The sequence below is a fragment of the Sutcliffiella halmapala genome (genome assembly GCF_050107295.1).
GTDB lineage: Bacteria > Bacillota > Bacilli > Bacillales > Bacillaceae_I > Sutcliffiella_A > Sutcliffiella_A halmapala_A.
Genome location: NZ_JBNIKR010000010.1, coordinates 115,205 through 172,875, shown reverse-complemented (window position 1 = coordinate 172,875; position 57,671 = coordinate 115,205). Strand labels below are relative to the sequence as shown.

54 protein-coding genes, 1 pseudogene and 1 other annotated feature (2 of these 56 running past the window's edge) are annotated in these 57,671 nt (G+C 42.2%); of the genes and pseudogenes, 19 read left to right on the top strand and 36 right to left on the bottom strand.

What is annotated here, in order from left to right:
* The 4 genes in view from ACQCT5_RS17010 to ACQCT5_RS16995 are tightly spaced (at most 14 nt apart) and all read left to right on the top strand, a layout consistent with a single transcriptional unit that may run on beyond the window.
* A protein-coding gene (locus ACQCT5_RS17010; RefSeq protein ID WP_499643470.1) for a UDP-glucose dehydrogenase family protein crosses the window boundary here: on the top strand, positions 1-1,342 show its 3' portion. Its footprint begins 2 nt before the window's first position; 1,342 of the gene's 1,344 nt are visible here — the last part of the coding sequence; its start codon straddles the left edge of the window (only 1 of its three bases is visible, at position 1); it ends in the stop codon at positions 1,340-1,342.
* Positions 1,339-2,295 (top strand): NAD-dependent epimerase/dehydratase family protein, encoded by a 957-nt coding sequence (locus ACQCT5_RS17005; protein WP_499643410.1) that lies wholly within the window; start codon positions 1,339-1,341, stop codon positions 2,293-2,295. Before ACQCT5_RS17010 ends, ACQCT5_RS17005 begins: the two co-directional genes overlap by 4 nt.
* The gene (locus ACQCT5_RS17000) at positions 2,253-3,452 is read left to right on the top strand and encodes a glycosyltransferase family 4 protein (RefSeq protein ID WP_499643409.1); all 1,200 of its coding nucleotides are present in this window, start codon (positions 2,253-2,255) and stop codon (positions 3,450-3,452) included. Before ACQCT5_RS17005 ends, ACQCT5_RS17000 begins: the two co-directional genes overlap by 43 nt.
* Before the next feature lie 14 nt (positions 3,453-3,466).
* Entirely contained in the window at positions 3,467-4,006 is a 540-nt protein-coding gene (locus ACQCT5_RS16995) for a hypothetical protein (protein ID WP_499643407.1), read from the top strand.
* Between the two features lie 197 nt (positions 4,007-4,203).
* Here ACQCT5_RS16995 and ACQCT5_RS16990 read toward each other — a convergent pair whose 3' ends face one another.
* From ACQCT5_RS16990 to ACQCT5_RS16980, 3 genes are read right to left on the bottom strand one after another with little or no spacing between them, the layout of a single operon-like run.
* A complete protein-coding gene (locus ACQCT5_RS16990) occupies positions 4,204-4,743 on the bottom strand; it encodes a hypothetical protein (RefSeq protein WP_499643406.1) in 540 nt (179 codons plus the stop codon).
* Positions 4,744-5,805 carry a CotS family spore coat protein gene (locus ACQCT5_RS16985; RefSeq protein WP_499643468.1) on the bottom strand — a complete coding sequence of 354 codons (1,062 nt, stop codon included), beginning with the start codon at positions 5,803-5,805 and terminating at the stop codon, positions 4,744-4,746.
* A 55-nt stretch (positions 5,806-5,860) separates the two neighbouring features.
* Positions 5,861-7,000 carry a glycosyltransferase family 4 protein gene (locus ACQCT5_RS16980; protein ID WP_499643404.1) on the bottom strand — a complete coding sequence of 380 codons (1,140 nt, stop codon included), beginning with the start codon at positions 6,998-7,000 and terminating at the stop codon, positions 5,861-5,863.
* A gap of 239 nt (positions 7,001-7,239) precedes the next feature.
* Between ACQCT5_RS16980 and cotI the strand changes: the two genes are divergently transcribed.
* Positions 7,240-8,319 (top strand): spore coat kinase CotI, encoded by a 1,080-nt coding sequence (gene cotI / locus ACQCT5_RS16975; RefSeq protein ID WP_499643402.1) that lies wholly within the window; start codon positions 7,240-7,242, stop codon positions 8,317-8,319.
* A gap of 39 nt (positions 8,320-8,358) precedes the next feature.
* Here the strand turns inward: cotI and ACQCT5_RS16970 are convergent, their stop codons facing one another.
* From ACQCT5_RS16970 to ACQCT5_RS16960, 3 genes are all read right to left on the bottom strand, one after another.
* Positions 8,359-9,768: an N-acetylmuramoyl-L-alanine amidase gene (locus ACQCT5_RS16970; RefSeq protein WP_499643400.1), complete on the bottom strand. Its 1,410-nt coding sequence runs from the start codon at positions 9,766-9,768 to the stop codon at positions 8,359-8,361.
* 173 nt (positions 9,769-9,941) lie between these two features.
* Positions 9,942-10,712, bottom strand: a complete 771-nt coding sequence (gene fabI / locus ACQCT5_RS16965; RefSeq protein ID WP_499643398.1) for an enoyl-ACP reductase FabI — start codon at positions 10,710-10,712, stop codon at positions 9,942-9,944.
* A 295-nt stretch (positions 10,713-11,007) separates the two neighbouring features.
* Entirely contained in the window at positions 11,008-13,071 is a 2,064-nt protein-coding gene (locus ACQCT5_RS16960) for a cation:proton antiporter domain-containing protein (RefSeq protein WP_499643396.1), read from the bottom strand.
* Positions 13,072-13,266: 195 nt separating this feature from the next.
* Here ACQCT5_RS16960 and prpE point away from each other — a divergent pair, with 195 nt between their 5' ends.
* Positions 13,267-14,007, top strand: coding sequence for a bis(5'-nucleosyl)-tetraphosphatase PrpE (gene prpE / locus ACQCT5_RS16955; protein ID WP_499643394.1), 741 nt, complete (start codon positions 13,267-13,269; stop codon positions 14,005-14,007).
* 47 nt (positions 14,008-14,054) lie between these two features.
* Here prpE and ACQCT5_RS16950 read toward each other — a convergent pair whose 3' ends face one another.
* The 4 genes from ACQCT5_RS16950 to ACQCT5_RS16935 are packed head-to-tail and all read right to left on the bottom strand — an operon-like array spanning position 14,055 to position 16,836.
* Complete coding sequence (locus ACQCT5_RS16950; protein ID WP_499643391.1) at positions 14,055-14,954, bottom strand: RluA family pseudouridine synthase; 900 nt, start codon at positions 14,952-14,954, stop codon at positions 14,055-14,057.
* Between the two features lie 16 nt (positions 14,955-14,970).
* Entirely contained in the window at positions 14,971-15,768 is a 798-nt protein-coding gene (locus ACQCT5_RS16945; RefSeq protein ID WP_204419192.1) for an NAD kinase, read from the bottom strand.
* Positions 15,769-15,816: 48 nt separating this feature from the next.
* On the bottom strand, positions 15,817-16,452 hold the full coding sequence (gene yjbM, locus ACQCT5_RS16940) for a GTP diphosphokinase (RefSeq protein ID WP_499643388.1): 636 nt from the start codon (positions 16,450-16,452) through the stop codon (positions 15,817-15,819).
* A gap of 15 nt (positions 16,453-16,467) precedes the next feature.
* Entirely contained in the window at positions 16,468-16,836 is a 369-nt protein-coding gene (locus ACQCT5_RS16935) for a UPF0738 family protein (protein WP_499643386.1), read from the bottom strand.
* A gap of 172 nt (positions 16,837-17,008) precedes the next feature.
* Here ACQCT5_RS16935 and ACQCT5_RS16930 point away from each other — a divergent pair, with 172 nt between their 5' ends.
* The 5 genes from ACQCT5_RS16930 (at position 17,009) to ACQCT5_RS16910 (ending at position 20,188) form a co-directional block, all read left to right on the top strand.
* Complete coding sequence (locus tag ACQCT5_RS16930) at positions 17,009-17,605, top strand: CYTH domain-containing protein (RefSeq protein WP_499643384.1); 597 nt, start codon at positions 17,009-17,011, stop codon at positions 17,603-17,605.
* Positions 17,606-17,619: 14 nt separating this feature from the next.
* Positions 17,620-18,270 carry a lytic transglycosylase domain-containing protein gene (locus tag ACQCT5_RS16925; protein ID WP_499643382.1) on the top strand — a complete coding sequence of 217 codons (651 nt, stop codon included), beginning with the start codon at positions 17,620-17,622 and terminating at the stop codon, positions 18,268-18,270.
* Between the two features lie 169 nt (positions 18,271-18,439).
* The gene (locus ACQCT5_RS16920; RefSeq protein WP_499643380.1) at positions 18,440-18,853 is read left to right on the top strand and encodes a globin domain-containing protein; all 414 of its coding nucleotides are present in this window, start codon (positions 18,440-18,442) and stop codon (positions 18,851-18,853) included.
* Entirely contained in the window at positions 18,843-19,712 is an 870-nt protein-coding gene (locus ACQCT5_RS16915) for a ClpXP adapter SpxH family protein (RefSeq protein WP_499643378.1), read from the top strand. The genes ACQCT5_RS16920 and ACQCT5_RS16915 overlap by 11 nt, the downstream gene beginning before the upstream one ends.
* A gap of 296 nt (positions 19,713-20,008) precedes the next feature.
* Positions 20,009-20,188 (top strand): hypothetical protein, encoded by a 180-nt coding sequence (locus tag ACQCT5_RS16910; RefSeq protein WP_499643376.1) that lies wholly within the window; start codon positions 20,009-20,011, stop codon positions 20,186-20,188.
* Between the two features lie 287 nt (positions 20,189-20,475).
* On the opposite strand, the gene pepF is transcribed toward ACQCT5_RS16910, so the two are convergent.
* From pepF to mecA, 4 genes are all read right to left on the bottom strand, one after another.
* Positions 20,476-22,290 carry an oligoendopeptidase F gene (gene pepF / locus ACQCT5_RS16905; RefSeq protein WP_499643374.1) on the bottom strand — a complete coding sequence of 605 codons (1,815 nt, stop codon included), beginning with the start codon at positions 22,288-22,290 and terminating at the stop codon, positions 20,476-20,478.
* Between the two features lie 97 nt (positions 22,291-22,387).
* Positions 22,388-23,554, bottom strand: a complete 1,167-nt coding sequence (locus ACQCT5_RS16900) for a competence protein CoiA (protein WP_499643372.1) — start codon at positions 23,552-23,554, stop codon at positions 22,388-22,390.
* A 716-nt stretch (positions 23,555-24,270) separates the two neighbouring features.
* On the bottom strand, positions 24,271-25,779 hold the full coding sequence (cls, locus tag ACQCT5_RS16895; RefSeq protein WP_499643370.1) for a cardiolipin synthase: 1,509 nt from the start codon (positions 25,777-25,779) through the stop codon (positions 24,271-24,273).
* Positions 25,780-25,852: 73 nt separating this feature from the next.
* Complete coding sequence (gene mecA, locus ACQCT5_RS16890) at positions 25,853-26,542, bottom strand: adaptor protein MecA (RefSeq protein ID WP_499643368.1); 690 nt, start codon at positions 26,540-26,542, stop codon at positions 25,853-25,855.
* A 414-nt stretch (positions 26,543-26,956) separates the two neighbouring features.
* Here mecA and ACQCT5_RS16885 point away from each other — a divergent pair, with 414 nt between their 5' ends.
* Entirely contained in the window at positions 26,957-27,610 is a 654-nt protein-coding gene (locus ACQCT5_RS16885; RefSeq protein ID WP_499643366.1) for a TerC family protein, read from the top strand.
* A gap of 50 nt (positions 27,611-27,660) precedes the next feature.
* Here ACQCT5_RS16885 and spxA read toward each other — a convergent pair whose 3' ends face one another.
* The gene (gene spxA / locus ACQCT5_RS16880) at positions 27,661-28,059 is read right to left on the bottom strand and encodes a transcriptional regulator SpxA (RefSeq protein ID WP_078381419.1); all 399 of its coding nucleotides are present in this window, start codon (positions 28,057-28,059) and stop codon (positions 27,661-27,663) included.
* 417 nt (positions 28,060-28,476) lie between these two features.
* Here spxA and ACQCT5_RS16875 point away from each other — a divergent pair, with 417 nt between their 5' ends.
* From ACQCT5_RS16875 to ACQCT5_RS16865, 3 genes are read left to right on the top strand one after another with little or no spacing between them, the layout of a single operon-like run.
* Entirely contained in the window at positions 28,477-29,694 is a 1,218-nt protein-coding gene (locus ACQCT5_RS16875; RefSeq protein ID WP_499643364.1) for an efflux RND transporter periplasmic adaptor subunit, read from the top strand.
* A gap of 9 nt (positions 29,695-29,703) precedes the next feature.
* Complete coding sequence (locus ACQCT5_RS16870; RefSeq protein ID WP_499643361.1) at positions 29,704-32,772, top strand: efflux RND transporter permease subunit; 3,069 nt, start codon at positions 29,704-29,706, stop codon at positions 32,770-32,772.
* 33 nt (positions 32,773-32,805) lie between these two features.
* Positions 32,806-33,528 carry a GDSL-type esterase/lipase family protein gene (locus ACQCT5_RS16865; RefSeq protein WP_499643359.1) on the top strand — a complete coding sequence of 241 codons (723 nt, stop codon included), beginning with the start codon at positions 32,806-32,808 and terminating at the stop codon, positions 33,526-33,528.
* On the opposite strand, the pseudogene ACQCT5_RS16860 reads toward ACQCT5_RS16865, so the two are convergent.
* Both ACQCT5_RS16860 and ACQCT5_RS16855 read right to left on the bottom strand, forming a co-directional pair.
* Positions 33,497-33,713: pseudogene (locus ACQCT5_RS16860) on the bottom strand (hypothetical protein). The gene ACQCT5_RS16865 and the pseudogene ACQCT5_RS16860 sit on opposite strands and share 32 nt — an antisense overlap.
* A 137-nt stretch (positions 33,714-33,850) precedes the next feature.
* Positions 33,851-34,429, bottom strand: coding sequence for a GNAT family N-acetyltransferase (locus ACQCT5_RS16855; protein ID WP_499643357.1), 579 nt, complete (start codon positions 34,427-34,429; stop codon positions 33,851-33,853).
* 707 nt (positions 34,430-35,136) lie between these two features.
* On the opposite strand from ACQCT5_RS16855, the gene ACQCT5_RS16850 reads away from it, so the two are divergent.
* Complete coding sequence (locus ACQCT5_RS16850; protein WP_499643355.1) at positions 35,137-35,325, top strand: hypothetical protein; 189 nt, start codon at positions 35,137-35,139, stop codon at positions 35,323-35,325.
* A 242-nt stretch (positions 35,326-35,567) separates the two neighbouring features.
* On the opposite strand, the gene ACQCT5_RS16845 is transcribed toward ACQCT5_RS16850, so the two are convergent.
* The 6 genes from ACQCT5_RS16845 to ACQCT5_RS16820 form a co-directional block, all read right to left on the bottom strand.
* On the bottom strand, positions 35,568-36,776 hold the full coding sequence (locus ACQCT5_RS16845; protein ID WP_499643353.1) for a putative glycoside hydrolase: 1,209 nt from the start codon (positions 36,774-36,776) through the stop codon (positions 35,568-35,570).
* Between the two features lie 225 nt (positions 36,777-37,001).
* Positions 37,002-37,949 carry an ABC transporter ATP-binding protein gene (locus ACQCT5_RS16840; protein WP_499643351.1) on the bottom strand — a complete coding sequence of 316 codons (948 nt, stop codon included), beginning with the start codon at positions 37,947-37,949 and terminating at the stop codon, positions 37,002-37,004.
* A gap of 2 nt (positions 37,950-37,951) precedes the next feature.
* Complete coding sequence (locus tag ACQCT5_RS16835; protein WP_499643349.1) at positions 37,952-39,019, bottom strand: ABC transporter ATP-binding protein; 1,068 nt, start codon at positions 39,017-39,019, stop codon at positions 37,952-37,954.
* Between the two features lie 22 nt (positions 39,020-39,041).
* Complete coding sequence (gene opp3C, locus ACQCT5_RS16830) at positions 39,042-40,049, bottom strand: oligopeptide ABC transporter permease (protein ID WP_499643347.1); 1,008 nt, start codon at positions 40,047-40,049, stop codon at positions 39,042-39,044.
* Entirely contained in the window at positions 40,049-40,978 is a 930-nt protein-coding gene (gene opp3b, locus ACQCT5_RS16825) for an oligopeptide ABC transporter permease (protein WP_499643345.1), read from the bottom strand. The genes opp3C and opp3b overlap by 1 nt, the downstream gene beginning before the upstream one ends.
* A 154-nt stretch (positions 40,979-41,132) precedes the next feature.
* Complete coding sequence (locus tag ACQCT5_RS16820) at positions 41,133-42,827, bottom strand: peptide ABC transporter substrate-binding protein (RefSeq protein ID WP_499643343.1); 1,695 nt, start codon at positions 42,825-42,827, stop codon at positions 41,133-41,135.
* Between the two features lie 330 nt (positions 42,828-43,157).
* Between ACQCT5_RS16820 and ACQCT5_RS16815 the strand changes: the two genes are divergently transcribed.
* Both ACQCT5_RS16815 and trpS read left to right on the top strand, forming a co-directional pair.
* Complete coding sequence (locus ACQCT5_RS16815) at positions 43,158-43,535, top strand: DUF3899 domain-containing protein (protein ID WP_499643341.1); 378 nt, start codon at positions 43,158-43,160, stop codon at positions 43,533-43,535.
* A gap of 41 nt (positions 43,536-43,576) precedes the next feature.
* Positions 43,577-43,794, top strand: a binding site (T-box leader).
* A gap of 61 nt (positions 43,795-43,855) precedes the next feature.
* Positions 43,856-44,848, top strand: a complete 993-nt coding sequence (gene trpS, locus ACQCT5_RS16810) for a tryptophan--tRNA ligase (RefSeq protein ID WP_499643339.1) — start codon at positions 43,856-43,858, stop codon at positions 44,846-44,848.
* Positions 44,849-44,908: 60 nt separating this feature from the next.
* Here the strand turns inward: trpS and ACQCT5_RS16805 are convergent, their stop codons facing one another.
* The 10 genes from ACQCT5_RS16805 to ACQCT5_RS16760 form a co-directional block, all read right to left on the bottom strand.
* Positions 44,909-45,658, bottom strand: coding sequence for a YjbA family protein (locus tag ACQCT5_RS16805; RefSeq protein WP_499643337.1), 750 nt, complete (start codon positions 45,656-45,658; stop codon positions 44,909-44,911).
* Positions 45,659-45,753: 95 nt separating this feature from the next.
* The gene (locus ACQCT5_RS16800; RefSeq protein WP_499643466.1) at positions 45,754-45,981 is read right to left on the bottom strand and encodes a YuzI family membrane protein; all 228 of its coding nucleotides are present in this window, start codon (positions 45,979-45,981) and stop codon (positions 45,754-45,756) included.
* 177 nt (positions 45,982-46,158) lie between these two features.
* Positions 46,159-47,073 carry an oligopeptide ABC transporter permease gene (opp4C, locus tag ACQCT5_RS16795; RefSeq protein WP_499643335.1) on the bottom strand — a complete coding sequence of 305 codons (915 nt, stop codon included), beginning with the start codon at positions 47,071-47,073 and terminating at the stop codon, positions 46,159-46,161.
* 14 nt (positions 47,074-47,087) lie between these two features.
* The gene (locus tag ACQCT5_RS16790) at positions 47,088-48,038 is read right to left on the bottom strand and encodes an ABC transporter permease (RefSeq protein WP_499643333.1); all 951 of its coding nucleotides are present in this window, start codon (positions 48,036-48,038) and stop codon (positions 47,088-47,090) included.
* Between the two features lie 159 nt (positions 48,039-48,197).
* Positions 48,198-49,883, bottom strand: a complete 1,686-nt coding sequence (locus tag ACQCT5_RS16785) for a peptide-binding protein (protein ID WP_499643331.1) — start codon at positions 49,881-49,883, stop codon at positions 48,198-48,200.
* Positions 49,884-49,994: 111 nt separating this feature from the next.
* On the bottom strand, positions 49,995-51,020 hold the full coding sequence (locus ACQCT5_RS16780) for an ABC transporter ATP-binding protein (protein ID WP_499643329.1): 1,026 nt from the start codon (positions 51,018-51,020) through the stop codon (positions 49,995-49,997).
* Positions 51,021-51,022: 2 nt separating this feature from the next.
* On the bottom strand, positions 51,023-52,000 hold the full coding sequence (locus ACQCT5_RS16775; RefSeq protein ID WP_499643327.1) for an ABC transporter ATP-binding protein: 978 nt from the start codon (positions 51,998-52,000) through the stop codon (positions 51,023-51,025).
* Positions 52,001-52,439: 439 nt separating this feature from the next.
* Positions 52,440-53,222, bottom strand: coding sequence for a DUF2268 domain-containing putative Zn-dependent protease (locus ACQCT5_RS16770; RefSeq protein ID WP_499643325.1), 783 nt, complete (start codon positions 53,220-53,222; stop codon positions 52,440-52,442).
* A 148-nt stretch (positions 53,223-53,370) separates the two neighbouring features.
* The gene (gene fabF, locus ACQCT5_RS16765; protein ID WP_499643323.1) at positions 53,371-54,612 is read right to left on the bottom strand and encodes a beta-ketoacyl-ACP synthase II; all 1,242 of its coding nucleotides are present in this window, start codon (positions 54,610-54,612) and stop codon (positions 53,371-53,373) included.
* Between the two features lie 40 nt (positions 54,613-54,652).
* On the bottom strand, positions 54,653-55,585 hold the full coding sequence (locus tag ACQCT5_RS16760; protein WP_499643321.1) for a beta-ketoacyl-ACP synthase III: 933 nt from the start codon (positions 55,583-55,585) through the stop codon (positions 54,653-54,655).
* 259 nt (positions 55,586-55,844) lie between these two features.
* Here ACQCT5_RS16760 and ACQCT5_RS16755 point away from each other — a divergent pair, with 259 nt between their 5' ends.
* On the top strand, positions 55,845-56,093 hold the full coding sequence (locus ACQCT5_RS16755; RefSeq protein ID WP_499643319.1) for a hypothetical protein: 249 nt from the start codon (positions 55,845-55,847) through the stop codon (positions 56,091-56,093).
* Between the two features lie 42 nt (positions 56,094-56,135).
* Here ACQCT5_RS16755 and ACQCT5_RS16750 read toward each other — a convergent pair whose 3' ends face one another.
* The 3 genes from ACQCT5_RS16750 to ACQCT5_RS16740 all read right to left on the bottom strand — a co-directional run.
* Complete coding sequence (locus ACQCT5_RS16750) at positions 56,136-56,324, bottom strand: ComZ family protein (protein WP_499643317.1); 189 nt, start codon at positions 56,322-56,324, stop codon at positions 56,136-56,138.
* Positions 56,325-57,293: a BMP family ABC transporter substrate-binding protein gene (locus ACQCT5_RS16745; RefSeq protein WP_499643315.1), complete on the bottom strand. Its 969-nt coding sequence runs from the start codon at positions 57,291-57,293 to the stop codon at positions 56,325-56,327.
* Positions 57,294-57,418: 125 nt separating this feature from the next.
* Positions 57,419-57,671 carry the 3' end of a hypothetical protein gene (locus ACQCT5_RS16740; protein ID WP_499643313.1) on the bottom strand. Its footprint extends 536 nt past the window's final position, so 253 of the gene's 789 nt are visible here — the last part of the coding sequence; its start codon lies beyond the right edge, outside the window — the gene reads right to left on this strand; its stop codon occupies positions 57,419-57,421.

Here is a 57,671-nt window from a genome sequence, read left to right as displayed (position 1 = left end):
AAGATATAAAGGATATTTCACAGTGTTAGTTGTGATGAGGGGAGTGTCATTCTTGGAAATTTGCATTATCGGAGCAGGTTATGTAGGTCTTACCACCACGGCGGTCTTAGCTGAGTTCGGTCATACCGTTTATTGTATAGATGTGAATGAAAAAAAAATAAATGACCTAAAGCGGGGTAAAGTCCCCATTTTTGAACAGCAGCTTGAAGAGCTCCTTCAAAAGAATAAGGGGAATATCTCATTCACCACAGATATAGCGGCATCCATAGATAAATGTACCGTTATATTTGTTACTGTGGGAACCCCGAGCAGAGAGGACGGGAGTACAGATCTGACCTATCTGTACTCTGCATTTGATGATATTGCCCTAGGTTTAACAAAGTTTAAAACCATCATCATCAAAAGCACCGTCCCTCCTGGTACCAATAAAAGCATGAATGAATACTTGGCGGATAAAGGAATCTCCGCATCTTTATTTAATATTGTTTCAAATCCTGAATTCCTGAGGGAGGGATCTGCCATCCATGATATGTTTCATCCGGACAAAACAGTCATTGGATTGGGGGATGGTGACAAGGTTTCGGAAGCCATCGCAAAAGAAATCTATCAGAACCTGGATGCTCCCCTTCTAATAACAAACTGGAATGGAGCGGAAATGATCAAGTATGCATCCAACGCGTTTCTTGCGACGAAGATTTCCTTCATCAATGAAATGGCACGGGTGTGTGAGGCTTATGATGCAGATGTAACGGAAGTTGCAAAGGGTTTGGGGACTGATCCTCGGATTGGTGCATTATTCCTGCAGGCAGGGATCGGGTATGGGGGATCCTGCTTTCCGAAAGATCTTCAGTCGCTTAACTTTTCTGCTTCCGTCAAGTCAGTGCATACCCCCATCCTTGAAGCGGTCCAGTTGATTAACAGCACACAAATAGATTCCTATATCAATAAGCTTTTAGAACATCTGTCTCTATTAAAAGATAAAAGGATAACCGTACTGGGTGTTGCTTTTAAACCTCATACAGATGATATTAGACACTCACCCGCCATCGAGCTGATAACCCGTCTTTACTCGCTTGGCGCGGATGTTCATGTGTTTGACCCCAAGGCACATCTCCCTATTGGTAAGCGCCATTTAGCTACACAGCATAAAACATTGAAATCCTCCTATCTGGACTCCGAAGCCATTGTTATCGCAACCGATTGGCCAGAGATACGCCGATTGGACTGGAACCATGTCAAAGTGTCACTTAAGGGAGATCTTATTCTTGATGGCAGAAACTGTGTCGATAAGAAAGAAGTCGAACAGCACGGACTTGTCTATAAAGGAGTGGGCCGAAGATGAAAATTCTTGTAACTGGTGCCGCAGGGTTTGTCGGTTCTTATCTTTGTGAAAGGCTACTGGAGGAACCTTTTTATCATGTTACCGGGGTCGATACATTCATTGGTCCAACTCCACCTTCATTCAAAAGGAAAAATTTACAAAACCTGTTGAAGCATCCACGATTCTGCTTTATCCAAGAAAATTTATTGGATACGGACCTCGAACAGCTTCTAGAAGGAGTGGATGCTATCTATCATCTCTCAGCCATACCAGGTGTCCGTTCCAGCTGGGGGGATGAGTTTGCACCATATATGTACAACAATATCCTTGCCACACAAAAACTGTTGGAATCGGTGAAAGACATAAATATTAAACGGTTCATTTACATCTCCACGTCCTCCGTTTATGGAGAAAAAGTGGGCAAAGTCACTGAGGATGCAGTTCTTAATCCCCTTTCCCCATATGGAATCACCAAGCTTACCGGGGAGCAATTGTGCAGGGTGTATGAAAACAGCTTTGGTCTTCCACTTGTAGTGCTGCGATATTTTACTGTCTACGGACCAAAACAGCGACCCGACATGGCCTTTCATCGCTTCATGAGGCAGCTAATAACCAACCAGCCGATAACCGTATTCGGGGACGGATTGCAGACACGGGACTTTACGTATATCGATGATTGCATAGCCGCCACGAAAACGGCGCTGACAGCTGATGGGGTGGTTGGTGAGACCATGAATATAGGCGGAAAAGAACGCTCTTCCATACTGGATATCATATCCACCCTAGAGCAGATTACCGGAAGGAAGGCATTGCTTTCGTTTTCCGGTAGATTGAAAGGAGAACCGAAGCATACATGGGCAGACATTTCAAAAGCAGAAAGACTACTCGAATATTCTCCTGCCATACCCTTAAAAGAAGGGCTAGAAAAAGAATGGCTTTATATTCAGGAGCTTTACAGACCGAATCCGACGTAAAACTTGCCATCATCTGTACAGAAAAGCTGCCATCACCAGCCGTCAAAGGTGGAGCCATCCAGATGATGATCGACGGCGTCACCCCATTTCTAAAAGAAAAATACAAACTGACGATAATTTCTGTAGCAGACGAAGAACTTCCAGACAGCGAAACTGTAGATGGGGTACAATACATCCGCTTTCCAAGAAGCGAGTACCGGCAGCATGTTGCTAATGAACTACCTCGTCATCATTTTGATCTTATCCATGTCTGCAACCGTCCAAAAAACGTACTGCTTTATCACCAATCCTCTCCACAAAGCAAATTTGTACTAAGCCTTCATAATGAAATGTTTGCAGCCCATAAACTTACCGATGAAGAGGGAGCAAAAGTGGTGGAAACATTAAGTGCCATCACTACGGTGAGCAACTTTATCAAAAAGACTGTGGTGGAGCGTTTTCCAGAAGCAGAAGAGAAAATCAGCATCGTCTATTCAGGAGTTGACCTGGCATCTTTTCCCTTACGTAAAAGCAAGGAAGGGCAGCAAATTCGAAGCAATTTCCGTAAACGATATAATTTGGAAGATAAAAAAGTCATACTCTTTGTCGGCCGTTTAAGTAAAACAAAAGGTCCCCATATTCTGATTAAGTCATTGGAACAGTTGTTAAAAGTGCACAGGGACCTTGTATTGCTCGTGGTAGGCGGCAAATGGTTCAGTGACAACGGAATGAATAAGTATGTATACTCCCTCTACCAACAGGCCCTTCCTTTTAAAGAAAAAATAATTTTCACTAAATATATTCCAGCGGACTTCATCCATGAAGCCTTTCTTGGCGGAGATGTATTTGTTTGCAGCTCCCAATGGAATGAACCACTTGCAAGAGTCCACTATGAAGCGATGGCTGCCGGGATACCTGTTATCACCACAAATAGAGGCGGCAATGCGGAAGTAATTCTTGATCGATACAATGGTTTGATCATCGAAGACTACAACAAACCAAGTGCTTTCACAAAAGCAATCCACTACTGCCTGACCGAACCTGAGCTAACACGCTGGATGTGCCATAATGGCCGTAGATTCATTGAAATCAATTTCACCTACAAGCATGTATCAGATAGACTGATACGAGTCTACGACCATGTAATTTCTTCCGTGCCGCCTCTTTTCGAAACTTGACGAAACAACTGAAAGTGCCAGGAACTCTTAAAAGAGATCCTGGCACTTTCTTTATTACTTTATTCTTCTTCGTCTTCGTCGTCGTCGTCGTCGTCATCGTCGCCATCGTCGCCATCGTCAGCTTCGTCGTCATCGTCGTCGTCGCCATCGTCGTCATCGTCATCGTCGTCGTCGCCATCGTCGCCATCGTCGTCGTCATCGTCGTCATCGTCGTCGCCATCGTCGCCATCGTCGTCGTCGTCATCGTCGTCGCCATCGTCGCCATCGTCGTCATCGTCGTCGTCATCGTCGTCGCCATCGTCGTCATCGTCGTCGCCATCGTCGCCATCGTCGTCATCGTCGTCATCGTCATCGTCATCGTCGTTATCGTCGTCGCCATCGTCGCCATCGTCGCCATCGTCGTCATCGTCGTCGTCATCGTCGTCGTCGTCATCGTTGTCGTTGCTTTCTGCTTCTACTTCTTCCTCCTCCTCTTCGTCCTCTTCATAATCCTCTTCGGTCCCATCATTGTACTCAACAGCGATTTTCACTTCAGAAACATCGCCATCCTTTAAAGCTTTTAGTACTGCTTTTAAAGCTTCTTCAGAATTCAAATCGGGATTCAAGCTAAATCCGTTTTCGAAATCCAGCTTCAGCTTTGCTTTACGCACTTCATTTGTCATCCTTATCACTCCTACTTTATCTATATAATTATTAATATATAAATAACATATGCTAGAGTATCCGAATTTGATGAGTAACATTAGCGGATTTATTTCCTATTTTTTTTGGTTTTGGACAATACCGGCGAGATCCAAGGCATTTTCAAGGACGTTTCTTTAATGATAATGGTGACTTTCTTTTGAGGAGGCTCGGGAACTTCCATAATTTCTTCTACAACCTCTTCCTCAGCAACTTCTTCTGCAGCTTCTTCTGCAACTTCTTCTGGAATTTCTTCTGCAACTTCCTCTGGAACTTTTTCTGCAGCTTCTTCTGCAACTTCCTCTGGAACTTTTTCTTCCAGTTCTGGCTCCTCGATTATGATTTCTGGAACTTCTTCCAATTTCCCTTCAGTAGCGGGCATAGATTTGGCCGTATGCTTTGCTTTTAACTCTCCACTCAATGAAAATTCCACTAATTGAATTCCTTTTAATGAATCCAGCTGTGAATTGACTGTGGACTCATTGAGAACAAGCTGGTCGGGATTTTCCAACAGCTGTTCATACTCCGCCATATTCCAACCCATTGGGCCTGGAGGGGAGAAAGTGAATTTCTCCAGCTCCAGCTTTGGTATTTTTGGACTTTCTGACATTTATTTTCCCTCCCCATGACCAGATATGATTTCTCCGTAAATGGAAGGATACCTCTTCAGGAAATCACCCTTGGACTGTTCAAGAGCGATGATGTTCTGCAATGCCCAGATATATTTTTCATCGGACCACGATCTTTTTTGCGCCAGAAAGTACTTATGGCCGATTGCACAAAAAAGATGCGGAAATAATAGATCCATGTTGAGCACTTTATAATAATTTTCAGATAAAGAATTTGTTTTATGATATGCCCGAAGAAGATCAAACACGAGATGATCATCCCACACCGAAAACTTTTTCATCATCTTATTTAAAAGGATTCGAAGATCTCTTGTTGGCAGGTCATACGTAATGGAGTGTAGCTCCTTCATGAAGGGTGCACCATCTACTTCCGTGAATCTAGCCAAGGTAAAATCCTGCTGGCAGAACCCTTTAAGGCTGCTTACCTCTTTGGATACTTCCAGATAGACCGGTTCATCCAGTGCTGCTAATGCCTGCTTTGCACGCTGAATCATTTCATCTACATGCTCAAGAAAAAGCAGGGAAAAAGCATCGGTCGGATACGACTCGGCAATCGTTTTATTCCCTTCCAGTTCCTGAAGCTTCCAGCGGAACAGTTTATGCCATTTTCCCAATCTACCGCGTGTTTTGCTATCTTCAGCCGGTATATACCCTTTGGATGCTTGATAGAAATCCCCTGCAAATTCCATAGCCTTCAGCATCTGTTCTTTGTTGTAGTAGATGACTTCATTGCCTTCCACTTTGTCGTAGAGCACATACCCAAATGAACCCGCACCGATGCAGATTCCCCCATTTTTTGTTTCATGAATTGGCGTAATTGCTAATCCATTATTATGCAAATGCTGATGCGCACCTGCTATAAATAGCATTCTCTCAGGCTTCATGCTTGCCTGTTTCAATATTTTCTTTCCTTCCGTGGTATCCACTTCCCACGTCGTTCTTCCACTTCTACTCGAAAGCAGTCTCACATCATTTACCTCAAAAGGATAAAATTCCAGTACCTGCTGCAAGTGATGCTGTTCCACCTCTCGATGCTCTTCCACCTCTCGATGCTCTTCCACCTCTCGATGCTCTTCCACAAGACATCACCTTTCTTTCTTATTTTTTTACTGCTTCTTCGTACACAGCCAGCAAGTTATTCTCTACATTTTTCCAAGAGAATTCCCTTTCTACCTTGCTCCGGCCATATTTGCCCATACTTTCGCGGTTGTTTGCATTGTGGAGTAAAGAATTGATGACTTTTGCATAGCTTTCCGGGTTTTCAAAGTCGGATATGACATGACCATTACGGCCTTCATCTATAACTTCCGGATTTCCTCCCCTTTTACTTGTCACGACAGGCAACCCTGCAGCCATTGCTTCATAGTGAACACGTGCAAGTGGTTCCTGCCATTGGGACGAACAAACGAAAACATCAGACATGGCAAATAATTTCGGAATATCAACCGGTTTGACAAATTTTATAAATGTTACGTACTCGGGATACATCGCCCCCAAGGTATATAGATGCTTTACATAGTTATTGATATTGTCATCCCCGAACCACTTGGATCCGATAAAGACCATCATGACATTGGGATGTTCCCGAATAATGGAAGGCAGAGCCTGCAAAAGAACATGAGGTCCCTTTACCTTACTTAATCTTCCGACAAACAGAATCACCTTTTTATTCGTCAGATCCAGCTCTTCCCGAACCTGATTTCTTGCCTGTTTCCCTTTTGGTGTCCACAATGGCTGAAACGTATCAAGGTCCACTCCAGAATAAACGGTCCGAACTTTGGATTTAGCAAAAGGAAATCGGTCTGTGATGGTTCTTCCAATAAAATCACTTACCGTAACAACCTTTGAAACAAGGTTCAAGCATTCCTTTCCTTCGGCATCACTCAATTTTTCATAGGTGAACATTTCATTATGGACACTTAAAACAATCTTTGTTTGTGGAGCCGCATCCTTAACCTGCTTCACCCAAGTTGGTCTATTACATAAATGGATCACGTCATAGTTTTCCTGGCTGATATGAGAAAGAATGGAAGGAAGGTACTTCTTTTCGTCGAAACGGATATAGCGGACAGGCCCTCTTCTTTCTTGCTGCTCCAGCTCTTCATGCTGTATGGATAAAATTGTGACATCATGCTTTGCACCAATTATTTTTGCAACAGAATCAATATAGATCTGTATCGCACCACCACGAATAGCCGGTACTGGAAGCTTTTCTGTTGCAATATATGCAATTTTCATATGTTACCTCCATTCACCTAAAAACGGTAGTTTACAAGTATCGTATGGATGAGCCGCCATATTTGAAGCTTTTCCCTCTTCCCTTTTCGAAAAAGGGCGTTTTCACTGTAACAAATTCCTCTTGTTCTTTAACACTTTCTCTTTAAAAACCATACCTTAAAGAAAATGCATTTCCCTATTGGGGTGCGGAAACAATCTTAGATGTCTGCAGCAAGCTAATAGCTGTGGCTTAAAAGAGGATGGTGGATCGTTTGTCAGAAGAAAACAAGCAAATTCTAAATGAAACTGCTGAAGAGGAATATGTGTTATCTCCAGAAGAAGTACAACGACTGATTTCCCTGGCGGAAACAATTTTGAAAAACTGGGAGGTCACCGTTAATCAAATCGAGGTGGTACAAGGTGGGCAAATGGCGCTTGTATGGAAAATACATACGAGCGAAGGGCCGATTTGTCTGAAAAGAATTCATCGCCCTGAGAAAAAGGCGTTATTTTCCATCAATGCGCAAAATTATCTGGCCATGAAGGGAACACGAGTACCTGGCATCATTCCAAATAAACACGGAGTGCTCTATACCAAGCATGGCCCCTTCCTGTTCGTTGTTTATGAATGGATCGAAGGGCGGCCTTTTGAATTGACCGTCCAGGAAGACCTTGAATTTATCATGAAAGGATTGGCGGAATTCCATACCGCTTCCATTGGCTATCGTCCACCCGATGGCATTCCCATTTTCACCAAGCTTGGTCGCTGGCCGAACCATTATATCAAGCGCTGCCAGCAGATGGAAACCTGGAAACTCATGGCCCAAACGATGCCAGAGGATCCATTCTCAAAGCTCTACATGGCTGAGATCGATCCATTTATTCAGGAGGGCAGAAGCACACTCGCACGCCTGCTCCAATCTGAATATCCTTCGTGGGTATCTGAACTAAAAGGTTCCCCTACACTTTGTCACCAGGACTACGGAACAGGAAATTCCCTGCTTGGCGACGACGGACAGATCTGGGTCATTGATTTGGACACAGTTTCCTTTGACCTGCCGATCCGCGACCTTCGTAAAATGATCATTCCTCTGCTTGACACGACCGGTGTCTGGAACGAGGAACAGTTCCATGTCATGATCAATGCTTATGAATCCATCTCGCCATTAACAGATAAGCAGAAGGAAATCATGTTCATCGACATGCTTTTCCCATATGAGCTGTATGATGTGATCCGCGAGCGCTATGTCCGGAAAACTCCCCTATTGGAGACGGAACTGGCAGAGGCTTTTGAATATGAAAGAATCAAATCTGGGGCCTTGAATCAGTTGATAAAATAAAAGAATCCGAGCTCTCCTTTTTCAAAAGAGCTCGGATTTTCAATTTGTTTTTCGGACTTCCACAAGCACATCTCTCATCGCTTCAATTTCCTGCTGTTTTACTGTAATGGAATCTTCCAGGATTCGTTCATAGATTCTTAGAATAAGCTGCCCATACTGCTCCCCTGGAACGGCCCAGCGTCCATTGAGGTCTGTCCACCCATAGGCGACTCCCCTTGTCACAAGGTCAAAGCGCGGATCAACTTTGGGGTACCCCTCTGGCAGCGGCTCCTTGGAAGCATAAGCGAATAGATGCTGTACGTGAGCCAAGACTCCTTCCTCTGGTGTTTCAAAGCTTGCACCTGATACACTTCCACCTGTGGCACCGATTCCAGCGTAATTATTCTGTTCTGGCTTCACAACTCCGGTAAAACGGAAATAGTTTGTTTCATGAATCGCTTGGGCGTATGCCACATCACCGCGGACCCCATATGCTTTTCCGATTGTTTCATAGATTTCTCCAAGAACCGGAGCATTCGGATTCACCTTTTGGACAAATGCATCCAAGTCTTCCCCTTTTAGGACAGATTTTCCCATAATGGTAATACCGGTAGGCGTTGGTACAGGTGGGGTTGGAGGCGGTTCCGGTTTTGGAGGAGTTGGGGCAGGTGGTGTTCCATCGTTTTCCGCCAATAAAAACGCCTCTACTCCCAGCCTGTTGATTTCCTGGGCAAATCTCTCTGCATTCTCCCTTTCTTTGAAAGCTCCTGCCTGCACACGGAAATATGGTGCTCCGTTCAATGTCGTCTGGGTAATAAAGGCATCCATATTCTTCTCTTTTAAAAAAAGGACTCTTGCATCTGCATTTTTACGATCCTTGAATGACCCTGCGATTACTTTATAGATGGTGGTACCCGTCTTTTTTGGCAGAGTCAATGCTTTTGCGAGCCCTTCCGCAATCGCGTTGGAGATATCCTTAAGAAATACATCATTACCAATGAGCACTCGGTCTCCCTCGTTATCGACAAACAGCACTTCCAGTAAAATTGCCGGCATTGATGTTTCCCTTAACACATGAAAATTAGCACGCTTTATTCCTCGATTTCTTCTATTATATTTTTCCGTCATCACCTTCGCGACTTCTTTGTGGATGGTCTGTTGAAATGCAACATCCTGATTCGTAACATTCCCGTTAAACCGATAGCTCTCAAAACCAGTCCCGCCACCGGCATTAAAATGGATCGAGCAGTAGTAATCAGCATTCAACGAGTTTGCGAGATTTGTCCGTGCCTCCAATGAAACAGTAGTGTCACCTTCTCTTGTCATAGCAATCCGTACCTCATACCTGTTTTCCAAGTGGTCCCTTACCCTCTTGGCCATTTCCAAATTGATGACCTTTTCCATCAGGGTCTGGTAAATAGCCCCTGGATCCTGGCCACCATGACCAGGATCTAATACTAGCACTTTCATCCGTTTGTTTCCCTCCTTTCTATAAAATATGCTAGTTTTCTGAGCCTAGTATGGGTAGATGGGGAGAAATCGAAGGGGAATTTGTCCATTTTTCATTAAGTTTTATTATGGTTCACGCCAATATAAAAAAACCACCGAAGACCCGCAAGTCCTCGGTGGTGTTGTCATTCATATTACAGAATGTGGTATCCGGAATCCACGTGCAGGTTCTCACCTGTAATGCCGCGGGCAAGGTCGCTGAAGAGGAACAATGCAGCATCACCCACTTCTTCTTGTGTGGTTACACGGCGAAGTGGTGCTTTCTCTTCAATTTCTTTTAAAATGGAATTGAAGTCACTTACACCTTTAGCTGATAACGTACGAATCGGTCCAGCAGAAATCGAGTTTACGCGGATCCCAACCTTCCCTAAGTCGTTCGCCAAGTATTTTACACTTGCATCAAGGCTTGCTTTAGCTACACCCATTACATTGTAATTGGCTACAACTTTTTCTCCACCAAGATAAGTTAAGGTTACTATACTGCCGCCTTCAGTCATCAGGTCTTTTGCTTCCTTCGCCACAGCAGTCAAGGAATAGGAGCTGATGTTGTGCGCAAGCAAAAAGCCATCTCTTGTAGTATTCATGTAATCGCCTTGCAACTCTTCCTTGTTGGCAAAAGCGATGCAATGCGCAATTCCATGTATAGTTCCAACTTCTGACTTGATCTGTTGGAAACAAGTATAGATTTCCTCGTCCTTTGTAATGTCACAAGGAAGTACCAAGGAATCATTCCGATCAAGGGATTCTGCCAATTCACGAACGCTTTTCTCTAAACGTTCACCTGCATAAGTAAATACCAGTCTTGCACCTGCATCATGCAAGGAACGCGCAATTCCCCATGCAATACTTCTTTTATTCGCAACTCCCATTACTACATATGTACGACCATTTAAGGATAAAGTCATTTTTATATCCTCCTATTTATATTAGTTGTTATTAGTACCTAGTCATAATTATAGCATAATCCTGTCGAAATGCGAACTTTTCTTTTTCTTCAATGCGCCTGTTAAACACCGCTGTTGATTTCCGCACTAGGCTTCGCTTTCCGCGGGGCGCTGGTGGAGCCTCCTCGGCTTTGCCTGTGGGGTCTCCACACACCGCTACCTACCGCAGGAGTCTTCGCCTATTGCTCCTATCAACAGCTAGTAAACTTGAATATCAGGCCAATTCTTTAACACCACATCTTAGACAAAAATCTCATTAGTCATAATCCCGTTCCAGGAGTACTTCCTTCGGCAATTCTGTTCCACGTGTGCCGCGGAGATCCTCTTTGGCTTCGGTCGGATAGTAGATGATGAAGCTTTCAGGATTAATTTTTGCGAGTTTGCCCGGTATCTTCTCGAGCTGCGGATGCCATGCTGTCGTACCTCTCCTCGCACTGATGACCACTACAAGGTCATCTCCCATTAACCGCGGTAAATGGTCCTCATACAGGGATGTCCAACCTTCCACCCACTCCACTTCTGTCGCAGGATTCGGTTTGATTTCCCTCATATGTGCTTTATACGTATCCGGGAACCCTTTGATGGCATAACAATGAATGGTCGCCCCAAGATTACTGGCAATCTGTTTGATGGTGGCAAGCGCATCCCAATAGCCCGGCTTGTGATCAATTCCATTCGGCAGAACAAGGATGATACGCTTTGTTGTGTTCAATGGATGACCAAGCTTGGAGATTAGCACCGAAACGTTGGATTGGTCCAGCACCTGGTCAATGACTCCACCAAATATTTTCTGAGGTGCCTTTCTCTCCCCGTTCCATCCGGCAACAAGCGTGGTTATTCTTTCTTCCGCTATCGCCCGGTTGATTCCGATGGCAATATTTCGATCCACCCTTGTAGTGACACGGATTGGGACATCTGCTCCACTTGAATACGAAACAGCCTGACCGAGCATTTTTTCCGCTTTTGCAACATCGCCTTCAGATGCCCAAATATCCCTCTGTACAACGCTAAGCGCATAAAGCGGGTGCTCTTTTGATAGAGACTGCCGTATGACAAATGCAAGGTCAAGAAGTGATTCCATAGTATTGGGGTTGGCAATCGGAATCAGAATCCGTTCCGGCGCATCCCCTTTTTTAATAGGACGCTGGTCCTCGATCAATGCAAGCTTCCGGCCATATTTTTCAACCAGATAAGGACCGATGATGCATGTAATCAAAATCATGATAATGACACCATTGACAGTAGCCTGATCGAGCAGACCAACATTAAAGCCGACCAAGGTCGCTGCAAGTGTGGCTGCCGCCTGGGGAGTCGTCAATCCAAAGATGACAAGTCGCTCATCCAGAGTATATCGATAGAACTTGCTCGTAATGAATGCAGCCATATACTTGCTGAACAATAACCCAAAAACAATCGCCAAAGTCAATATCCAGGCTTTCGGATTGCCAACCAGGACACTTAGATCCATGAGCATACCGACCGATAACAGGAAGAATGGAATAAATATCGCATTTGCCGTGAATCTTATTCGATTCATTAATGGCCCCTGTTCAAAGATGAAGCGATTCAATGCCAACCCTACCAAGAATGCTCCGATGATAGGCTGCAAACCTGCTATAAGCGCAAGTGATCCTGCAGTGAAAAGCAGTACCATAACATAAATGAATTCAATCGGTCCTTCCGTTGAAACATTGCGGAAAAACCAACGTGAAATGAAGGGTGTACCCAGGAAAATGATAGCAACGAACACGATGAGGGAAATGGTCAACTTGACGCCAAAGTAAATATCAAGCTGCCCTGCTGCTGCACCTGTGATGACAGCCAATACTAACAGCGCAAACATATCTGTCAGGATACTCCCACCAACGGCTGTCGTAATAGCTTTACTTTTTCCAATCCCCAAGCGGCTTGCGATAGGATACCCCAACAATGTGTGAGAGCCAAGTATGGAACCGATCAGTAGCGAGGCTGCAAGATTGTACCCTAGCAATAAACTGATACCTGTTCCTACCGTTTGAGGAATCCAAAACGACAGCATCCCAAAGACAATGCTACGGTTACGGTATTTTTTAAACCCGTCCAAGTCCATTTCCAGACCTGCTATAAACATAATAAATAATAGCCCTACCGTTCCTAAAAGCTCAATTGTCGCACTCCGCTCCAGCAATGCAAGTCCGTTTGGCCCGATAATCACTCCAGCCAAAATTGGTCCGATCAACCCAGGAATCCGCAATAATTTCATGAAATAGGGAAATATGAAAAATGTGATCATGGCTATTGTAAATACAAGAACAGGCTCTTTGATTGGCAGTTCAAACATTCTTATCATCTCCAATCAGACTATGTAATAAGCAGAAATTATACCACGCTTTACCAATCGGGAGTATAAATAAACGTAAAAATTAACAGAAAGATAAAGGATGTCACAAACTTAATAACGAATAAGTTGCATTATATTTAGTATTCTCTAGGTTTTTTTATTCACTCATATAGAAAACTGAAAGGTGTGATTTTCATGAAAGTAGATATAATCGGGGATATTCATGGCTGCTATGACGAATTCAAAAAGTTATTAGGAAAGATGGGGTACGAAAAACATGACAACCTTTTCAAACATCCTGAAGGTCGAAAGCTTGCTTTTGTGGGTGACCTTACTGACAGGGGCCCAGCTTCTTTTAAAGTGGTCAACATTGTCAGTGACCTTGTGGAGAACAGTCTAGCCTACTATGTTCCGGGGAACCATTGCAATAAGCTGTATCGTTTCTTTCTTGGAAATAAAGTTCAGCACACACATGGACTTGAAACAACGGTTGCGGAATATGAACTGCTTTCCAAAAGGGATCAAGAGAAAATAAAAAAACGGTTTATTGCGCTATATGAAAACGCTCCGCTCTATCATGTGTTGGATGATAATAAGCTGATCATTGCACATGCAGGGATCAAAAAGGAGTTCATCGGTCAAAACAGCAATAGGGTGAAATCATTTGTCCTATACGGTGATATAACGGGTGAGTTTCATGAAAACGGCATGCCGGTCAGGAGGGATTGGGCAGTACATTATGATGGAGATGCATGGATTGTATACGGACATACACCAGTTCGCGAAGTTAGAGTCGTGAATAGGACGGCAAATATTGATACAGGCGCCGTATTTGGAGGCAAGCTTTCCTCATTAAGATACCCGGAAATGACAGTCGAATCGGTCCCATCCAGTATGCCGTTTGTAAAGGAAAAATTCCGGGAATTGTGGGACTAGGAAGGAAAAAGAAGAAAGCTCTTTTGAAAAGAGCCAAAAAAAGCCAACTAGCATTCTTCTTTCTCAACAAGCCTTGACATGTCCTCCGGTAGCCTTGAATGGAAGGTCAGTTGCACTTCACTAACCGGATGGTAAAAGGATAATTCACAGCTGTGAAGCGCCTGTCTGGAAATATGTGTTTTTTCTCCACCATAAAGGGTATCTCCAGCCAAAGGATGCCCTAAGTGCGCCATATGCACTCTGATCTGATGCGTTCTTCCTGTCTCCAACCAGAGTGATACATGAGAATAATCCCGAAAACCGCCAAGTACATCATAGTTCGTAATCGCCTGTTGACCATCCGGTCTGACTTCCCGTTCAATGATACTTGTATCCTTCCGTCCGATAGGGGCTTCTATTCTTCCACTTCCCATTTCCAACATTCCGTGGACAATCGCTTCATATCTTCTTTTGATGGCATACGTTTTTTGCTGGAGGGAAAAAAGATGATGTGCATGGCGGTGCTTCGCTACCAGCATCAATCCCGTCGTATCGCGGTCAAGCCTTGTCACGATATGTATGGTTGCCCCGTAGCCGCAAGATTGATAGTAATGCAGCAGCGCATTGGCCAAGGTACCTTTTCTATGCTCCCGTGACGGAATGGAAGCCATATTTGCAGGTTTATCTATCACCAATAAATAATCGTCTTCATAGACAATATTTAACGGGATGGCTTCCGGCATTACATCTTCGCTTGGAATTTCCCTTGGGAACTGTACCATTATCTCGTCTCCCGCTTTTAACGGATATCGGACAGTCACTCTCACATTATTCGCAAACAAGCCCCCACCGAAAAATTTTATCTCAGTGAGAGCCGTTTTGCTAATCTGTTTTTCTTTTAGAAATTCACGCAGAAGCTTACCGGAATCCATTTCATCAACTAGAAATTTTAACGTAAATACGTTCAATTTATGCTCCTCTTTCTTACTTATCCGTAATAAATGAATCGCTGACCCTTTTCCAGAACGGAAATGGACGGAAGCGCGCAAATCTGATTTTCTCTTTGGCCACTCTGCACTGTATGGACTTTACATCCTTATGAAGAAGCGTCAAATGGTCAATCGTTATCTGATAATCCACATCATTCACCGGCTTCAACAGGCAGGTATGGTGGTCCGGCAAGACAAGCGGGGAGCCGATCGTCCGGAAAACCCTATTATTGATGGAAGCCATTTCAGCCAATTGGATCGCCGGCAAAGAAGGATGAAGAATTGCTCCGCCAAGCGCCTTATTGTATGCTGTACTTCCTGACGGAGTGGAAATGCATAGTCCATCTCCCCTGAACGTCTCGAAAAGCTGTCCTTTGATTTCCACATCCATGACGAGCGTGCCTTCCACACTTTTCACAGTACACTCATTCAATGCAAGATATCTGGCTTCCCGTCCACCGTCGATATAACGGATGATTACCTCAAGCAACGGATACTCCACGATCTGATAAGGTGTTTTGGCAATGGCGATGACAAGCTTTTCAATCTCTTCTGGTACCCAATCTGCATAGAATCCCAAGTGTCCGGTATGCACCCCTATAAATGCGGTTTTATCAAGCCTGCTGCGGTAACGGTGAAATGCATATAATAATGTTCCATCTCCACCTACCGACACGACGATGTCAGGCTGGTCCTCATCATAAATCAATTCAAAATCCTGTAAGTACGTCCGCATTTTATGCATGAGCGTATTTGACACGGAATCCCCTTTGGAGGTAATTGCAAACTTCATACTCCCACCCCTGAAATAAGATATTGTTCAAGAAGTCCTGGCTAAAACTTAATCTGTATCTTTGTTTTCTTTCTTCCTGGAGAATATGGCTTGTGCCTCCTGAATCTCTCCACGGATCTGCGACATCTCCGCATCAAGCAGATAGGCAGCTTCGGCCGCACGTACCAGACGCTCTTGGATATCCTGGGGAAATTGTCCACTATATTTATAATTCAAGGAGTGCTCGATGGTTGCCCAAAAATTCATGGCAAGCGTACGAATCTGGATCTCCACAAGGATTTTCTTTTCACCGTCGATAGTCTGTACCGGATACCTGATCACGACATGATAGGATCGGTAACCGCTGCTTTTTTTCGTGGAAATATAATCTCTTTCCTCCACAATCTCAAAGTCATTTCGGATCCGCAGCAATTCCACAACCTTGTAGATGTCATCCACAAACTGGCACATCATCCGGACTCCGGCTATATCCTGCATTTCCTCTTCCAGCTTCTCGAGTGAAAAGCCTTTTCTTGTCGCCTTGTCCAGGATACTTGCCATCGGTTTTACTCTACCTGTTACAAACTCGATCGGAGAATGCTCCGACTGCATCGTAAATTGGCTGCGCATCCCTTTCAATTTCACTTTCATTTCATCAATTGCCTGTTTATAAGGTGCTAAAAACAAATCCCAATGCTGTATCATAATTGGCCAAACCCCTTAGAAAATATCGTTTACTCGTTTCTCCATCTCTTCCCCGTAATTGGCGTTATCTTTTATGTTCTCTATCAAATAGCCAAGTTCCTCTTCTATGTTTGTTAAAAGCAAGGCCACTTTATCAACTACAAGGACAATTGCCTTCTTTTCATCCATCGCTTTTTTCAAATCTTTCCAATATGTATCCTTCACGCTTACATAGATGAATTCCGATGGCGTTTCCAATATATAAATAAAGGATAAATTATCAGAGTCCACCAGCATTTTATTGCTCGCTGCCACTTGCTCCAATGATAACGAAACAGGATCCGCTTGAAGTAATAGTTGCTCTTCATTCCATGATGTGTGTGTGATTTCTATTCTCTTTTGCATAATAATCTCCTTCCAACCTAAATCCTACATTTATTTTATCATAATTCCCAGTTATCATCTAAATGGAAACACTAAAATCTATTTTTCATTCTTACAAGAATAACAGTTTATCGTTGCTATCTATATAAAAGCAAGTGATAATGGAAGTATACCAATAATGAGAGGTAATTATATGAGCCATCAGGAAATTGAAATAGAATTTAAAAACATCCTTACCTTCGAGGAATTTACGACTCTATGTTCTAGCTTTCAAGTACATCCGGAAGATTTCTTCTCTCAGGAAAACCATTATTTTGATACAGTTAAATTTGAATTGAAGGAATGTGGCTGTGCACTTCGCATCCGCAAAAAAGGGGACACCTACACCCTTACACTCAAACAACCTGCGAACGAAGGATTGCTCGAGACCCACCAATCCATTACGGAGGAACAAAAGGCTATCATGTTTGATGGAGAACAAGGACTTATTCCGGGAGTCATCGCTGATATTTTGAAGGATGAGCTTGATATTGAACCATTAAACATTCGTTTCTTCGGTTCCCTGAAAACGAATCGTGTGGAGATCCCTTATAAAAATGGTCTTCTTGTATTGGATGAAAGCCACTATTTGCAGACCAGCGATTTCGAAATGGAATATGAAGTCAGCAACTACCAAGAAGGACAACAGGCTTTTCACGAGTTGCTAAAAGAGCATCAAATTCCAGTCCGCGAAACGAAAAATAAAATTGCGCGCTTTTATGATGTAAAAGTGTGCAGACTAAATGAATAGGTGAATGAATAGTAATGAATATTGATCAAGTTCGTTCCATTATCCAAATACAGGCCTTGCAAAATCTGCAAAGCAAGAAGTCGCCCCATTCCCCGACTGCAAGCTATCAATCATTTGCCAGTCTGTTTGAAGATTTAATGCAACAGCCGGATAGCGGGGCAAAGCATACTGGACCATTTACATCTTCTCATCCATTGAACATGGCTCACCTTACAAGCCTATCTAACTATCTACCGGAAGCTGCCCTATCGCATATAGGGGGAAGCAATGGCTCCAGTGTTGCCGTACAATCTGATTACGAGGATCTTATCAAGGAAGCTTCGGTCAAGTATGGAGTTGACCCCTCTTTAATTAAATCAATCATTCAACATGAATCAAATTTCAATCCCTCTGCAAAAAGTCATGCCGGTGCTCTCGGATTGATGCAGCTGATGCCGCAGACCGCAAAAGGACTTGGTGTCCATGATGCAACCGACCCTAGAAAAAATATTATGGGCGGTACCAAGTATATCCGACAAATGCTCGACCGTTATGACGGGAATGTATCCCTTGCACTTGCAGCGTACAATGCAGGTCCAGGAAATGTGGACAAGTATAATGGAATTCCTCCTTTTAAAGAAACGATCAATTATGTTCGCAAGGTTACGGGCAGTTTGATGAGTTAAATTTATAAGTCTTTTTAGAGCAGGCGCTTTTAGGCGCTTGCTCTTTTTTGACTTTCCTTCCCCCACCTATTATTTGTAAGATTGGAATCGAAATATTTGAGATATAATAAGCACATTGCTAAAATATACATACAATCACACATTGAACTGAATAAGGAGTTAATAAAATATGAATAACATACAATCACCCTTTGAACTTATTGGCAGAGAGCAGGTTATTCATGAACTTGTAGATGCATTCTACTCACGTGTCAGTCGCCATCCAGATTTAGCTCCCATATTTCCTGATGATTTGACGGAAACAGCAAGAAAACAGAAGCAGTTTCTAACACAGTACCTTGGAGGTCCCTCCCTTTACACAAGTGAGCACGGACACCCGATGCTGCGTGCACGCCATTTGCCTTTTGAAATAACACCAACACGTGCAAATGCCTGGCTGGCCTGTATGGAAGAAGCAATGGATGAAATTGGACTTGAGGGTTCATATCGAAAAGAATTTTTTCAGCGTTTAGTTTTAACGGCTCATCATATGGTTAATACTCCAGACAAACCTGAAGAAAAGGAAGATTCATGTGACCTGTAACGATAAACAGCTTTTCTATTTAAATAATATCCGACATACGACAAACAAACCGGTTGAAGTGTATTTTTTCATTGATCCCCTTTGCCCTGAATGCTGGGCATTGGAGCCGATACTAAAAAAATTGCAGATGCAGTACGGCCAATACTTTACAATCAAGCACGTACTAAGCGGCAGGTTGACCTCCCTTAATTTATCAAAAAAGCATTACGCCGCATCGATGGCCCAGGTTTGGGAGAGGACGGCTACTCGGTCCGGGATGTCCTGTGACGGTTCACTTTGGCTTGAAAACCCAATCGCGACTCCTCATGCCGCATCCATGGCAATCAAAGCGGCGGAATTGCAAGGGAAAAAAGCTGGCACAAAGTTTTTGCGCAAGCTTCAGGAAGTACTGTTTCTCGAAAAGCGGAATATTTCTGAGCTTCCTGTACTCATTGACTGTGCAGAATCGGTTGGATTGGATAAAGAGGAATTTATCGGTGATATGAACGGGGAAAGCGCCGCCAAAGCCCTGCAGTGCGATTTGAAGATTACAAATGAAATGGAAGTAAATGAAATACCGACGCTTGTCTTCTTCAATGAAAATATTGAGGAGGAAGGAATCAAGGTATCCGGCTATCATTCATATGATGTGTATGTCCATATATTACAAGACATGCTCGGAGAATACCCCTTCCCTACAATGTTGCCTTCTTTAGAGGATTTTCTGCAGCAGTTCCAATTTGTTGCCACAAAAGAAATATCGGTCGTCTATAACTTGCCAATTGTGGAAGTGGAACGGGAGCTGAAAAAGCTTCAGCTGGCACAGAAAGTCGAACAGGTACCTGTAAAGTACGGTACGTTTTGGAGATATTTAGCTTAATAATTATTGTGATATAAAGAAAAGCCTTGGTCTGGGACCAAGGCTTTCTTCTTGTCATATAGACAACAAAGGGGATGGGAGAAATTTTTCACGGTCAAACAAAGGGGTATATGTTTGTTTGTGAATCGTTTCACGATATTAATATATCAAATTTTGTTGACTTTTGACAAGTACTTTCCTTTCAATTTCACAACATTGTCACAAACAATAGGAAATTCATTTTTTAGGAAAAGATTGAGGACTTGTCACATACATATAACTTAGAGTGGATAAAACGCCGGGAAGGTGAAAAAAACATGAATAAACTGCCCTTTATACTTGCGATACTGTTTATTGCATTCTGCTTTTACATCAACATATTAGGACTTTTGGAAATATACCCCCTCTATTTTACCTCGCCCCTATTGTTTCTTTCTGTGTTTCTGTTTATGGGAATGCTCAATAATAAGGATCGATTCCGCGGGTTTAGAAAGTGAAAGACTCCCCATTCAAATTGATGGGGAGTCTTCTTATATTTTGTCACCATTGAACACCGCTGTTGATTTCCTCACTAGGCGCAGCGACCCAAGGGGCTTGCGAGAGCCTCCTCGGCTTCGCCTGTGGGGTCTCCACTAAACGCTACCTCCCGCAGGACAAGGAAGGCTGCGGCAGCGATACATCGCACGAAGAAAATGCTCGCATTTTCGAGGAGTCTTCGCCTATTGCTCCAATCAACAGCTAATATTCGCGAAAATCAACACTTCTGTTTAGCAAAGCCTATATTTTACGACAGAAGCTCTTCCATTTCCTTCAGCTTCTCTTCAAACACTTTGCATGCCTCTTCGATTGGTGTGGATTCTGTCATGTCCACTCCTGCTTTTTTCAATACCTCGATTGGATAGTCCGAGCTTCCCGCTTTCAGGAATTCCAGGTAGCGGTCAACTGCTGGCTGGCCCTCTTCAAGGATCTGCTTGCTTAGAGCAGTGGCTGCACTATAGCCTGTAGCATATTGATATACATAATAGTTGTAATAGAAGTGAGGAATTCTTGCCCACTCCAATCCGATTTCTTCATCAATATGGATGCTGTCACCAAAATATTTTTTATTCAGCTCATAGTAGGTTTCTGTCAACAGGTCGGATGTCAAAGCCTCACCACTCTGAGCAAGCTCATGGATTTTGTGCTCATATTCTGCAAACATCGTTTGGCGGAATACAGTGCCACGGAAACCTTCCAAGAAGTGGTTAAGCAAATAAAGACGCTTCTTATCATCATCGATGGTTTTCAATAGATAATCATTCAATAATGCCTCATTACAAGTGGACGCTACTTCCGCGACAAAGATGGAATAGTTTCCATACGGATAAGGCTGAGTCTTTCTTGTATAGTAGCTGTGTACTGAATGGCCGAATTCATGCGCAAGAGTGAACAGGTTATTGACATTGTCCTGCCAGTTCATAAGGATATATGGGTTGGTTCCATAGGTTCCAGAAGAATACGCACCGGAGCGCTTCCCTTTGTTCTCCTGTACATCCACCCATCTGTTTTCAAAGCCTTCTTTCAGGATCTCGGAATACTCTTCTCCTAGCGGAGTCAGCCCTTTCAGGATATATTCCTTCGCTTCATCATAAGTAACAGCCATTTTTACATCCTTGATCAGTGGAGTGTAAAGGTCATACATATGAAGCTCTTCCACACCAAGCACCTTTTTGCGAAGCTCCACATATCGGTGAAGCAGGTGCAGATTCTTGTTGACCGTATTGACCAGATTGTCATATACCGTTTCAGGGATATTATTATTGCTCAGCGCGGATTGACGCGCAGAATCGTAATTGCGGACCTTCGCCTGGAAATTGTCCTTTTTAACAGTACCACCTAAAGTGCTCGCAAATGTATTCTTGTATTTCCCATAGGTTTCATATACAGCTTTGAAAGCATTTTTTCTCACTTCCTGATTCTCGCTCTCCAGGAAACGTATATAACGGCCGTGTGTAATCTCCACTTCTTCCCCATTCTCATCTTTTACGGATGGGAATGTCAGATCTGCATTGTTCAGCATGCCGAAAGTATTCGATGACGCTGATAGCACCTCGGATGCCTCTGCAAGCAGAACCTCTTCCTTTTCAGATAAAATATGAGGACGCTGACGATTGATTTCGTCCAAGGAATGTTTATAAAGGGAAAGCTCTTCCTTTTCCTGAAGGAACTTGGCAATCTCCTCTTCCTTCATTGTCAGGATCTCAGGAACCACAAACGATAAAGCGCTTGCCACTTGTGTATAAAGGTTGGTTGCCCGATCGTTCAAGCCTTGATAAAAGCTGTTTGTTGTATCTTGATCGTAGCGCATATGGGCGTATGTATACAGCTTGCCAAGACGGCTTGAAATGCTATCCTGATATTGAAGTGCTTCATACAGGTTCTCAGCTGATTCCGAGAGTTTTCCCTTAAAGTCCTGTATTTTGCCGATCATCCCTTTTACTTCCTGGAATTCCTTTTCCCATGCCTCATCACTAGAAAAAATATCTTCCAATCTCCATGTATCTTCTGCAGAGATGTCTTTTCGTTCTTGTAATTTCTTAACGGCTGTTTGTTCTGCCATGAATTGGTACCCCCTTGAAAAAATTAAAAATATGCATCTTTTACCTATTCGACGCAAGCTTATTATTCCCTCTTTTCTTTTCATTAATTGTAGTGCTTCACAATTTCAAGACAATCCTGTTCAGAATGTCCTTATCATGTGCTGTTGCTTCTTCCATCGTATTGTATCTTTTTTCATTTTCTGCCTTCCTGAAGACTAGGTCGCTCTCTTTGGTCAGTATGCCAACGGCGCAAAGTTGCTCCAAGTATTCCATAACAGCATTTGTATAATGTCCAAACCTCACTAATGGAAGCTGCTTGATTTTCACATGTGCTTGTTGGATGCGTTGATTAAAACGGTTCATCAGTGATGGAATGTGAATGATGGAATGAATGGGGGTGTGATAGATGGAGTCAAAATACAGCCAGGCCTGCCACTGGATGTTCGGGGTCTGAAACCAATAGGAGGAAGAAACCGGTATCCCAATAGCCGCAGGACATAATGACAATGGGATCTGCATTTTAGTGTAGCAATAATTACGTAGCTTCTGGTTTGCCGAATATAGACAGAAATCGTATCTCCATCTCCTTTTCGAATGTAGCCATTTTGTTTTCCAAAAGCTTGGCGGGTGTTTTCTATTATGTGGGGGATGCAACTGCCACTCCTTGCTTGTTTTTGAGGATACATAGGCATCCAGGCTGTTAAAACCGAAAAGTGGATGAAGGTAATGAAAGACCGAATATTGTGGACAAAAGCTTAAAATGTATGGGGGCTCGCCTTTTTTATGATTTTGTAAAAAAGACCATTGAAACGCTGATAGTTTCATATAGGATTGGATGTTTCCGAGCTTTTCTTTGCCGATAAGCCAGATGGGAATGATGGATTCTGATTCATATAGTGTGGATCTTTGTTCGATGATGGAAGGGTGTATGGGAGAGCACTGAAATTCAAATGCAAAGTCCCGCTTGGCTTTCAAAAAAACATCCGCTCTCTGGCTGGTCTGTGGGATATAGTATTCTAATTCGGGGGAGCCATTTATTTTCAACGATTGATAGAGCTTTGCTTTTCCCTCTAAATGATAAGTGGTTTCCGCCTCGGTCGAAGCTCGGCATTCTGTGCCCAAATGAGCGAAATGCATTCTACGTATACTCCCGCTTTTCAGTTTCACTTCCGATTCACATGCCGGGCAACTATACTTGTACCTCCTTATCTTATCCTGCGATGACGTGTCTTTGTAATCATGTAGGGTAATTAGGATACCGTCTTCTCTTTTTGCTATAAACATTTCCTCACTCCTTTTTTGATGTTATCCCCCCTTTATTCTGCATCGCTCGACAATATCCTTGTTATATTTAAAAATAGTATTTTAGATTAAAACTACTGGTAAAATTGATTTTTGGAGAATTTATGTGGAGATGTGGTGGGATGGTTCCTAATAATTTTTTAAAGGACCTTTCGCTTGCGGATCAGAGGAAAAGGTCATTCATTGCGCTTATGATGGACCTTTTGCTTGCGGATCAGAGGAAAAAGGTCTTTCATCGTGCTTATGATGGACCTTTTGCTTGCGGATCAGAGGAAAAAGGTCTTTCATCGTGCTTATGATGGACCTTTTGCTTGCGGATCAGAGGAAAAGGTCATTCATTGTGCTTATGATGGACCTTTTGCTTGTAGATCAGTGGGAAAAGGTCATTCATCGTGCTTATGATGGACCTTTTGCTTGCGGATCAGTGGGAAAAGGTCATTCATTGTGTTTATGATGGACCTTTCGCTTGCGGATCAGAGGAAAAAGGTCCTTCATTGTGTTTATGATGGACCTTTCGCTTGCGGATCAGAGGAAAAAGGTCCTTCATCAAGCCCATAATTCATAATTAGCTTTTCTCTACCTTCTCCACATTAAAAAACTATCATTCACAAGATAATGAAATTACCACTCGCCCCAGACCACACAAAAAATACTGCCCAAAAGTGAAATGAAGTCACTTTCAGACAGCACCATTAAAACTATAGTAGTGGCGAAGCGAGTCTCGCCAAGGATTCTGCAACTTTCTGGTAGAATGGACGTTTGGCAAACACACCTTTTACAATTGGGTTGCTTTCGAGAAGGTCCTTTTCAAAATCCTCCACCAAAGATAATACACTTTCCGTATTATATAGGAAGGCATTCACTTCAAAATTCAGATGAAAGCTTCTCATATCCATATTTGCCGTCCCTATCGAGGCGATTTCATCGTCCACTATCACGACTTTGCTATGCAGGAAGCCCTTTTCATATTCATAGATCTGCACCCCTGCTTCCATCATCTCCGGAAAATAGGAGTGGGAGGCATAATAGACGATTCTTTTATCAGGCCTTTTCGGAACCAGAAGCCTGACGTCCAATCCGCTCAAGGCAGCAACTTTCAGGGCCGTGAAAATATCATCATCCGGAACAAAATAAGGAGAGGCAATCCAGATTGATTTCTGAGCCGAGGTAATCATGGAAAAATACAGGCTTTTTATTACTTCCCATTCCTGATCAGGACCGCCCGCTATCATCTGCACCCCACCATGCTTTCTCTCGGTTAAGGTAGGGGTCAGGTAACTCGGGGTCAGCAGTGACTGATCGGTTGCATAGTACCAGTCCTGCAGAAAAATCAACTGCAGTGTACGTACTGCCTCTCCTTTTACGAACAAATGGGTATCACGCCAATATCCGAAATATTCATCCCTTCCCAGATATTCATCCCCGATGTTAAGGCCGCCGACGAAGCCGACTTCTCCATCAACCACAATTATTTTACGATGGTTTCTGAAATTAACTTTATTGTTGAAAACTGGAAAAGCAACCGGAGAAAAAGAAACGATTTCCACACCAGCTTCACGTAATTCTTTCAAATAAGCTTTGCCAAGACCCAGACTGCCCACTGCATCAAAAAGGAAACGCACATATACGCCGGATTTTGCTTTTTCCATCAATAATTGTTTGATTTGATTGCCTATTTCATCATTTTTCACTATGTAGTATTCCAAGTGAATATGGTGCTTCGCTTTATTGATTTCTTCCAGGATTTTAGAGAATGTCCTGTCGCCATCTGTCAGCACTTCGGTATCCGTTTGAAAGGAAATGGGACTTCTTCCGATATTTTGTGATAACCGGAAGATGCTTCTTTTACTTTCTCCTAATGAGGCAATGTCATCGTTGGTATAGATTCGTTCCCCTTCAATTTCCCTTATCGCTTCTTTATCAAATAGAGCCTTCCTTTGAAACAGTCTCCGCTTTCGCACATTGCGTCCGAACAGGAGATAAAAGAAAAATCCCAATACCGGAAAACTGCCTAGGACAACCAGCCATGTCAGGGTTCTAGTAGGATGCCGGTTCTCCAATGAAATTAGAAATCCAATAAAGACGACGGAGATCGTAAAAAGTATAGATATCGAACCTAGCAGCCACCCTTCCCATATTCCCTGGGTGGCAAATAATACAGCTCCTACTGCCAATACAAAAACAGAAACCCTAACCGTATTCTTCAACAAACTTCATCTCCCTAAGTACATCTATCTGTCTGGAAAAAAAACCGATTTCAACAAAGTGAAATCGGTCTTTTTATTTAAGTGGAAAATGCATGGTCATTTCCTTCATTGCAGTATCTTTCACAACTTCGGAACCATACTCTTGGAGACGGTGGATGCTCATTGTCGACTCATCTCCATACTCAAGGAGAACACTAAGCACATTATCTATTTCCTCATCAGTATAATGTTCACTGGAAAAATCAACATATAAATAATAGCTGCCTTCAAAGAAGTAGAGGCTGTTATTTAAATTTTCCAAGTGCTGCAGACGATGACTGACAGAAATTATATATTCGAGATCCTTGAAGCGGATCATGAACTGCAATAGATCTGTTTCTTCTTCGAGCTTGTCTTCTTTATTATCCACTTTAGGATTGGAATTGAAATGCTGATCGATCAACGCTTCTATACGCTCATCCACAGGGATATCGATTTTTTTGTCATCGGAAACAGGAACTTCGAAATTCTTCCCGTCCTTGGAAAGCTGAGCCCTTGTCACAACTACCTCCAAGCCTTTATCAAGAGCCTGCACCTGGATCCATAATGGCCCTTCCACCATAAAATCTTCTTCATCGTGGGCTTCGTCCATCATTTCCCAGAAGAGCTCTTCGCTTCTTTCACGATTGTACCAGATTTCTTCGCGGTCAAAGCCTCTTTCCTCTATATCACCATATGAAATATAAAATTTTACCGTATGATCATTAATTCGTTCGATTTCCATCCAACAACACTCCCTTCTGATTAGGTAAATGATCAGCGCTCTCTTTAGCACGAACCTCATAACCCTTGTATAAGCATGAGATAAGCTATCCTCTATACTGTCCGCTTCTCATTTTCCTCCGTCTTTCCTTGGAAGGGACCCTCCTCGAAACTTTTTAGCCTTTGTTACAATTTATCCATTTCACACAGCCCGTAAACCTATATCCTATGCAAAGATGGAATACCTTGTACTCTTATTTTATGATAAAAAAAGGAAGAATGGAAATAAAAAAGCTCATTTTTTTTAAAATCGTTCATCTGCCTACTTTACGCTTCGCACACCTACAAACCGCCTGAATTGAGTCCAAAATTAAGTCATAATTCCAGACAAGCCTCACTATATTTATAATGGAATGGGACAAGAAGGGGCGATAGTGTGGATTTGGACCTAATATCTTCTATATTGATTATCATAGGCATAGATATTGTGCTAGGAGGTGACAACGCAATCATCATTGCATTGGCATGCAGGAACCTTCCAGAGCAATACAGGAATAAGGCTATAGTCACCGGGACTTTTTTGGCCATCATTTTTCGGATACTCATCACCATTGGGGCAGTATACTTGCTTGCCATCCCATTTTTGCAATTTGTAGGGGGTGTCCTATTGGTCTACATTGCCATTAATCTCCTGAAAAAACAAGACGAATCGAAAATGATTAAGGGTAGTACTTCAGTTGGCGTTGCAATCAGGACCATCGTAATGGCGGATATCATAATGGGAATCGATAATGTAATGGCCGTTGCCGGGGCCGCCCATGGTCAGTTTCTGCTTGTGGTCATCGGTTTGATTGTATCCGTCCCTATAATTATATGGGGGAGTAAAATTATATTAAAGATTATGGATAAATATCCTATAATTATCTATTTTGGGGCAAGCATTCTTAGTTTTACCGCAGGAAAAATGATGATACATGAACCGGTAATCCAGGCATTGATACAGCAGGAAAGTTGGAGAACTGCCTTTCCTATTATATTGACAATAGGCGTGCTAGCTGTCGCAGTCATTCAGAAGAAAACAGGGGAATAGATAAAAAAGCTTCTACATTTGAATCATGTAGAAGCTTTTTTATTGCTCTATTATCCATTCACCAAGCGTTGAGCTTCTCGCAGCTGGAACGTTCGTACTTTCCTTGGTAAGAAGCGACGAATTTCATCTTCGTTGTACCCTACTTGCAATCTTTTTTCGTCAATGATAATCGGTCGTCTTAATAGACCAGGATGTTCTTTTATGACAGAATATAATTCTTGAAGAGGCATTGCCTCCACATTGATATTCAGCTTTTGAAAGATTTTTGATCTTGTAGAAATGATTTCATCTGTTCCATCCTCCGTCATGCGAAGAATCTCTTTTATCTCATCGATGGATAAAGACTCAGAGAAAATATTTCTTTCTGTATATGGAATGTTATGCTCTTCTAACCAATTTTTCGCTTTGCGGCAAGACGTACAACTTGGAGATGTATATAAGGTTACCATGAACTTTCCCTCTCCTTTTATTCTTAATTTATTCGAAAAAGAACATGCTGTAGGATTCTAATTGTGAATCGCTCTCAATTTGAAATTACTATAAAAAAGGAATTTCTATTAAGTATTATACACGATTTACGTGTAAAAAGGTACAGTATTTTAAAAGTTAGACAAGTTGTCACAACATGTTCGCTTTTTCGTAGAGTTTCTTTTTTTACCTACTTGTACAACTTTTCTCCTTATATATGACGTATAAGGGTGACGAAAAGTTTCATTTAAATGAAATTAATTCTCATCATTTTTCACCAGTTCACATTTTGTTAACAAATGTGCTCTTTCCTTTTGGCTCTGATAGTTAAGAATTGTAAGGGTTTCTAATACATGTTAGTTTTATATTTAGACATGATAAGTATGAGGTGAAAGAAATTGAAAAAAACATGGTTGTTTCCTGCAATTTTTTTGCTAGTATTTTCGACAGCCTGCAGCCAAAAAGAGATTACGAGTCAAAACACGGAATCTAACAAAGTACCTGTTTCGGTCGCAGAAGTCATTGAAAAAAACATTAGCAATACCATTGAATTAGTTGGAATGGCAGTACCTGAGACCCAAGTACCGCTCCTCACTACCTCCCCCCTAACCGTTGAAAAGGTTCATGTGAAAATTGGTGATATTGTCAAAAAGGGCGATTTAATTGTTTCATTAGATCCTACAGCTGCCAATGAACAGGTGACACAGGCCCAAAACGCAGTTTCGGAATTGGAAAATGCCCTCTCTAAAATGAAAGAAATGCAACAGGCTGCTGAAAGTCAAGCCTCTTTAACTGATATACCCAAGTTGCAGGGGGAATTAAACCAATCTTTAGAAAAATCTCAAGCGCTTTTAGATGGAGTTGATACAGGCGCTGTCACTTCCCTTGATTTACTCCAAAGTACTATGGAAGTGATGTTAAAGCAAGCCCAGCTCTCCACTGCAGCGAGCCAGGCACAGCAAATGCCCTCCTTTAATACTGTAGAGATTGAAGCACAGTTAAATCAGGCACGCCAAGGTCAAAAACAGGCGGAACAGCTTGCTGAAGCTGCCAGCATCACAAGTCCGATAGACGGCATCGTTTCGGAGCTAAATGTTGTGGAAGATGGAATTGCCGCTCCCAACGTACCGATCGGAACCATCATCAAACAAGACAATATTTCAGCGACTTTTCAAGTAAACAGCTATCAGGTTTCAAAATTACAGGCTGGACAGACAGCCACCATCTCTTTTGAAGGACTATCGCAATCTTATGAATCAGCGATAGAAACAGTTTCTCCTACCGTCAATCAGCAGACTAATATGTTCTCGGTCATCATCCCTGTAAGCAACACAGAGCAGTATATTAAAGGCGGAATGCGTGCTACCGCATATGTGGCGGTTGATAACCTCGATGCACAGATTGTCATCCCGAATGATGCGATACTATATGAAGAGGCAACCCCCTATGTTTATTTGTTAGAAGACGGAAAAGCATTGCGCCGTGATGTTACCACTGGTTTTCGTGATGGAGAATTGATTCAGATTGTCGAAGGCTTGAAAAAAGGTCAGAAAGTCGCCGTTGACGGAAAAGAACGGTTAAAAGACGGCACAGATATTTCAGAACAAAGTGAGTGAGCAACCCCTATGAAAATTGCAAAGCTATCAGTACTACGACCAATTGCGATGAGCATGGTGATTGTGCTTATGCTCATACTCGGCGCTGTCAGTATGAGGAGCATGACGGTCGATTTATTCCCTGAATTAACCTTCCCGATAGTGGCTGTCACGACAACCTATGAAGGCGCTGGACCTGAGGAAATCGAGAATTTGATTTCTTCTCCTATTGAAAATGCTATGGGCACTTTGCCGAATGTTGAATCTGTGACATCGATATCAAGAACTGGCGGCTCACTGGTACTAGTTGCGTTCACATGGGGAACCAATATGGATTTCGCATCGCTTGATATGCGGGAAAGGATCGATTCTGTAAGGGACTTTTTGCCTCCAGGTGCACAGTTGCCGCGAGTTTTGAGATTTAATCCAAGCGACCTACCTATTGTACAGCTTGCTATTACTGACCCTTCAGGTGAAATGGTAAAAGCGAAGAGGCTGGCAGAAGAGGAATTTGAACCTGAACTGAATAGCGTGGATGGAATCGCCTCCATATCAGTAGAGGGCGGTGCAGAAAGTGAAGTTCGTGTCACCTTGGACCCGAATACACTTTCCTCCTTTGGAATCTCCATTGATCAGCTACAGCAAATCATCGCGTCAGAAAACTTGAATCTTCCTGGTGGTGCTTTGACCGACCAGAATCAGGACCTGCCTATCCGTATTACCGGAGAGTATGGATCAATCACTGACATACAGACTCTACCTATCCCAACCTTCAAGGGAATCGTCCAGCTCGATCAACTTGGCGAAGTAAAGGAAACGCTTCAGCCTACCACTCAGTTAAGCTATCTGAACGGTGAGCCTGCTGTAGGGATGTCCATACTGAAGCAGTCGGGAAGCAATACCGTCACAGTGGCCAATGATATCAATAAGAAACTGGAGGAAATTAAAGAAACGCTTCCTGAAGGCGTTGAAATAAAGCCTATCTTTGATCAAAGCCAGTTTATCGAACAGTCCATTCGTGCTGTAGCGTCCAACATGATTCTCGGAAGCCTGCTCGCAGCTCTTGTTCTTTACTTTTTCTTAAGAAACTTGAGAAGTACGCTAATTATACTGTTTTCCATCCCCCTTTCCATAGTGACGACGTTCATCTTTATGTACTTCAGCGGCCAGACGCTTAATCTATTGACTCTTGGCGGGTTGGCATTGGGAATCGGAATGATGGTGGATAACGCGATTGTCATCCTGGAAAATATATATAGATTAAGGCAGAAGGGGTATTCGTTGAAAGATGCGGCAATCGAGGGGACAAGTGAGGTCGGACCCGCCATCATCGCTTCCACCCTTACTACAGTCATTGTATTTTTGCCGATCGTTTTTGTCGACGGGTTGGCTGCACAGCTTTTCAAACCATTGGCACTTGTTGTATCGTTTTCGCTTTTAGCATCATTGTTCACAGCATTGATTATAGTTCCTTTGTTCTCATCCCTACTGTTGAAAGTCAATAATAAGAGCTCGCGATTCGAAGAAAGATTCAGCTCGTTTTCTTTATGGTATAGAAACGTACTACATAAGGCCCTCCAGCATCCGAAGAAAACGATATCGCTTGTATTGTTGCTCCTGGTAACTTCCCTTTTTGGTACACCGTTTATCGGAAAGGAATTTTTACCGCAGCAGGACCAAAGCTTTATTTCCATGACTGCGCGGCTGCCAGAAGGAAGCTCGCTAGATGCTACCTACAGTGCGATGGAGGATATCGATCAGAAACTGAAAGAGATAGAAGAGATTGACCTATCATTTGTTACTGTCGGAGGAACTGATAACTTTTCTGTTTCGGCCGGTACACAATCGAACAGGGCTAATTACAGTATTTTGCTTGTACCTTTGAGTGAAAGAAACAGGGCTGATACAGAAGTCGGAGATGAAATCAGAGAGCTGCTGCAGGACATTCCCGGAGTGGAGATTTCCATTTCCTCCGGTGACTCCGGTTTCTCGCAAAACCCTGTATCCCTTAGCATTACTGGACCTGATCTTGATACATTAAAAGGTATGGCGGATCAGACCATTACGCTTTTATCCGATATAAAAGGAATCAGAGAGCCGAGCTCCAATTACACAGAGGGCAATCCGGAAATAGTCGTCGACATTGACCGGGTGAAGGCCAGTCAATTCGGAGTTGGAAGTGCCCAGATCGCCTCGGCCGTATCCAGTGCAACAAGGGGCGTTGTGGCATCAAGAATGGCTCGTGAAGGAGAAGAGCTGGATATCCGGCTGACAATCGAAGACACGTATACAAGCTCTATTCAAGATCTAGAAACCCTGCTCATCCCTACACCAACAGGAGAAAACATTCCGCTTCAAGCTGTTGCCTCTGTAAGCCGGGGACAGGGTCCGAGTCAGATAAACCGAACCGACCGCCTGCGTGAAATAACCGTTAATGCCGATATCGTGAACCGAGATCTGGGCAGTGTGGTGGATGATATTGAGAAGACACTAAAGGAAAATGTTTATATCCCCACCAAACAATACAAAATTACCATCGGCGGACAGGATGAACAGATGAATGACGCTTTCTTCAAATTGGGAGGGGCCCTTGCGCTTGCTGTCGTCCTGGTTTATATGGTGATGGCTGCCCAGTTTGAATCTTACTTTTATCCGTTTATCATCATGTTTTCTGTTCCCCTTACCATTATTGGAATTATCGTAGGGCTGTTAGTTACTTTCCAGCCGCTTGGGGTCGGGTCCCTGGTTGGGATGCTCATTCTAACCGGTATAGTGGTGAACAACGCGATTGTTTTCGTGGATTACGTCAACATGTTAAAGAAAGATGGGAAATCCACTGTAGAAGCTATTTTAATAGCCGGTCCAACAAGGTTACGTCCCATCCTGATGACCACCCTTACCACGATATTAGGATTGATCCCTCTTACGTTGGGAATCGGGGAAGGGATGGAAATACAGCAGCCTATGGCGATTGTCATCGTATTCGGACTAAGCTTTGCCACTTTAATCACACTGGTTCTTATTCCTGTATTGTACTATCTTTTGGATAGATTCAAAGAAAAAAGACAAGCGAAGAAATTGGAAAAAGCAGAGATATAAACTCCTATGTCTTGTAGAGAGGATGACATAACGATGGGCAGAAAACTTTTGTTGACTGCATTTCTGATATTCGGCAGTTTCTTCATGTACCCTCCTGCAACAGCGGAGTCTCCTAAACAGTTGACTTATATCGCATTAGGGGATTCCTTGACTGCAGGTCTCGGCTCAACTGAAGAGAACTACTTGCGCATCCATGGATTTGTGCCCCAATTTACAAAGTATCTGAGAAAAGATAATACTGTCAAAGTAGAAAACTACGGTATTCCAGGATTGACCTCGACTGGACTTCTCGCACTGCTCTCAGGGGATGAAGGGCTTAGGAACCGACTAAAAACCGCAGATATTATTTCCATCTCCATTGGGGGAAATAACTTTTTACAGACTGTCCGTTCCCAGCCTGACCCGGAGGAGGGGCAGCTGGATCTTAATATGCAGATATTAGAAACATCCTTGAAGGAAACCTATGGAATGGTGAGGGCAATAAACCCGACAGCCACCATCTTGCTGATTGGACTATACAACCCGTATCCACCTGGTCATACTCTCCATCAGCTTGGTAAAGAATATGCACCAAAATTCAATGCATCCGTAAAAAAACTGGCGTCAGAATCCACGCTATTCATAGACCCTTATCAAGAATTCGTCAACAAAGAAGTTGAGCTCACCCATATAGAAAAGGATGACATCCACCCCAATGACCAAGGGTATCGAGAAATAGTTGCGCTCATGAAAAAAGTATATGAAGAGACACAATAAAAAGAGGCTGGGACAAAATTGCTAACAAAAGACGAACAATATAGGTACCGGCTCTAAATACCGCTATTGATTTCCGTGCAAGACTTCGCTTTCCGCGGGTGACCCGTGAGCCTCCTCGGCTTCGCCTGCGGGGTCTCACTTTGGCCACTTCTCCCGCAGGAGTCTTCGTCTTGCACTCCAATCAACCGCTGGTGTACCCTAAAACTAATCGAATACTTCAAAAAAAGACCCGAACTAATTTGATTTTAAAATTCAAATTAGTTCGGGTTTTATTTAGACTAAAACACTTTTGCTCCAGCCTCTTTTTCATATGTACGCATGATTAAAGTTTGGAAAGGATATTATTATTATCATTATCCTCTTCGTCAAAGCTCAACACCTTATCGACCGTTTCATAGGATTCGCCGTACAGCTCCTTGTCCTTGTAGGTATGAATCTGTTCATACATCTGTTTCATCCCCTCAAAGACCGCCGCCTCGTCCTGGTTGTTCGGTGACCAGTATAGTATCTCCATCTGATTTACTTCATTTGTCGCCAATGATCTTCTGCTGTACCCGATGGAGGATGCATGATCAAAGCCTTCCCTCTTGTAGAACTTCAGCCTTTTTTCTGTATCCGTATCTTCATAGTCCACCGGCTCCACTTCGAGGATGATCGGCTTCCCTTTTTGCTTCAGCTTTTCAAGGAGTTTATGACCTAGTCCCTGCCCTCTTGAAGCCTTTGATACAAACAGATAATCGATAAAAATAAACTGGTCAAATTCGGCATACATCAGAACATGATGCTCGCCTTCATCTTTATGGTACATATGCCCTTTTTCTTTTAATAAAAGCTCCATATGTTCTTTTGATTTCATCTCTTCTACCGGAAAATATTGATTTAATTTTTCATACCAATTCATCTCTTTTTACTGATCCCCTTTCATCTTTTTCTTTGGCTGTTTTCGCATTCATTGTTGTCATATAGATAAAATGTAAGCATTAAATGCAGCCCGTTGATTTCCGCTCCGCACACAAGATTCCCCGGGGACGGATGGGAGCCTCCTCGGCTTCGCCTGTGGGGTCTCCCTTGCCCTCTACTCTCCCGCAGGAGTCAAGTGTCCTCCGCTACAATCAACTCAGTTTTTTAACATTAATGGCTCCACTGAAAATAAAATATTAACAAAGTCCAATTTTTCAAACTTTAGGAAGGCAAATTTTATACTATAATTCACCCCTGTTGGTTGGAGTGCAAGGCGTGAGACTCTTTGAAAATGCAAACATTTCCTGCGTGCGATGTATCGCTTCCTAAGCCTTCCTTGTCCTGCGGAAGCAGCGTGTCAAGGGAGACCCCGCAGGTGCGCAGCACCGAGGAGGCTCACGAGGCCTTCCTGGATAAGCGAACGCCTGGAATGGAAACCAACAGGGAGTTTAATGTTGACATCTTATCTTTAGCCAATCCCTATATTTAAGAACAACAATCTTTACGAAAGGAGCCTTTTCTTTCTCATTTTCAAGCATAACATACATATTCATATCTCAACGTTAATATACCCTCTTTCTTTTGTGATAGTCATAATTTACAATAGAAGCAGGATGTATTTATACATAAGGCAAAGGGGATGTCAGTGTGATAGAATACTTTATTGATTTTGGACTTGTAGCTACGCTGATTATAGCAATTACGGCCGTAATGGGTGTCCTGGCCAACGGTATCGGGGAAAAATTGTTCGGCAAGAGCAAAAAAGGCTCGGAAAGCTTCGATAAATCCGCTAGCATACAAGCTGGCTGGAAAAGCGTCGGCGGCGGGAAAAAGTGAATAGATAAGAAAAAGCTGCCCTCTTTAGAATGAGAGGCAGCTTTTTGTTTGACCTATAACACCGCTGTTGATTTCCGCGCAAGTCAGCAGCGACACGCGGGCGGGTAGGGAGCCTCCTTGGCTTCGCCTGCGGGATCTCCCTGACTCCGCTTCTCCCGAGTCTACGACTTGCGCTCCAATCAACAGCTGAAGACGGCCAATAATCAACCGTACTCTTAAACAAAACCTTATATTTGTATCAATTATTCACCGAGCGGCTTGAAGTTTACACCCTCTGTATATGTGTTGCCGGCATTCCATAAAAGGAACTCATCGATTCCATTTTCATTCAATGCTCGAATTTGATCTTCCACCTGCTGCTTGCCATAAGGAATATAATTTCCTGCTCCAAGCCATGTGGCGGTGAAGTCCTGGATCCATGGCCTTGATACTGGGCGTTCCTCCAGTTCATCAAGCTTCGCATTTTCGAATTTTGCGTATTCTGCAATAATTTTATATGGCTCCGTATCAGGTTTGGCCACTCCAAAATAGGAGGTCCAATGACTTGGATAGATCATGGACGAGATGACATCTACATGTTCAGAGATGCGGCTGAAATTCTGTCCGATCCCAGGCGCTTCAGGAAGAGTTGCCGTATATCCGAATATGTCCACAGATACCTGAACATTGTATGGTTCAAGCTTTTCTCGTGCGTATTCTACAAAATTAGTTACCGCTTCCACGCGCTTTTGAACATTATCCAGGTCAAGATCTTTATAATCACCGTATCCATATTGAAGGGTCGTATCCCTGTTTTCGAACCCTTCGGGATAGCGTACATAATCGAACTGGATTTCCTGGAAGCCCATTTTTGCAGCTTCGATTGCTATATTGACATTATAATCCCAAACCTCTTTCATGAATGGATTTACGAAAGATTCCCCTCTTCCGTTCTTCCAGACCTGACCATTTTCAACAAAGGATAAATCTGGCCGTTTTTCTGCCAGAACAGAATCCTTGAAAACTACGATTCTACCTATTGGATAAATCTTCTTTTCTTCCAGCTTTTTCATCATTTCCTCAGTATCCCCAATATAAGGCTGCGCAATATCCATATATGGCGATCCCTCTTCCGGTATGTACGTCAGATATCCGTGATCGTCCTTGATGTCAATAACCATTGAGTTAAGATCAGTAGAGTCTAGCAGATTGATCAGACGTTCAAACCGTTCACCCCCAACTGAGTGCGCAGTCACATAAATTCCCCGCACCGCATCAGGATACTCAAACTCATAGCCTGAATCAAATGCGAATCTTGCCATGGAAACTGGCAATACTTTTTCCTGTACTTCTACTTTTTTTGTCATATGCTTCCCAACTTGAAGACTTTCCTCTTCAGCCTGAACTGGAGAGAAACACATCATACTTAATGTCATTGCAGCAGCTAAGCCACCGAACCATTTTTTCATCATTCTCCCCCATTTTCATTTCCTATTAATTATATTATAAAGGAAAATCGTCTTCTTTTTGGCTTTTTCACCAATTTTCTTCAAAATAATCCAAGAGTACCAGTATGGTGATACAGACTAGTGTAATTTTTATTTCTGTATATTTTATTAGGGATGACGAACTTATATTAATTGATTATCCACAAAAAAATAACCGATCCATAAAATGGACCGGTTACGAAATTCGATTTATTTAACAACAGCGTATTCTGCCTGATACTTCTTGAACTCTGCCTCAGAACATAATACGAAATGACCTGGCTTCACTTCACGAAGCTCAAGTTCCTCGTTTTCACCATATCCGTGTGCTTTAGGGTCGTATGCAAAACGCTTACGTGTGCGCTCAGAATCTGGATCCGGTTGTGGGATAGCCGATAATAGAGACCTGGTGTATGGGTGGATCGGGTTGTTGTATAGCTCATTGCTATCAGCAAGCTCGACGATTTTCCCAAAATACATTACACCGATTCTGTCACTGATATATTTTACCATCGACAAGTCATGGGCGATGAAAAGGTACGTTAATCCTTTTTCCTTTTGCAGCTTTTTCATCAGGTTGACAACTTGTGCCTGAATGGAAACGTCAAGTGCAGAAATAGGTTCATCTGCAATGATGAACTCAGGCTCTACAGCCAATGCTCTGGCTATACCGATACGTTGGCGCTGTCCACCACTGAATTCATGAGGATAACGACCAGCGTGATCTTTGTTCAGTCCTACTGTTTCCAGAAGATCGTAAACTTTTTGCATGCGTTCCTTTTTGTTCTTAGCAAGTCCATGGATGTCGATGCCTTCTGCGATAACATCAGCAATCGTCATTCTTGGATTCAATGAAGCATAAGGATCCTGGAAGATCATCTGCATTTTACGGTTGAACTTCAACAGTTCTTTTTTGGATTTCTTGCCGTGGACATTTTCGCCCTCAAACAATACTTCACCATCTGTAGCATCATAAAGGCGGATGATCGTGCGGCCAGTTGTAGATTTACCACAACCGGATTCCCCTACAAGACCAAGTGTTTCACCACGGAAGATATCGAAATTCAATCCATCCACAGCGCGGACCATATTAGGTTTTCCTTCATTGAAATACTGCTTCAAATTACGGATTTCCAATAATTTTTCACTAGTGGCCATTGTCATTCACCGTCCTTTATCATAACAGGCTTATCGAAATTGTTAGGCATGTGGCGTCTGCGTTTTTGAACAGCAAGTGGCGGTTCAACCTTTGGCGCGTCTTCATGCAATAACCATGTTTTTGCAAAGTGAGTTTTTGAAATCTGGAACATTGGAGGCTCCATTTCCAAATCGATCTGCATGGCAAATTCGTTACGTGCCGCAAATGCATCTCCTACTGGAGGGTCTGTAAGATCTGGAGGAGTTCCTGGAATAGCATAAAGATCTGCCTCATCTCCAAGCTCCAGATCAGGCATGGAGCTCAACAAACCCCAAGTATAAGGATGTTGTGGATTGTAGAAAATTTCATCCACTGTCCCCATTTCTATAATCTGACCGCCATACATTACAGCAACTCGATCTGCTACGTTAGCTACAACACCTAAATCATGTGTGATAAAGATGATGGATGTTTCAATCTTTTGCTGAAGATCCTTCATCAAGTCAAGAATCTGTGCCTGTATGGTTACATCCAGTGCAGTTGTCGGCTCATCGGCAATCAATACTTTCGGGTTGCATGCAAGTGATATTGCAATAACAACCCTCTGTCTCATCCCACCGGAGAATTGGTGCGGATATTGCTTAAAGCGTTCTTCGGGCATCGGAATTCCTACTAAACGTAATAGGTCGATCGCTTTTTCTTTTGCTGCACTTTTGCTTAGTTTCTGGTGCTTGATAATTCCCTCCATGATTTGTTTTCCAACAGTCATCGTAGGGTTAAGTGAAGTCATCGGGTCTTGGAAGATCATCGAGATATCTTTACCACGGATCCCTTGCATGGCTTTTTCTGAAAGCTTTGAAAGGTCTTTTCCGTCAAACAGAATCTCCCCATTTTTGATATGGGAGTTGTTTTTTGGCAAAAGTCGCATAATCGTCTTCGTTGTAACCGATTTACCAGAACCGGACTCCCCAACAATCGCTAGCGTCTCCCCTTTTTTCAAATCAAAGTTAACGCCACGAATTGCTTTGACTTCCCCACCGAATGTATCAAATGAAACGTGTAAGTTCTTTACTTCAAGTATTTTTTCCATGTTCATTTCACCTGCCTTTATACTAGTCCTTCATTTTAGGGTCTAATGCATCACGCATACCGTCTGCAACAAGGTTGAACGCAATCATCAGCAAACTGATGATTATTGCAGGATAGATCATGATGTGTGGGAAGATCTGTAATGATTTATATCCATCTTCAATCAACGTACCAAGGGAAGCCATTGGAGGCTGCAGCCCCAAACCGATGAAGCTTAGGAATGCTTCAAAGAAAATTGCACTTGGAATGGTGAACATTGTGTTTATGATAATTACGCCTACTACGTTTGGCAGTAAGTGCTTTGTAATAATTTTTCTATCAGATGAACCGAGTGTCCTCGAAGCCAAAACGAACTCTTGGCCTTTTAGCTTTAATACTTGTCCCCGGACTACCCGGGCCATTCCGACCCAACCGGTTATGGTGAGGGCGATGATGATGGCCAGCATGCCTCGTTCCATGACCAGTATCATCAGTATTACGATTACAAGGTTAGGAATACCAATCAATACTTCAATGATACGCTGCATGATATTATCGACGCGGCCGCCATAATAAGCGGAAATACCACCATATGCAACCCCGATAACCATGTCAATCAGTGCTGCCAATAAAGCGATAAAGACAGAAACCCGGGTACCTTCCCAAATTCTGGTCCATAAATCGCGACCTAAACCATCTGTTCCGAACCAGAAATAGTCCGTGACACCACGTTGTTCATAAATGTCTACACCATTTCTAGTCCCATCCATAATCCCAAGGTTTTCAATTCCAGGCATCTTAGCCGGTAGATTGGCTCTCATGAGATCCTGATCATTGAATCCATGGCTATTCATAAATGGACCAAAGATCGCTAGGAACGTGATTAAGAAAAGAATGAATACACCAACAATTGCGGCTTTATTTTTCTTTAATCTCAACCACCCAGTTTGCCAATAGGTTAAACTTGGTTTCGAGATTTTCTCGCCTCTATTTGGATCTTGCTTTGCTGGTTCAAATAGCTCTTTAGGAAGTTTTTCATAATTGTTGTTCATTATTTTTTACCTCCTGCCAAACGGATACGCGGATCGATGACTCCATAAAGGATATCAACAATCAGTACAATCAAAATGAATAGTGCAGCAAAGAAAAGAGTGGTTCCCATGATAACCGGGTAATCGTTCGTAGTAATGGATCGTACGAACTGTTCCCCTAATCCTGGTACTGCAAATATTTTTTCGATTACTAGCGTACCTGTCATTAAACTTACTGCAAGTGGCCCAAGTACGGTTACCACTGGAATGAGTGCATTTCGCAAAGCATGTTTGAATGCGATATCAAAAGAAGATGCACCTTTTGCTCTTGCAAGCGTTATATAGTCCGATCCCAAGACCTCGATCATTTCTGTACGCATGAAGCGTGCAGCTATCGCAATCGGGAACATGGAGAGTGCAATTGTAGGGAGTACGGTATATTCCCAGCCATTCCAAAAGGCCACCGGGAACCATCCTAATTTTACAGCAATATAATATTGCAATAATCCTGCAAAAACGAAAGAAGGAATAGATTTTCCCAATACCGCCAAAACTGTAGAACCATAATCCACCCATGTGTTTTGCCTTAACGCCGCAACCACACCAAGGAAGATACCAATGATTGTTCCAACCAGCATGGCCTGGAAACCTAGTTGTGCAGAAGGTCCGATACGCTGCATGATTAGATCGGTAACACTTCTATTGTCATATTGAAAGGAAATACCAAGATCCCCTTGTGCTAGACTTAGAATATATTTTGCATATTGCACTGGGACAGGATCATCAAGACCGTATTTAGCATAAAGGATTGCCTTTTGGGCCTCTGACATTTTCTCCTGCATGGTAAACGGAGTACCTGGCATTAGTTTCATCAAGAAGAATGTAAATGAAGCGATTAAAAATAAGGTGATGATCATATAGAGAATACGCTGCAATAAATACTTAGTCATTTTTGCACCTCCTAAAAAAGTGTGAATAGTCAAACTGTCTGTAATTTTCCCTATAATTCGACAATTTGTTTACAGGGAAAAAGAGAGTATATATTTCAATATACTCTCTTTTTCTGAAGTTTGGAAGCAATAATTTTATACTGAAATAGCTTTATTATTCTTTTCCAGTAATGTAAGCCCACTTGTAGCTGAAGTCTGGACCAAAGTTATGTTTGTATACGTTTTGCACGTATGGCTGCCATAATCTTGTAGTACCACGTTGGTAGATCGGTGCAATCGCAGCATCTTCTTCAAGAAGGATGCGCTCAGCTTCTTGCATAGCTTCGAAGCGTTTTACAGGATCGTTCGCATAAGTAGTCATTACATCATTTAAAAGCTTGTCATACTCAGGGTTGGAGTAACCCATTTTATTGTTTCCACCATCAGTGATCCAAAGGTTTGCGAAAGAAATTGCATCTAGGTAGTCAGGACCCCAACCAGCTAATTGCATGTCATAGTCCATCGCAGAATCTAGATCTAGACGTTGTGCAAATGGTACTTCTTTCAATTTGATTGTTAAACCTGGAAGGTTCGTTTCAAATTGGTTTTGAAGGTATTGTTGCATGTTTTTCGCTGTTTCAGTGTCTCCACCAAGAATTTCGATTGTAACTGCATCTGTTCCTAACTCTTCAAGACCTTTTTCCCAGAATTCTTTTGCTTTTTCAGCATCGAATTTGTTGAAGTCGCCGAATTTATCACGGAAGTCATCTCCGCTTTCAGGGTGTTGAACGAATTCAACTGGTACAGAGAAGTTAGCAGGTACGGAACCGTTGTTCAATACAACTTTTGCAAGATCTTCTTTATTGAAAGCCATAGCAAGTGCTTTACGGATGTTCAAGTTAGCTAAAGCTTCATTTTTTGTTTGGTTCATCTTAAACCAGAAAATTGTTGGCTCTAGGTATTGAATCAAGTTTGGATCTTCTTTGTATAGCTCAACAAACTCAGAAGTTAAACCTGGTGAGATATCAATTTGTTTAGCAGTATAAAGGTTAACCCCAGTGGATACTTCTTTAACTACTTTTACATTGATTTCATCTAATTTTACAGTGTCTTTATCCCAATACTTATCGTTCTTCGTCATTGTCCAGCCTACTTCATGCTCCCATTTGGATAATACAAATGGTCCGTTGTACACTAGGTTTTCTGCTTCAAGAGCGTAGTTTTCACCTTGCTCCTCAACGAAACCTTGGTGTTGCGGGAAGAAAGTTGGGAATGTCATTAAAGATTCGAAATAAGCAACAGGTTGCTCTAATGTTACCTCAAGAGTGTAGTCATCAACCGCTTTAACGCCAAGCTCTTCTAAAGGAAGTTCCCCAGCAGATACTTTTTCAGCGTTCTTGATTTTGCCATTCATCATGTATGGTCCATACTCGGATCCAACTGTCGGATCTACAGCACGCTGCCATCCGTATACGAAATCTTTAGCAGTTACAGGGTCGCCATTGGACCAAACTGCATCTTCACGTAGAGTAAAAGTGTAAACAAGTCCATCTTCGCTTGCTTTATGTTCTTTTGCGATACCTTCAACTACTTCATCATTTTCGCTAAGTCTATAAAGACCTTCAAAAACGTTGTTCATTACGTTGAAAGCTACTGCATCTGTTCCTTTAACAGTATCCATTGTAGGAATTTCAGCAGAGTCTAAAACATTAAGTACTTGTGGTCCAGTTGCTTCACCTTCACCAGCAGGTGGTTGTCCTTCACCTTTTCCATTATTGTTCTGTGCATTGTTTCCGCCGCCACAAGCAGCTAAAAATACACTAAGTACAAGTGAAAGCGCTAAAAGAAGTAAAAATTTTGACTTTTTCATTTACTTGACCCCCCATAAGAAATGTGTCGAATTTTGTGAGTAATTCGAGGTAACGATTTTTATTATACAAGTTTTCTAAACATTGTGCATTCATTATTTTAACAACAATTTTACAAAATACTGATTTTTCAACTATTATCATTACAAAAATAGTTCTTTAGACCTATAAAAAATAAGTAAATCTTGTGCGTTTTATTGCAATTTCTTTACAAACATTTCATTAATTTTACAATGTGTTTTTACATCTTATCTCTTTTATAGTCTCTTTAAATTTGTCATATTCTATTCATTTCTTTACAATACAATTTAGCAACTTAATTAGGAGGAATTATGAATAAGACATTAAAATCCGCCGCCATCTACTTTTTGGTTCTTTTGTCATTAACCTTATGTGCAGGATATTTCTATTATGGTACTTTCTCTTTACTTGTATTTATTAATTCTTCGTTTTTCTTTTCGGGAATCACCCTTTTTTTTTCATTGCTCATCCTAGTCACTCAAAAAGGTTTTTTTGATGGAATTTCTTATGGATTTAGAAAAATCTTTGCTACTAAACAGGCTGATAAGCAAATGGAAGTAGACCTTGCAACCGAGATGAGAAATCCATCCGAGTTACTTGATCCTATTAACATTTTTCCGATGGCTATCGGTGCTTCTACTCTTTTTGCTTGTATGCTTTTAAGCTTATTTGTCTTTTATAATAGTTGATATTTACCAGTAACTAAGCTATAATAAAGTACAATTTATTACAAAATGCAATGAAAAAGAGTAGTACTGATCAGGTTAGTTTTTAGAGAGTTTGTGGATGGTGGGAACAAACAACTAACGTTCAGGAATGGACTTTCGAGCATCTAGCTGAAAAGAAATGAGTAGGCGAAGACGTCACCTTACGTTACAGGGTCAAGTGATTTCTGCAATTTCTTGCATGAAATAATAAGGGTGGTACCACGGTCCATTCGTCCCTTTTTTGGGGATGAATGGGCCTTTTTGTATGGATTTTTAACTAATTTAATATTGGAGGAGTCAATATGAAGACAATTTTTTCCGGCATACAGCCGAGCGGCAACGTTACATTAGGAAATTACATCGGGGCAATGAAGCAATTCATTGAATTACAGGATGAATATAACAGTTATTTCTGCATTGTAGATCAGCATGCGATCACAGTTCATCAAGATCCGACCGAACTTAGAAAAAGCATTCGAAAACTCGCTGCCCTGTATGTTGCGATTGGACTTGATCCAGAGAAAGCGACATTATTCATCCAATCGGAAGTCCCTGCACATGCACAATTGGGCTGGATGATGCAATGTGTTGCATACATCGGTGAGTTGGAGCGCATGACTCAATTCAAGGATAAATCCGCTGGTAAAGAGGCTGTAACTGCAGGTCTACTAACATATCCACCATTGATGGCAGCGGATATTCTACTCTATAACACGGACCTTGTGCCTGTAGGGGAGGATCAGAAGCAGCATCTTGAATTGACTCGTGACCTTGCTGAAAGGTTCAATAAGAAGTACCGTGAAATTTTAACCATTCCTGAAGTGAAAATCCCTAAAGTCGGCGCTCGCATCATGTCATTAACAGAGCCAACAAGAAAAATGAGCAAATCAGACCCTAACCAAAAATCATTCATTTCCTTGCTTGATACACCAAAACAAATGGAAAAGAAGATTAAGAGTGCAGTGACGGATTCTGAAGGAATTGTAAAATTTGATAAGGAAAACAAACCAGGTGTTTCCAACCTCTTATCCATTTATTCTATCCTTGGTAATAAATCCATCGAGGAACTGGAAACTTATTATGAAGGAAAAGGATATGGCGAGTTCAAGGGTGACCTTGCTGAAGTGGTAGTAAACGCATTGGAGCCAATTCAAACAAGGTACTATGACTTAATAGAATCCGATAAATTGGATATCATCCTTGATGAAGGTGCGGAGAGAGCAAACCGTGTCGCCATGAAAACTTTAGCAAAAATAGAAAATGCAATGGGATTAGGTAGAAAGAAAAGAAGATAAACAAAAAGAGTAGGAGGTGATCATGCACCTTCTACTCTTTTTTTATTCCCTCGGAAACAATTAATTCACTTTTGGGTGCTGCTCCAGTTCCCACAGCTTTTCAAAGAATGGTTGTCCTTTTACTAATGATTCACAGAACAGCTGATGCTTCAAGGACCATCCATCCCTGGTCTCTTCAAATAATTGTGTCCAGACTTCTTCAAATGACATTCTTTGAATCTCCCGATAGTGCAATGGATTCCACTCTGTATACCAGTAGCGGACTTCCGCAACATTGCTCGTCGACCTTAACTGATCAAGCGCCATAAATAACAACTGTTTTAATTGTCTTTCCTTGCGGGTCAAACCGTTCATAATTTCCGGTGATGGCGATAAAATATGATAGTCCTTCTCTGTTTTGGTGCTAGTCGAGAAGGCAAACACTGAATAATCGTGGCTTTCCACCATGTCATATACTAATTGTTCCTGTCTAGGAATCAATCTGCTTTTTCTGATCGGAATGTTATATCCGATTGTGTCCACAGCTAAAATCCCTTTGCCATCTGTTACAACAAAACAATAATCTAACTGAATCCGCTCATGATTTTTCCTGATATAGCTTTTTTGAAAAATCTCTTCTAGTAAAGATGGAGGCAGTTCTTGGAGGTCGTTTTCAATGTAGTTGAATAGAACAGACTCTACTTTTAGTAATGGAACCTGATCTAATAGCTCCACACTATCGTCTTTTCTCCATTCGTGAAAATGGCAAACATTATATCCGTTTTCTTCTCCTTCAAACCAATTTACCCATACGTCATGAAGATACAACATATCATACCCCTCACTTCACATCTACTCTTTATTTATCAAACAGTATGGGCAGAGAGGTGCAAAATTATTCCATATAAGCCATTTATTTTTCCATTTCAGTCTTTTTCTCTGAATGTAGGCCTGTTCTTTTGCAACGCAAAGAGTGTCCAGGTTACAGTTCCTATTCCCGCTGGAAGCAGATAGCATTCTGGACGTAAAAGTATAAACTGAAGAAACTCCATTATACTGCTGCCTGTGGCAAATAGATTCAAATAGGCCAGAATACTGATCCCTCCGGAAACTGCCATACCAAAACCACATAAAAAGAAAAAGCCTCTTATCATCATCCGTCACTCATTGAAAAATCGTCATATTTCATTTTAAACGAACTCCTTGTCCATTCTTGTACTACTAGTTTATGTTTGGGTATAGGGATGATGACACTTTCCTATTAAAACAGGCGAATCATTCCGATATTTTGCAAAAAAAAAGAAAAGTCAAGAGTTCATCTTGACTTTTCTTTATTCGTTAATCCTTGGATCGAGCGCATCACGAAGGCCGTCACCGATAAAGTTGAAGCTCAATACTGTCAATAAAATCGCTAAACCTGGGAATAACGGATACCACCAGTGCTTAAGCATGATCGTAAAGTTCTGTGCATCCTGTAGCATGTTCCCCCAACTTGGTGTTGGTGGCTGAATACCCAATCCTAAATAACTCAATGCAGACTCTGCAAGAATAACACCACCAACCGCGAGTGTTGCAGATACGATAATTGGGCCTAGTGCATTCGGCAGAATATGTGCAAAGATGATTTTGTAGCTTCGAGTACCAATTGTTTTGGAAGCCAGAACAAATTCCCGGGATCTTAGTGACAGGAATTCTCCACGTACTAGTCTAGCTGTACTTGTCCAGCCAGTCAAAGCAAAGATCATGATCAATTTATCGATACCTGGATCAAAGATCGTTACAAGCGTGATCAGCAGGAAAAGGGATGGAATGGATAGGATTATATCTACTAGTCTCATAAGGATAGAATCGATTAATCCTCCAAAATAACCTGCAACAGCACCAACAACTGTTCCGATGGAAATTGCACCTATAACAGATGCAAAACCTACTAATAATGAAATTCTTGCACCATAAAGCATTCTCGCGAATACGTCACGACCAAAGCGATCGGTACCCAGCCAATGCTCACCACCAGGTGACTGCAGCTTGTTCAGCAAATTCTGTTCCTCATACGAATGTGCTGTAAGCCATGGTGCGAATAGTGCACCGAACATGATGATACCTAAAATAACAGCTCCAATGACAGCCAATTTATTCTTCATAAACTTGCGGAACATGATTTTCGTCAATGTGTCCGGTTTAGCTTTTAAATTGGGGTCTAACGATAAGTTTGTATTGTTTTGAGGCGATGTTTGAGTTTGCATCGATGTTCCCCCTCCTAGTATTCGATTCTCGGGTCAAAGACTGCGTAGAGAATATCTGCAATCAGGTTGCCGATAACTACTAAGACCGCTGAAATTACTGTTAAGGCCATGATGACAGGATAATCACGTTGGAAGGCGGATTCGATAAATAACAAACCAATTCCAGGCCAGTTGAAAATTCTTTCTGTAATTGCTGCCCCACCAATAAACGAAGGAAGCATAAGTCCAAAAATCGTGATAACAGGAATTAACCCGTTTCTTAATCCATGCTTGTACACAACTTTCTGCTCTTTAAGACCTTTTGCACGTGCTGTACGCATGTAGTCCTGGCTTAATACCTCAATCATACTGGAACGAGTATAACGGGTAAGACCAGCCATATCCGCACTGGCAAGTACAAATGCCGGCATGATCAAGTGCTTGATACGGTCCATGATGCTGAAGTCGGCATTCAAAGTAGCAACGCCACCTGTTGGCAGCCATCCTAATTGAACAGCAAATACCATGATAAGGATCAGACCTACCCAGAAGTTTGGAGTAGCCAACCCGATGAAGGATGTGACAGTGACTCCATAGTCTGTTAATGAATATCGTTTTCTAGCGGATATTACTCCAAATGGTACTGCGATAATCACTGCCAGAACAGTGGAAACAATCATCAGCAGCAATGTGTTAGGTAGTCGGTTCATAATCATTTCACTTACAGGGACACCACGTTTGATCAAGGATGTTCCGAAATCACCCTGGGCCATGTTGGTTACCCATTTGATGTACTGTTCATGTACTGGATCATTCAATCCATAACGCTCTTCAAACTTTGCCAAATCCTCTTTACTTATATTTGGGTCCATCATCAGGGAAGATGGGCCGCCTGGTGCCATCTGGATAATGGCGAAGGATAATATCGTGATACCGATAAGCAAGGGAATAGCCATTAAAGAACGGCGGATAATGTATGAGATCATAGCTGATTCTCCTTTTCTGTCTTTACTTTAAGCGGAGTTAAACGTGTCAGGGATTATATGATTATCAGAGATATCCATCCGGCAAACTCTGATATTACTGTCAAATTCATGAAAAGAGGAAAGGGATTGCTCCCTCCCCTCCAATACTACCTGTAACTATTAGTTAGCAGGTTTTAGCCACCATTCATTGATCTTGTAGAAGTCAGACTTCGCGTGGAAAGTATAACCTTCTAAGTTAGCAGGCATCGCACGGTGTACGTTTGGATAGTACAAGAACGTGTATGGTTGCTCCTCAGCGATAATGTTGTTAACTTCAACGATATAGCCTTTACGCTCTTCTTGATCCATAGTGCTTAAGTTTTTGTCCATAAGCTCATCAGCTTCTGGGTTAGAGTAGTTGATGAAGTTCAATCCTTCTTCAATTTCTTTAGAGTGGAAGATACCAGATGGATCTGGATCAGTTCCTAAGCTCCATCCAAGGATGATAGCGTCGAATTTCCATGCAGGAGGGTTAACATCCGCTAAGAATGCAGACCATTCCATGATGTTTGGCTTAACTTCGATTCCAACTTCTTTCAATTGTTGTTGAACAACAACCGCGATATCTTCACGAACTTTGTTACCTTGGTTCGTTTTTAATTCAAATGAGAATTTTTGTCCGTCTTTTTCAAGGATTCCGTCAGAACCAGCTTTCCATCCAGCAGCAGCTAGCATTTCTTTAGCTTTTTCAGGATCGTACTCGAATTTAGGCGTTTCGGAATCATCATATGCCCAGCTAAGTGGAGACTCAGGGAAGTGAGCTACTTCTCCGTCACCGTTCATTACAGAAGATACGATAGTTTCTCTGTCGATTGCATGAGTTAAAGCTTGACGTACAGACACGTCTTGGAATAATGGGTTACGTAGGTTGTATCCTAAGTAAGTGTAAGAAAGAGCAAGACCTGATTCGATCTTCAATTTCCCTTGACCTTCCCATTCTTTAACTGTTTCTAGGTCAGTAGAAGGAACAGTTGTGAATTGAACATCACCAGTGCTTAATTGAGTTAACAATTGGTCACCGTCAGTTACGATTTTGTAAGTAAGTGTATCAAGGTAAGGACGACCTAAGTAGTAGTCATCAAACGCTTCAACCTTTACATATTGTCCATCAACCCACTCAACAAATTTGAATGGACCAGAACCGATAGGAGCTCTGTTGAACTCATGCTCACCCATTTCAGCAACAGGAACGTCACCAAGGATGTGCTGTGGTAAGATACCATAGCTTAAAGTGATGTGGAAATCAGGAGCTACAGCGCTTAAAGTGAACTTAACTGTTAGATCGTCAACGATTTCAACGGATTCGATCTTTTCGAAAGAGCTTGCACGAGGACCATCATAGTCTTCGCTTAAAGGAATTTCGAATGTGAACTTAACGTCTTCAGCTGTTACAGCTTCACCGTCATGGAATTTCAAATCATCTCTTAACTTGATTGTGTGAACTAGACCATCTTCAGAAGGCTCCCAGCTCGCAGCCATTGCTAATTCAGGTTCAAATTCAGTGTTTCCGCCAACTAGAGAATCGTAAACGAAACCTTCGATAGCAGAAGATGCAGTATCTGCAGAGTAAAGAGTGTTGAATAGAGTAGGGTTACCAGAAGATCCGATTACAAGGTCTCCACCTGCTACAGGCTCGTCACTTGCTGGCTCTTCCTCTTTATCCCCAGAATTGTTGTTGTTGTTTGCTGCTGCATTGTTATTGTTGTTTGTCGCATTGTTAGTTCCAGTGTTATTGGAAGAACAAGCAGCCAAGAACAATGAAAGCACCAATGTTAAAGCGATAAGTAATAATGACTTTTGCTTCACGTTTAACTCCCCCTTGAAATTTTTAAATGTTCTGAAAATGAAAGGTAAAGAATGTTAGCCTATCTTGATTATCTCCCCCTTTCAATGGGTATATATTTGATAACCTGTCACCTATTCGTATAGGTGACAAGCAACAAAATGATTTGGTTTTACTTCTTTGAATTCAGGAATGATCTGTTTGCAGGATTCCATTGCTGCCGGGCAGCGTGTATGGAAGACACAGCCTGTCGGCGGATTTGCCGGACTTGGTAGCTCACCCTTCAATACGATGCGCTCTCGCTTCACCTGACCTTTGCGACGTGTGGAAGGTACAGCTGATAGCAAGGCTTGTGTATATGGATGCAACGGCTCGTTGTACAAGTCGTTTTTGCTTGCAAGCTCCATCATTTTCCCTAGATACATAACCCCAACCCTATCACTAATATGTCGAACGACACTCAAGTCATGGGAGATGAATATGTAGGATAATCCCATTTCCTTTTGCAGATCCTGCATAAGGTTGATGATCTGGGCTTGTATTGAAACATCCAATGCTGATACTGCTTCATCTGCAATGATCAGTTCCGGGTTCAACGCCAATGCTCTTGCAATCCCGATACGCTGACGCTGTCCACCCGAGAATTCATGTGGATATCGGTTGATATAAGAAGGATCAAGTCCTACTTTTTCAAGCAGTTCCTGTACTTTCTCTTCTCGCTCTTTCTTAGTGAAAAGATTATGCGTGTTGTAAGGTTCTTTTAAAATCGAGCGTAGTGTTTTCCTTGGATTCAGCGTTGCGAATGGATCTTGGAAAACCATCTGGATATCACGTCTTACCGTCTTTCTTAGCTCGCTCTCACTCATTTTCGCAATGTCGCGGCCCTTGAAGATTATTTCCCCTTCAGTAGGTTCATAAAGGCGGATAAGTGTTCGTCCGGCAGTGGATTTACCACAGCCCGATTCGCCTACGATACCAAGCGTTTCGCCTTTTTTAATGAACAGGTTGATGTCATCCACCGCTTTTACGTTTCCAACGTTTCGCTGCAGCAAGCCTGCTTTGATCGGAAAGTACTTCTTAAGGCCTCTTACTTCAAGAAGGTAGTCGGAAGAGCTGTCTGTCTGTAATGTATTGGTATTTTGCGCATCTGTTGAAATCATGCTTATGCCTCCTTCCCTTCATACAAGAAGCATCGTACTGAACGATTCCCTTCTTTCTTTTCAAGCGTCGGCACTTCATTGAAGCAGCGGTCAAACGCTTGTGGGCAACGTGGTGCAAAACGGCAGCCTGGCGGCAGATTCGTCGGTGGTGGAACATTCCCTTGAATGGACTCAAGCCTTGAAATATCCGCCTCGATACTTGGGATCGAATTCATCAATCCTACTGTATATGGGTGCAAAGGTTCATCGAACAGGTCATCTACGGAAGCTTCCTCTACTACCTGACCGCAATACATAACTACGACTCTATCAGCTATTTCTGACACAACACCAAGGTCATGTGTTATCAATAGGATACTAGTATCGAATTTATGGCTAAGGTCTTTCATGAGGTCAAGGATCTGCGCTTGGATTGTTACATCCAAAGCTGTTGTAGGCTCGTCTGCAATGAGCAGCTTTGGATTACAGCTCATCGCCATTGCGACCATTACCCTTTGTCTCATCCCACCGGAAAGTCGATGCGGATAATCATTTATAATTTGCGCCGCTCTTGAGAATCCAACGAGTTCAAGCATTTCAATCGCTTTCTTCACTGCAGCTGTTTTAGACATTTTTTGATGAAGCATTAATACTTCGGTAATCTGTTCCCCGATAGTCAGTACGGGATTCAGGGAAGTCATCGGTTCCTGGAAAATCATTGAAATTTCATTTCCGCGTACCTTACAGAGCTGACTCTCGGTAAGCTTTGTTAGATCTTTTCCATCAAACAATATTTCTCCGCCTACTATCTTTCCTCCTGGGCTTGGTACCAGGCCCATAATAGATAGGGAGGTAATCGATTTACCTGATCCGGATTCACCAACCAGTGCGACAGTCTCTCCTTTCTTAATGGAGATATCTACACCGTCAACTGCTGGAATAGCTTGCTTTTTTCTAAAAAAGTGAGTCTGTAGGTTTCTCACTTCCAATAAAGCTGACATTTAGCCTTCACCATCCTTTTCTCTTTCGATGCATGGTCTGTTGATGCTACAGTAATCTACTTTGTAAATTCATTGTTAAAAATATTCGGTTAATTTTTAACGCAAATATTACAAAATTATTAAACTAACAATCTTTTGCCTGATATATTGAATCTTTTTTGTAGGCTTTCCATGCTATTTATTACAGGATTGCTTCAATATTAGCTTGATATTATTCTGTAAAAACTAAATTATCGGAAAATAATTATCGTCTGTTTGTATATTATTACAGTTTCGTTACAGAATCAAGCTAATTTTGAAAATTAACTAAAAATTTTTTTAATTGGGACTAATAACAATCTTCTACAAAAACTGATTATATACAAAAAAATGCAAAAAAACTAGCTTTTTTTGCTAGTTTTTTAATATTTTTGATATTTTTACACTATTCCTCAAAGAATTATATCTCTAATAGTTTTCGAACATCAGAGAGACTGTTCTTCATCACGGTTGGGTAGGTCCATTTTTTTTCATCCAATAGTCGCTGGATCAAGTAATATCCTACACAATATCCAACCATTTTGGGATAGAACCCTTTTCCATATAAAATTTTCATGTGCTCTCTTTCTTTTTTTATCAGATCTTTATTAGGCACTATATATCTCTCCAAGAAATTATTCAGTTCTTTATCCGAATAGTACTTCGTCCAATTTGCTGTATATCTGTCTCCCAAACTGTATTTTACTGCACTCTCCGCTAATCCCTCTATTAATACCGAATCCACCAGGGTATAGTGATCATCCTTTTTCCGATTGTTGGCCAATACGCAGATATGGTTATATTCATGTGTAAAAAGGGCCTTGAGTTCATTGTGTTCAATATCCTGTGGAAGAAACAGAAAAAGCTTATCCTTGAAGGCTACTCCTGATTTTCCTTTAAAGTCCCTTTTTATCTGGGGATTAAGTTCATCAGAGGGAAAAATGAAGATTGGTATGTCCGGACCATTCCACATTTTCTTCAATCGCTTCCATTCTTTTAGTACTACATTCCAGCAATCAAGCTGGATCAGCTTCTCCACTGTTTCTTTTCCATTTTCGACTGGTCTGTACATTCCATGCATGATCAGATATTCGTATAGTTCTCGTTCTGTAACATCCTCAAAGTATTTCAAAAGTTTTTTGGAAATGTTCAAGGGTTGATGGTAATCTTCTTCCAACCATCGATCCGTATGAATTATGCTCATTTTCTACAGCCCTTTTCTTCACTTTTTCCCATTGTATGTTTGGGAGGGGAATTTGGTGAGATGGTGAAGGACTATTCCAACCTGCCTTCATTTAAACAAAAAGAAAGCACCAGACCTGATTTGGGGTCTGGTGCTTCCAATATATTGATTAGTTTTCGTATTTCTTGAATACTATCGTAGCGTTATGTCCGCCAAAGCCCAGTGAGTTACTCATTGCTGCCTTGACCTCTTTGTTGCGTGCTTCGTTTGGAACATAGTCCAGATCGCATTCAGGGTCCGGTGTTTCAAGGTTGATGGTTGGAGGGATGATGGAGTTCTCGATCGCTTTGATCGTGAAAATCGCTTCCACTCCACCTGCCGCTCCAAGCAGATGGCCAGTCATGGATTTAGTGGAGCTTATTGCAACGTTCTTCGCATGCTCTCCCATTACTTCCTTGATCGCCAATGTTTCAAATTTATCATTGTATTCGGTACTTGTACCGTGGGCATTGATGTAGTCGATTTCTTCAGGCTTGAGACCTGCATCGTTTATAGCCATTCTCATCGCACGGACGCCGCCTTCTCCGCCTGGAGCTGGTGCTGTAATGTGGTGAGCGTCACCAGTTGCCCCATATCCTACGATTTCTGCATATATCCGGGCGCCTCGTGCAAGGGCATGCTCGAGATCTTCAAGTACCAGGATTCCTGCTCCCTCTCCCATTACAAAGCCGTCACGATTTAAATCGAATGGTCTGCTTGCTGTTTTCGGATCAGGATTTAAGGAGAGCGCCTTTGCGGAACTGAAGCCGGCAAAAGACATTTCTGTCAAGGGAGCCTCTGTCCCACCGGAAATCATCACATCCGCATCCCCACGCTGAATTACCTTAAATGCATCACCTATGGAATTTGTACCTGTCGCACAAGCTGTTACCGTACATGAGTTTACACCCTTTGCGCCTAAGGCAATGGATATCTGGCCTGTAGCCATGTCAGGAATCATCATCGGGACAAAGAATGGACTGACGCGGCGTGCGCCTTTTTCCAAGAATGTCTTATACTGCTGTTCGAATGTCTCCATACCACCTATCCCTGAACCAACCCATACGCCGACCCTAGGTGCGATTTCTTCCGTTATCGTCAAGTTTGCATCCTTTACTGCCATGAGGGAAGCCGCAATGGCGTATTGTGTAAAACGGTCCATTTTGCGCGCTTCTTTTTTATCCATATAATCTTCAGGCTGGAAGTCAGTGATTTCCGCAGCGACCTTCGCAGGGAATTTTTCGCTGTCCACACGTGTTAATGGTCCTACCCCTGAAACACCCTTGATTGCATTTTCCCAAGCCTCATTAACATCTTTTCCTATTGGTGTCACCGCACCAAGACCTGTTACTACTACTCTTCTTTTTTGCATTAGAATATACTCCTTCCAACATCATGTCCAATTATGTTCATTATCTTCCCCATCTGATTGCAATGGCACCCCACGTCAATCCTCCACCAAATCCTACCATAACTATCAGGTCGTCGTCTTTGATTTTACCGTTTTCCAGCTCTTCCACAATGGAAATCGGGATGGATGCAGCAGAAGTGTTGCCGTATTTATTAATCGTCATTGACATTTTTTCTTCCGGCAGCCCCAGACGTTCCCTGGCCGCCTCCATGATTCGGATGTTTGCTTGGTGAGGAATGAGGAAATCGACATCCTCTCTCGTCAACCCGGCCTTCTCTAATACATTTACAGATGATTCCCCCATTTGGCGGACAGCAAATTTAAATACCTCACGGCCGTTCATGATGATGGTTTCATCCTGGTAAAGATGTTTCGCACCTGTTCCATCTGCGCCAAGTTCAAACGAGAGGATACCTCTACCTTCGGATACTGGCGAAATGACCGCTGCTCCGGCTCCATCCCCGAAAAGCACTGCTGTGTTGCGATCTTCCCAGTCCACGATTTTGGATAGCTTTTCCACACCTACCACCAATACATTTTTATAGGTTCCAGCTTCCACAAATTGTTTGGCTGTAATGATGCCATACATGAATCCTGCACAAGCAGCGCTGATATCAAATGCGTTGGCTTTTTTTGCACCAAGCCTCTCCTGGATCATACATGCAACTGAAGGGAAGGGGTTATCCGGCGTCACTGTTGCCACGATAATCATTTCCACTTCTTCTGCGGTTATTCCTGCATCCTTCAGCGCTTTTTCAGCAGCGAAAAAAGCCATATCGGAAGTATCCACTTCATCACTTGCTATTCTTCTTTCCTCTATTCCTGTTCTCGTTTTTATCCATTCGTCCGTTGTATCTACCATCTTTTCCAAATCAGCATTTGTCAGTACCTTTTCAGGTACATATCTTCCGATTCCAACTATCCCTGCATTCATTGATATAACACCTAACTCTCTTTTATTATGGCTAAAAATACTGTGATGGTGCGTCCACTCATGCTCCACACAAAAAAAGGACGTTTTTATTATCAATTATTATGACTTGGTACTAATTTTAACTTATAATTGGCTTCTTGACAATATATACTTGTCCCATTTTCACTTCCCAACCGTGTAACAAGGCAAATGCCCAAGCTTTTTTTTAGGGGATGCATACACTATTTTGACAACCCAGAAAGGTAATGAGGTGACTAAAATGAGTGAGGATCAGGCTTACAAAGAAAAGGAGCATGTGGATGCCGACCCTTTTACAAGATTGATGTTCGGTCAACCCAGAAAAAGTGAAAAGCCGGCAGAGCAACCCGAAGAAAGCAATCAGAAGAAATTCGGTGAAGACTATTACGCGTTGATTGAGCAGGTCGACTCCATCATGGAATCGGTCAATAAATTAAAACCGATGCTTAAAGAGTTTTCCCCAATCATCGATTACTTTAAGAAGAAATAAAAAAAGGATGCCCTAAATTTCATCTTAGGGCATCCCTTCTTATTATTCGATATCTAAAGCATTCTCTTTTCCAAGCTCATAAGCATCGTCCATCACTTTTGTAAGCAAGGATATTAACGGTTGGATGTGCTGGGGTTCAAGTGTCAGTCCTGTTTCATCCAGCATCTGTTTGGCTTCGGGTAAATATTTCATGGCGATTGCCATGTATTGCATCGTTCTATCCTGTTCCATTTATTCTTTCCCACTTTCTGTCTGATTAGGTAATAAGCCTGTTTCATTATAATTCGTGATATGCTCCAGTATGTCCTCTTGATACTCCTCGCTGACAAGTGGACTGAAAGTGCCCAGGGAAATGACGCCATCTTCAAAGTCGAAATAGCTGTTGCCCGGCTCGAGCTCCCCAGCCAGAAAACGCTTTGCCACCAATTCATATAGGGCGGGGACGTGCTGAACGGTACTTGTCAATACAGTATTCTCCCCTAAATCCGATTGATCGGATACAAATCCAATGGCAAAAAGCCCTCTATCCTTTAATGTGTTGATAACGGGAACATTGAATCCGTCACCGGCAGGATAGACAATGTCCACACCACTAGCCAGCATTTTTTCAAGCTTGGAATTGGCCAGTTCTGGATCATTCCAGTCCTGTGTATATTCTATGTAGACCGTTGCATCCGGATTTTCATAAAGGACACCTTCAAAAAAACCGTTTACTTCCGGCTGCCATTCAAAAGCTGCAATGATTCCTATATTATTGGATTGCGACATCTTTCCAGCAACCATACCACCGAAAAATCCCATTGCATTTGCTTTGAAATTCAGACTTGTAACATTATCCCCACTTACATCTGAATTAAAACAAACAAAGTGAATGTCTGGATACTCGTCCCCTATTTCACTGAAAACTTTTGCATATTCACTGCCATGACCGAATATGAGATTGATTCCTTCATTATCAAACTTTTTTACTGCTTTGATGATTTCCTCTTCCTTATGTATTCCTTCTTCATAGAAGACATCCACACCAAATTCCGACTGTATCCTTAAAAGGCCTTTATACCCCTTGGTTCCCCACACTTGATCATCAATGGAGTCAGGTACGAGTAGTCCCACCTTCTGAAGCTTTGTTTCGGTATCAGGTTGTCCACATGCAGATAAAAAGAGAAAAACAAGAAGAATGAACCATATCGGCTTTTTCATGATGAAGCACCACCTTAGTTCCCGGAAAAAACTCCCATGTACTTGCTGATTTTTAATACTCTTATATTGTACCTCTCGGGATGCGAAAGGAAAAGTTAAATTTCAGTTAATTGTTATGCATTCCTTTAAGGACTATCGATTTTCAGTCTCTTGGCTGCATGATTCCTCTGGATTGCCAATGCTTCTGTAATATTTAACGAAGCTTCCACATAGATTACCTCTGCCCCCTTATACCATTCATCATCTGGCTTTACTTCTGTATCCTTAAGGGAAATATCTAATTCATGAGCAAGAAGCTCCAAGGCTTTTTTGTCTTTATTAGCCAAGCGGACAGTTCGGTTCTGCGTGTCATTTTCTTTTTCAGCAAGACTTATCAGC

Coding starts and splice junctions, on each gene's coding strand:
- ACQCT5_RS16935 (WP_499643386.1), bottom strand. CDS start 16,836: ATGCAAAAGAGAATAGAAATCACACACACATCATGGAATGAAGAGCAA.
- ACQCT5_RS16845 (WP_499643353.1), bottom strand. CDS start 36,776: ATGATGAAAAAATGGTTCGGTGGCTTAGCTGCTGCAATGACATTAAGT.
- fabF (WP_499643323.1), bottom strand. CDS start 54,612: ATGCAAAAAAGAAGAGTAGTAGTAACAGGTCTTGGTGCGGTGACACCA.
- ACQCT5_RS16775 (WP_499643327.1), bottom strand. CDS start 52,000: ATGTCAGCTTTATTGGAAGTGAGAAACCTACAGACTCACTTTTTTAGA.
- opp3b (WP_499643345.1), bottom strand. CDS start 40,978: ATGACTAAGTATTTATTGCAGCGTATTCTCTATATGATCATCACCTTA.
- ACQCT5_RS16900 (WP_499643372.1), bottom strand. CDS start 23,554: ATGTTTATAGCAAAAAGAGAAGACGGTATCCTAATTACCCTACATGAT.
- opp4C (WP_499643335.1), bottom strand. CDS start 47,073: ATGCAAACTCAAACATCGCCTCAAAACAATACAAACTTATCGTTAGAC.
- opp3C (WP_499643347.1), bottom strand. CDS start 40,049: ATGAACAACAATTATGAAAAACTTCCTAAAGAGCTATTTGAACCAGCA.
- ACQCT5_RS16980 (WP_499643404.1), bottom strand. CDS start 7,000: ATGAAAATTGCATATATTGCAACAGAAAAGCTTCCAGTACCGGCTATT.
- ACQCT5_RS16910 (WP_499643376.1), top strand. CDS start 20,009: ATGAATAAACTGCCCTTTATACTTGCGATACTGTTTATTGCATTCTGC.
- ACQCT5_RS16930 (WP_499643384.1), top strand. CDS start 17,009: ATGAGCCATCAGGAAATTGAAATAGAATTTAAAAACATCCTTACCTTC.
- ACQCT5_RS16990 (WP_499643406.1), bottom strand. CDS start 4,743: ATGTCAGAAAGTCCAAAAATACCAAAGCTGGAGCTGGAGAAATTCACT.
- ACQCT5_RS16790 (WP_499643333.1), bottom strand. CDS start 48,038: ATGATCTCATACATTATCCGCCGTTCTTTAATGGCTATTCCCTTGCTT.
- ACQCT5_RS16855 (WP_499643357.1), bottom strand. CDS start 34,429: ATGAATTGGTATGAAAAATTAAATCAATATTTTCCGGTAGAAGAGATG.
- ACQCT5_RS16920 (WP_499643380.1), top strand. CDS start 18,440: ATGAATAACATACAATCACCCTTTGAACTTATTGGCAGAGAGCAGGTT.
- pepF (WP_499643374.1), bottom strand. CDS start 22,290: ATGGCAGAACAAACAGCCGTTAAGAAATTACAAGAACGAAAAGACATC.
- ACQCT5_RS17000 (WP_499643409.1), top strand. CDS start 2,253: ATGGCTTTATATTCAGGAGCTTTACAGACCGAATCCGACGTAAAACTT.
- ACQCT5_RS16755 (WP_499643319.1), top strand. CDS start 55,845: ATGAGTGAGGATCAGGCTTACAAAGAAAAGGAGCATGTGGATGCCGAC.
- ACQCT5_RS16815 (WP_499643341.1), top strand. CDS start 43,158: ATGAATAAGACATTAAAATCCGCCGCCATCTACTTTTTGGTTCTTTTG.
- fabI (WP_499643398.1), bottom strand. CDS start 10,712: ATGACTTTATCCTTAAATGGTCGTACATATGTAGTAATGGGAGTTGCG.
- ACQCT5_RS16805 (WP_499643337.1), bottom strand. CDS start 45,658: ATGTTGTATCTTCATGACGTATGGGTAAATTGGTTTGAAGGAGAAGAA.
- ACQCT5_RS16925 (WP_499643382.1), top strand. CDS start 17,620: ATGAATATTGATCAAGTTCGTTCCATTATCCAAATACAGGCCTTGCAA.
- ACQCT5_RS16865 (WP_499643359.1), top strand. CDS start 32,806: ATGGGCAGAAAACTTTTGTTGACTGCATTTCTGATATTCGGCAGTTTC.
- ACQCT5_RS16780 (WP_499643329.1), bottom strand. CDS start 51,020: ATGATTTCAACAGATGCGCAAAATACCAATACATTACAGACAGACAGC.
- ACQCT5_RS16970 (WP_499643400.1), bottom strand. CDS start 9,768: ATGAAAGTGCTAGTATTAGATCCTGGTCATGGTGGCCAGGATCCAGGG.
- trpS (WP_499643339.1), top strand. CDS start 43,856: ATGAAGACAATTTTTTCCGGCATACAGCCGAGCGGCAACGTTACATTA.
- cotI (WP_499643402.1), top strand. CDS start 7,240: ATGGTGGATCGTTTGTCAGAAGAAAACAAGCAAATTCTAAATGAAACT.
- ACQCT5_RS16770 (WP_499643325.1), bottom strand. CDS start 53,222: ATGAGCATAATTCATACGGATCGATGGTTGGAAGAAGATTACCATCAA.
- ACQCT5_RS16870 (WP_499643361.1), top strand. CDS start 29,704: ATGAAAATTGCAAAGCTATCAGTACTACGACCAATTGCGATGAGCATG.
- ACQCT5_RS17005 (WP_499643410.1), top strand. CDS start 1,339: ATGAAAATTCTTGTAACTGGTGCCGCAGGGTTTGTCGGTTCTTATCTT.
- ACQCT5_RS16760 (WP_499643321.1), bottom strand. CDS start 55,585: ATGAATGCAGGGATAGTTGGAATCGGAAGATATGTACCTGAAAAGGTA.
- ACQCT5_RS16800 (WP_499643466.1), bottom strand. CDS start 45,981: ATGATAAGAGGCTTTTTCTTTTTATGTGGTTTTGGTATGGCAGTTTCC.
- ACQCT5_RS16820 (WP_499643343.1), bottom strand. CDS start 42,827: ATGAAAAAGTCAAAATTTTTACTTCTTTTAGCGCTTTCACTTGTACTT.
- ACQCT5_RS16945 (WP_204419192.1), bottom strand. CDS start 15,768: ATGAAGTTTGCAATTACCTCCAAAGGGGATTCCGTGTCAAATACGCTC.
- ACQCT5_RS16745 (WP_499643315.1), bottom strand. CDS start 57,293: ATGAAAAAGCCGATATGGTTCATTCTTCTTGTTTTTCTCTTTTTATCT.
- prpE (WP_499643394.1), top strand. CDS start 13,267: ATGAAAGTAGATATAATCGGGGATATTCATGGCTGCTATGACGAATTC.
- spxA (WP_078381419.1), bottom strand. CDS start 28,059: ATGGTAACCTTATATACATCTCCAAGTTGTACGTCTTGCCGCAAAGCG.
- yjbM (WP_499643388.1), bottom strand. CDS start 16,452: ATGATACAGCATTGGGATTTGTTTTTAGCACCTTATAAACAGGCAATT.
- ACQCT5_RS16835 (WP_499643349.1), bottom strand. CDS start 39,019: ATGGAAAAAATACTTGAAGTAAAGAACTTACACGTTTCATTTGATACA.
- mecA (WP_499643368.1), bottom strand. CDS start 26,542: ATGGAAATCGAACGAATTAATGATCATACGGTAAAATTTTATATTTCA.
- ACQCT5_RS16750 (WP_499643317.1), bottom strand. CDS start 56,324: ATGGAACAGGATAGAACGATGCAATACATGGCAATCGCCATGAAATAT.
- ACQCT5_RS16960 (WP_499643396.1), bottom strand. CDS start 13,071: ATGTTTGAACTGCCAATCAAAGAGCCTGTTCTTGTATTTACAATAGCC.
- ACQCT5_RS16840 (WP_499643351.1), bottom strand. CDS start 37,949: ATGGCCACTAGTGAAAAATTATTGGAAATCCGTAATTTGAAGCAGTAT.